The organism is Streptomyces aurantiaciflavus (assembly GCF_049808595.1).
Taxonomy (GTDB): Bacteria; Actinomycetota; Actinomycetes; order Streptomycetales; family Streptomycetaceae; genus Streptomyces.
On the sequence record NZ_JBNCAQ010000049.1, the window covers coordinates 1 to 57,671 of the forward strand.

Genomic DNA, 57,671 nt, shown 5'->3' on the forward strand with positions numbered 1-57,671 from the left:
CCCCGCGCCCCCCCCGGGGGGGGGCGGCGCCCGCCCCCCGGCAACCCCCGCGGCCACGCCGGCCCCTGCCCCTACTCCCAGTCCCGCTCCTGCTCCCGCCCAGGCGGCCGCCGCCTACGCACCCCCCGCCGGCGGCCTCGACCCCCGCACGCTCTGGCCCAACATCCTGGAGGCGGTCAAGAACCGCCGCCGCTTCACCTGGATCCTGCTCAGCCAGAACGCCCAGGTCGCGGGCTTCGACGGCACCACCCTCCAACTCGGCTTCGTCAACGCCGGCGCCCGCGACAACTTCGCGAGCAGCGGCAGCGAGGACGTGCTGAGGCAGGCGCTGACCGAGCAGTTCAACGTCCAGTGGAAGATCGAGGCGATCGTCGACCCGTCCGGCGGCGGCTCGGCGCCCCCGCCGACCGGCGGCTTCGGGGGTTCCCCGGGCCCGTCCGGCCCCGCCGGTTTCGGCGGAGGCGGCGCCCCGGCCGGCGGCTACGGAAACCCGGGCGGCTACGGCGCCTCCGGGGGGTACGGCAACTCCGGCGGTTACGGCGGTGGCGGTACGGCATCCCAGCCGGCGCCCGCGCCCGCGCCGACCGCTCCCACCCCGGCCCCGGCTCAGTCCACGCCCCCGTCGGCCCCCGCCCCCGTCTCCACCCCCACCCCCGCACCCTCCTCCGCTCCGGAACACGTGGCCCCCGAGGACGACATCCCCGAGGACGACGACCCCGACCTCAACGAGAGCGCGCTTTCCGGCCACGAACTGATCGTGCGGGAGCTGGGGGCGACGGTGGTCGAGGAGTTCACGAACGAGTAGGGGGCGAGCACACGGCTTTGGAGGAACGCACAGCTTCCCGACTCCGCCCCCTTCGGAAGCCCGCACAAAGCACCGCACGCCCAGCCGGTTAGGCTGACCCCCGTGAACGTCCTCGTCATCGGCAGCGGCGCCCGCGAACACGCCCTGTGCCGCTCACTGTCCCTCGACCCCGCCGTCACCGCGCTGCACTGCGCCCCCGGCAACGCCGGCATCGCCGAGGTCGCCGAGCTGCACCAGGTCGACGCCCTCGACGGCGGAGCCGTGTCCGCGCTGGCCGGGGAGCTGGGCGCCGACCTCGTCGTCGTAGGCCCGGAGGCCCCGCTCGTCGCCGGGGTCGCCGACGCCGTGCGTGAGGCGGGCATCCCGGTGTTCGGCCCGTCCAAGGAGGCCGCGCAGCTGGAAGGCTCCAAGGCGTTCGCCAAGGACGTGATGGCCGCGGCCGGTGTGCCGACCGCCCGCTCCTACGTCTGCACCACCCCCGACGAGGTGGCCGAGGCCCTCGACGCCTTCGGAGCCCCGTACGTCGTCAAGGACGACGGCCTGGCCGCCGGCAAGGGCGTCGTCGTGACCAGCGACGTCGAGGCCGCGAAGGCGCACGCGGCCGCCTGTGAGCGTGTCGTCATCGAGGAGTTCCTCGACGGCCCGGAGGTCTCCCTCTTCGCGGTCACCGACGGCGAGACGGTCGTCCCGCTCCAGCCCGCGCAGGACTTCAAGCGCGCGCTCGACGGCGACGAGGGCCCCAACACCGGCGGCATGGGCGCGTACTCCCCGCTGCCCTGGGCCGACCCGAAGCTGGTCGACGAGGTCCTGCAGACCGTGCTCCAGCCGACCGTCGACGAGATGCGCCGCCGCGGCACCCCCTTCTCCGGCCTGCTCTACGCCGGACTCGCGATCACCAGCCGGGGCGTGCGGGTCATCGAGTTCAACGCCCGCTTCGGCGACCCGGAGACCCAGGTCGTCCTGGCCCGCCTGAAGACCCCGCTCGCCGGGCTCCTGATGGCCGCCGCCACCGGCAACCTCGCCGACCTCGCGCCCCTGCGCTGGAGCGACGAGGCGGCCGTCACCGTGGTCGTCGCCTCGCACAACTACCCGGGCACCCCGCGCACCGGCGACCCGATCACCGGACTCGACGAGGTGGCCGCCCAGGACGCCCCGTACGCGTACGTCCTGCACGCCGGCACCAAGCGCGACGGCGAGGCGGTGGTCAGCGCGGGCGGCCGCGTCCTGTCCGTCACGGCGACCGGCAAGGACCTCACTCAGGCCCGTGAGCGGGCGTACCGCTCCGTCGCACGGATCGGTCTCGACGGCTCCCAGCACCGTACGGACATCGCGGCGAAGGCGGCGGGCGCGTAGGACGCCTGGGACACGCCCACGCCGAGGAACAGGTTGCTGAACAGGCTGCTGAACAGGCTTTTGAGCAGGCCCCGGGTCCCCAAGGGGACCCGGGGCCTTTCCCTTGCCCACCGTCATCCACCTCTCCCCAAAGCCATTCCATCGAGTGAGCGGTGTCCCATCCGGCTGACGGGCGTCGAAGGGCCAACTAGGGTGCGGCGCAAGCGTTCCGGCACTTGGCCCATCGGCATTGCGATGTCAGTGGCGGGTGCCACAGTGGGGGAGTGAGCAGGACCAGCAGAGTCAGGACATCCAGGACTGCCGGGAGGGGATGAGGTCCGGAGGTGACCGGTATGGGAATGGAGGCGGGCGCACAGGCCGCACGGGCCCGGGCGCTGGGTGTGCTGCGTATCCGCAACCGGGCGCTGGCGGTCGCGCTGCTGCCCGCGGCGGCCGCCGTGATCCTGCTGGCGGGCGGTTCCACCGAGCACCTCATGGGCTCCGGCTGGGACGTCGCCCGCTGGACCGTCTCCGCGCTCGCGTTCCTCGTCCTGCTCGCCGCCGGTGTCGTCGCCCTGGTCGTCGCCCGTGCTCGCCCCGCCGTCAGCCCCACCGTCGCGATCGCCGAGAGCGCGGCCCCCGACCTGTACCGGATGGTGCGCGACCTCGCCGACCGGCTCGACGTCCCCGCGCCCTCCGCGATAGCGCTCACCCCGGACTGCGACAGCTGGCTGGAGGACCGCACCCACCCGGCGCACGGCCCGCCCGCGCCCCGGGACGGCGACGAGATAGCCGGCCCGGGCCTTGCCCACCGGCACCCGCATCGTCGTTCGCATGCCGCGCCCGTCCTCGTCATCGGGTCCCCGTTCCTGTGGTGGATGCGCGTGGGCGAGCTGCGCGCCGTCCTCGCACCGGTCGTGGCGGGTACGGGACCCTCCGCACACCCCGACATAGCGGCGGCCCGGCGGTTCGTGCGGGGGCTGGACGCCGCGGTGGCCGTCTCCGCCGACCGCGGCCGCTGTCCGGGCGTGCGCCTGGTCTGCGCCGGCATCGGCTGGGTCGCTCGGCTGCTCCTGCGCGGCTGCCAGGTCCATGCGGCGGAGATGGAGCGGGGGGTGGCCGCGGCGGCCGCCGAGCGTGCACAGGCTGTGGATTACGGACTGCGGATCGTCGCGCAGGAGCAGGTGGGCCTGGCGTACGCGGGCTGGGACCGCCTCCTCACGCGCGTGGCGCTGCCCGCCTGGCGGATGGGCCGCTGGCCGTCCCGGCTGGACGCGGGCGTCGTCGCGGCCCTCACCGAACTGTCCCGACGTGACCGGCTGGCCGAGGGCTTCGCCTCCCGCCTCGGAGAGCGCCCCGCCTGCGACCTCCTCGAAGAGCCCGGCGCGGTCGACGAAGCCGCCTCGCTCCTCGCCGCCCGCCTCTTCCACGGCGGCCCCCCTGAGCCCGGCCCCGGCTGGTCCCCGGTGGACTGGCGGGAGTACCCGGACGAGGTCGTGGACCGCAAATGGCGCACCGACGCGGCCCGCCTCCACCGCGTCCTCGACGCCCTCGGCGTCCGCCGCGCCCCCGACCCCGCGACCCAGGCCCCCGACGGCCCGACACTGGCCCGGGTACTGGACCACCTGACGGGAGCGGCGGGCACGCCCTGCACAGCCCCCACCTGGGCCGAACACCTCCACTCGGCCGCCCTCCTCCCGGAGGCGGCCCTGGACCCGTCGGCGCCCGGAGAGGCCCCGGACGCGGCGACCTCGAAGGCCTCGGAGGCCCTGGATGTCCCGGCCACTGCAGAGGCGTCGAAGTCTCCGGCGACCATGGACGCCCCGGCCGCCACGGACGCCCGGGAGGTCCCGGAGAGCTTGGACGACCCGGAGGCCGTGGGCGCCACGGAAGCTTTGGGTGCCCGGGCGTCCCTGGATTCCCCGGAGGCCCAGGACGCGCGGAACGCCCAGGCGACTGGGCAGGCGCCGAACCCCCCGGAAGCTCCGAGGGACGTGGACACCGCGCAAGCTCCGGATGGCTTGGAGGCCCAGGACGCGCGGAACGCCCAGGCGACTGGGCAGGCGCCGAACCCCCTGGAAGCTCCGAGGGACGTGGACACCGCGCAAGCTCCGGATGGCTTGGAGGCCCAGAACGCGCGGAACGCCCAGGCCACTGGGCAGGCACCGACCACCCTGGAAGCCCCGAGGGACGTGGACACCGCTGCCTCTGATGCTCCGGCGCCCCCGAGCCCTGCGGAGACTCCGAAGTTCCCTGAGACCCCCATAGCCTCACCGGCCCCGACCGCCCCCGCACCCACGACGACCGAACCCCCGACCGCCGCGCAGCCACCCCCCGCGCCCTCAGCCCCCACCGCCCCGCCCCTCGAAGACCTCGCCCCCTCCGCCCACGAGGCCGAGGACACCGGCGCCGCCGACCTCGCCCCGAACCCCCGCAGCGCCGCCCTGGCAGCCCGTCTCGGTGCCGAGCTGGCCCGTGAGGAGAGCGAGGCCGTGCCCTCGACCCCCGTCGGCCCGGCGACGCCCGGCCAGGGACTCGACGCGGGTGCTCTGTGGGACGGAGGCGCGCTCCCCCTCTTCCCGCTCCAGCCCCCGCGCACCGACCGTGAGCTTCTCACCGACCACGTCACGGCGATGGTCTGCTGCGCCGCGATGGACACCGTGGGAGCCACGCCGGGCCTCGACTGGCTCGACGGCCCGACCCTCCTCGTGGACGGCGTGCGCGTGACCGACCTGACGCCCCGCGTCCTCAGCCTGGTCGAGGACGGCGACGCGGCCCCGCTGCGCAGCTGGCTGGTGGAGCTGGGGATACGCCCGGAGAAGCCGGTACGCCTCGGCTGAAGCGGCTCCCAGCGGCTCCCAGCGGCCTCAGGGCCCCGGTCGGCCCCAGGGGCCCCGACGGTCCCGGCGCCCCAGGCACCCGGCGCACAGGCCCGTCGGCCCGCCGACTTCGCGACCGCGGCACCAGGCGAACCCGCCACCACACCCATACCGGATCACCCAGTTCCACTTTCAGCCAATTCGCAACGAATAGTGACTGTCTGCGCGCGTTATGTGATGTGCTGGGATCGATCGCGCCCATGGCATGGGCGTGCGACATAGGACAAACACACGAACGCCACGTTCCACCAGGTCACCAGCGCACCGCAGGCAACAGCCCGGGCAACGACCCACGGGGGCCAAAGGGAGGGGAGCACCATGGGGCAGAACCGCATCCGCCGATGGGAGTCGGGAGCGCTGGCGCATGCCGTGACGGACCCCTTCGGACAGGGCCCCGTCCCCTGGCTGCGCGGCACCGAGACGTACTTCGACGACGCCGCAGGCCAGGTCGTCCCCTGGTACGTCGACCCGGCTCCCGCCCCGGCCCCGGAAACCCCCCGGATCCCCTCCCCCCGAACCGCCGGAGGCCCCCGCTCCGCCGACGACGTCCGCCGCCAGATCAAGGGCTTCGTCTCCACCGGCGCGGTCGCCCCCGGTGACGCCGTCGACTTCCACATCACCGTCGACCCGCCCCAGGAATTCAGCGTCGACATCTACCGCATCGGCCACTACGACGGCGACGGCGCAGCCAAGATCACGACCAGCCCGCGCCTGTCCGGCATCGTCCAGCCGCCGCCCCTGACCGCCGACCGCACGGTCTCCTGCCACCACTGGTGGCTCTCCTGGCGCCTGCAGGTCCCGTCGTACTGGAACGTCGGCGCGTACGTCGCCGTCCTCACCACCGCCGACGGCTACCGCTCCCACATCCCCTTCACCGTCCGCGACAGCCGCCCCGCCGACCTGCTCCTGCTGCTCCCCGACATCACCTGGCAGGCGTACAACCTCTACCCGGAGGACGGCCGCACCGGCGCCAGCCTCTACCACGCCTGGGACGAGAACGGCCGCCTGCTGGGCGAGGCCGACGCCGCCACGACCGTCTCCTTCGACCGCCCGTACGCCGGAGCCGGCCTCCCCCTCCACGTCGGCCATGCCTACGACTTCATCCGCTGGGCCGAGCGCTACGGCTACGACCTCGCCTACGCCGACGCCCGTGACCTGCACGCCGGCCAGATCGACCCCACCCGCTACCGGGGCCTGGTCTTCCCCGGCCACGACGAGTACTGGTCGCAGGCCATGCGCCGCACCGCCGAACTCGCCCGCGACAGCGGCACCTCGCTGGTCTTCCTCTCCGCCAACACCCTGTACTGGCAGGTGGAGTTGGGCCCGTCCCCGTCCGGCGTCCCCGGCCGCCTGCTGACCTGCCGCAAACGCAAGGGTCCCGGCCGTTCCGTCCTCTGGCGCGAAATCGACCGCGCGGAGCAGCAGTTGATCGGCATCCAGTACGCGGGCCGGGTTCCCGAACCGCGCCCGCTGATCGTCCGCAACGCCGACCACTGGCTGTGGGAGGCGACCGGCGCCCACGAGGGCGAGGGCATCGAGGGCCTGGTCGCGGGCGAGGCCGACCGCTACTTCCCGCGCACCCCGCTCCCGCCGCACGAGGAGCGCACCCTCCTCGCCCACTCCCCGTACACCGACAGCGAGGGCGTCCTGCGCCACCAGGAGACCTCCCTCTACCGCGCTCCCTCCGGTGCCCTGGTCTTCGCCTCCGGCACCTTCGCCTGGTCGCCGGCCCTGGACCGCCCCGGCCACGTCGACCCCCGCATCCAACGCGCCACGGCGAACCTCCTGGACCGCATCTGCAAGCGGGATTGAGGGCCCCGCCCGCGCAACCGACGGCGCCTGCCTGCGGCCGGCCGACCCTCTGTCCGTGATCAATCCCGATGTACGGGACAATCAAGCCACAGGCCCGCCCGTCTCCCACCACCACCCCATACGAGCCCTGCGGGCCTCCCTTTTGATTCAGACCGCGGGGAGGAACCGTGTCCGGATTCGTAGAGAAGCCCGAGCCTGTCGAGGTCCCGGGCCTGGTGCATCTGCACACCGGCAAGGTGCGTGAGCTGTACCAGAACGAGGCGGGCGACCTCGTGATGGTCGCCAGCGACCGCACGTCCGCCTTCGACTGGGTGCTGCCCACCGAGATCCCCGACAAGGGCCGCATCCTCACCCAGCTCTCCCTGTGGTGGTTCGACCAGCTCGCCGACCTCGTCCCCAACCACGTCCTCAGCACCGAGCTGCCCGCCGACGCCCCCGCCGACTGGGCCGGCCGCACCCTCGTCTGCAAGTCGCTGCGGATGGTCCCCGTGGAGTGCGTGGCCCGCGGCTACCTCACCGGCTCGGGCCTGGCCGAGTACCAGCAGAGCCGCACGGTCTGCGGCCTCGCCCTCCCCGAGGGCCTGGTCGACGGCAGCGAACTCCCCGCCCCGATCTTCACCCCGGCCACCAAGGCCGCCGTCGGCGACCACGACGAGAACGTCTCCTACGAGGAGGTCGCCCGCCAGGTCGGCGCGGACACCGCCGTCCAGCTGCGCCAGACGACCCTCGCCGTCTACGGCCGGGCCCGCGACATCGCCCGCGACCGGGGCATCATCCTCGCGGACACCAAGTTCGAGTTCGGCTTCGAAGGGGAGACGCTCGTCATCGCCGACGAGGTCCTCACCCCGGACTCCTCCCGCTTCTGGCCGGCCGACCGGTGGCAGCCGGGCCGCGCGCAGCCGTCGTACGACAAGCAGTTCGTGCGTGACTGGCTGACCTCGGGCGAGTCCGGCTGGGACCGCGCGAGCGAGCAGCCGCCGCCGGCGCTGCCGCAGCACATCGTGGAGGCGACCCGCGCGAAGTACGTCGAGGCCTACGAGCGTCTGACGGGCACGAACTGGGCGTAGGGACGGACGAGACAAGCCCCCCGGCAGAAGCCGGGGGGCTTGATCAAGAGCGGACGACGAGGCTCGAACTCGCGACCTCAACCTTGGCAAGGTTGCGCTCTACCAACTGAGCTACGTCCGCAGTGCGCCGTGGCGCGAGAGCAACTATACCCAACCCCGCTCGCGTGCGAGCCGCACCGCCGCGTGCCGGTTCTCGGCACCGAGCTTGGACACGGCCGACGAGAGGTAGTTCCGCACGGTTCCCGGGGACAGCGCGGCCCGCTCGGCGATCTCCGCGACGGGCGCCCCGTCGGCCGCGAGTTCGAGCACCTCGGCCTCGCGCGCGGTCAGCGGCGAGTCCCCGGCGGCGATCGCGTCGGCGGCCAACTCGGGATCGACGTAACGGTTCCCGGCGTGCACGGTACGGATGAGCTCCGCGAGCCGTTGCGCGCTGACCGTCTTCGGGACGAACCCGCGCACACCCGCCGCAAGCGCCCGCTTCAGATGTCCGGGCCGGCCGTGACTGGTGACGATCAGCACCTTGCAGGCAGGCAGTTCGGCCCGCAGCGATGTGGCGACCTTCACACCGTCGGCGCCCGGCATCTGCAGATCCAGGACGGCGACGTCCGGCGCGTGCGCCCGTGCCATCGCCAGCGCCTCGGGCCCGGTGGCCGCCTCGGCGACGATCACCAGATCGTCCTCCAGCGAGAGCAGCGCGGCCAGCGCCCCCCGGATCAGATGCTCGTCGTCGGCGAGCAGCACGCGCACGGTCATGCGGTGACCTCACCCACCACAGCCGTCTCCCGCAGCGGCACCTCGGCCACCACCCGGAACACCCCCGCCCCGGCGAAGCCCGCCTCCAAGGTCCCCTCCACCCCCGCCAGCCGCTCCCGCAGCCCCGCGAGCCCGGACCCGCCGCCCGCACCACCGCCTCCTGCCTCGGAGGCCCCGTCGTTCTCCACTGTCAGCACCACAAGCCCCTCCGTCACCCGCAGTCCCACCGAACACCGTGCGGCGTCCCCGTGCCGCAGCACATTGGTGGTCGCCTCCCGCACCACCCAGCCGAGCGCCGACTGCACCTCGGCGGGCAGCCCGTCGGCCTCCCCGCGCACCTCGCACTCGATCCCGGCCGCCGTCAACACCCCTTGCGCACCGGCCAGTTCGACCCCGAGGTCGGCCTCCCGGTAGCCCCGTACGACGTCCCGCACCTCGCGCTGCGACTCCTGCGCGATGCGCTGCACCTCGATCATCTGCTCCACGGCCTCCGGCCGGCCCCGCCGGGCGAGTTGCACGGCCAGCTCGCTCTTCAGCGCGATCACCGCCAGGTTCCGTCCCATCACGTCGTGCAGGTCCCGCCCGAACCGCAGCCGCTCCTCGGCGACGGCGAGCCGGGCTTCGACCTCGCGGGCCCGCTCCGCCTCCCAGAGCACCGACAGCGTCCAGGCGCCGCAGCGCGAGGCGAGCAGGGAGAACGCCGTACCGAAGGCCGTCACCACGCCGATCATGAGGATGCGCAGGGGATCCGGGTCGGCCACGCCGAACACGGCCATGAGCAGCACGGCCAGCACGGCGGAGCGGCGCAGGAACACCCGGATGGGGATCATCAGCCCGTACAGCAGTCCGAAGGGCAGCAGGGCGGCGCCGATGGAGAGCCTGATCGTCACCGGGTCGGTGCCGTCGAGCGCGGCGAGCCCCAGATCCAGCGCCAGCCCGACGCCCAGCAGGACAGCGGCGCCGTTCAGGGCCCGGGGCGGGAGTTCGGCGCGGCCCAGGTAGTGGTCGAGCACGGGCCGGGTGAGCCGGTTGGCCTCCGCGCACTGCAGGGCGCCCACCAGCAGGAGGAGGCCGCCGACGACCATCGGCACGGGGCGGCGGTCGAGCCCGCCCACCAGCGGCATCGCGAGCCAGGCGAGGGAGAAGAACCAGGTCGTGGCGTACCAGGTGATCACACTCTGCAGCTCGACCCGTTCGGCCTTGCTGCGGTCCCGCCAGTGGCGCCGCTGCCACCCCCGTATCCGGCCGAACATCGTTCCCCTCCCGTACCTTGCCCCCGGCGTGGTCAGCGCCGCGGTTCCCACCGGAACCACCGCCGTACAGCAAACACCGCCAGCACGGTCCAGGCCAGCGCGGTCGCCAGGTCGCCCACGGCGTCGTAGGCCGACAGGTCGCCGGTCCAGCCGGCGCGGACCAGAGTGATGACCGGGCTCAGCGGCAGCAGTTCGCAGACGGAGGCGGCCTGGTCGGGCAGCAGTTCCAGGGGGACGGTGACCCCGGAGGCCACCATGGAGACCAGGACGAACGGCAGGGTGGTCACCTGCGCGCTCTCCACGGTCCGCGTCACGCTCGCCGTGACCGCCGCCAGCGCCGCGCACATCACCAGTCCCAACAGCACGGCCAGGACGGCGAGATGGGGCGCCTCGGGGGCCGGCACGTCGAGGAAGACCGTACAGCCCACCGCCAGTACCAGGCACTGCACGAGGCCCATGGTGAACACCGGCAGCGCGGATCCGGCGACGACCTCGGCGTCCCGCAGCTCACCGGTGCGCAGCCGCTTCAGCACGAGTTCCTCGCGCCGGGCGGTGTAGATGCCGGTGAGCGCCCCGTACACGCCGAACAGCAGCGAGAACCCGATCGCGGCGGGCAGCAGCACCAGCCCGACGGTGAGCCCGGAGTCCTCGATGTCCATGTCGTCGACCACGGGCCGCAGGCTGAACGGCAGCCCGAGCGGCACCAGCACGGCCGCGATGAGCGTGGCCTTGCTGCGCCCGAGCAGGGTGAGCTCGGCGCGGGCGAGCGCGGCCATCCGGCTCGCCGGGGTGGTGACCGAACCCTTGACCATGGCGCCGCTCATGCCGCGACCTCCCGCTCCGAAGCCTTCTCCGCCGCGTCCCGGGCGATCCCCAGGAACGCCTCCTCCAGCGAGGCCGACCGCACGTCCAGCCCCTTCAGTTCGACCCGGGCCCGGTCGGCCCACACCAGCAGCCCGGTGGCCGCCCGCTGCAACTCCCGCGTCCGCAGCCGCACGAGGCGGCCCTCGACCTCGTGGTCGCACACCCCCAGCTCGCCGAGCGGCGGCAGATCGCCCACGAAGTACCCCTCGGGCAGCTGGAAGGAGATCCGCGACGGCTGCGCGGCGGTCACCTCGGCGGGCGTCCCGGCGGCGGCGATGCGCCCCTGGTGCAGGATGGCCAGCCGGTCGGCCAGGCCCTCCGCCTCCTCCAGGTAGTGCGTGGTCAGCAGTACGGTCGTCCCGGCGTCGCGCAGGGCCCGCACGAGGTCCCAGGTGTCCCGGCGCCCCTCGGCGTCCAGCCCGGTCGTCGGCTCGTCGAGGAACAGCACCTCCGGCTTCCCGAGCAGCGCCAGCGCCAGATCCAGCCGCCGCCGCTCACCCCCGGACAGCTGCTTCACCCGTACGTCGGCCTTCCCGGCCAGCCCGACCAGCGCCAGCGCCTCCCCGACGGGCCGCGCCCCGCTCACACAGCCCGCCCACATGCGGGCGGTCTCCTTGACGGTCAGCTCGGAGGGGAAGCCGCCCTCCTGCAGCATCACTCCGGTGCGCGGCCTGACGACGGCCCGCTCGGCGTGCGGGTCGTGGCCGAGGACCCGGATCCGGCCGCCGTCGGGCCGCTCGAGCCCCTCCAGCAGTTCCACCGTCGATGTCTTGCCGGCCCCGTTCGTGCCCAGCAGCGCGAAGATCTCCCCACGGTCGACGTGGAAGGAGATCCCACGCACCGCTTGGAACCCGCCCCCGTACACACGTCGGAGGTCGGTGACCTCGATCACGTGTTCTTTCGTGTCCCTGGCTTCCATGACTCCAGCGTCCCGGCGATCACACGCCGGCAGCAGTGCGCGGTGTCATCACTCCCCATGACAAATGTCAGACGGCCGCGACGAGAACATGACCGCGACGAGAACATGACCACGACGGGAACACGGCCGCGACCGGAACACGAAAAGACCCCGGTCCAGTGGACCGGGGTCTCATTCCCGAGCGGACGACGAGGCTCGAACTCGCGACCTCAACCTTGGCAAGGTTGCGCTCTACCAACTGAGCTACGTCCGCATTGCATCCGACCGGCTTTCACCGACCGGCGCGAGCACCAGCCTACCTGATCCACAACAGTGGTCGGGACGGCGATGCAGAGCGGGTGACAGGGATCGCACACTGCGCCTTCCCCCTGGAAGGGGGATGTTCTACTACTGAACTACACCCGCACGGCCTCCGTGAGCTGGGCTTTTCGGCCCCGCCCGGCGGCGTGCTCCAGACATTAGCCGACCATGAGGGGGGTAACGCAAGTCGGTTGTCCCCAGGGCCCGCTGAGGGGCCCCGGGGTGCTCCCGGCGGACCTGGGCGCGGACGGGATCACGCGGAGGGGATCACTGCGCCTCGGCGAACGCCTCGTAGACCTTCTTGGGGATGCGCCCGCGCGCGGGCACGTCCATCTTGTTCGCCTGGGCCCAGGCACGGACCGCCGCCGGGTCGGGGGCGACCTCCGTCTGCTGGTAGGCCTTGCCGGACCTCGACCGCTTGCGGCCGGCCTCCACGTACGGCGCGAGCGCCTTACGCAGTTTTTTGGCATTGGTTTCATTCAGGTCGATCTCGTACGACTTGCCGTCGAGTCCGAAGGCGATCGTTTCCGCCGCTTCCGAGCCGTCGATGTCGTCAAAGAGAGTGACCACGACCTTCTGCGCCACGAATATCGGTCCCTTCGTGCGACAGCTCTGCGATGACGTGCCAAGACGCCACGGAGTTGTCGACTGTCCGCCTGTTATGGGGCAAAGTATCGGCTATTGCCATTTCATTTGTACAGTGCCCGCCAATGGAATGTGAAGCTGAACTAAATCTGCCCGCGTGTCCCAGCACAATAGGTGAGGGACGCGCGTCGGGGATCTTTCCCTGAACTTTTCGTGAAGGACCTGCTCCGCTACCGGATCGTGATGTGGTCAGTGATGGCCGTCACGTAGATTCCTACAACTCTACTCGCGTAGAAATTTTGTGCGGGTAGTCTGAAGACACCTACAGGTACCTGCTCAGCACCACAACACCGGGAGTGCCAGTGGCACGCGTCGTAGTCGACGTCATGCTCAAGCCGGAGATCCTCGACCCCCAGGGCCAGGCGGTGCAGCGCGCACTGCCGCGGCTGGGTTTCGAAGGCATCTCCGACGTACGTCAGGGAAAGCGATTCGAACTGGAAGTTGACGGCCCGGTCGACGAGGCCGCGCTCGCCCGCATCCACGATCTTGCGGAATCCTTCCTCGCCAACACCGTGATCGAGGACTTCACCGTCAAGGTCGAGTCCGAAGAAGCAGTCGCGGAGGCCGTGAAGTGACCGCTCGTATTGGCGTCGTCACTTTCCCGGGCAGCCTCGACGACCGGGACACCCAGCGCGCGATCCGCCTCGCGGGCGCGGAACCGGTCGCCCTCTGGCACAAGGACAAGAACCTCCACCAGGTCGACGCCGTGGTGCTGTGCGGCGGTTTCTCCTACGGCGACTATCTGCGCGCCGGCGCCATCGCCCGCTTCTCGCCGGTGATGGAGACCCTCATCGAGCAGGCGAAGGCCGGCCTCCCGGTTCTCGGCATCTGCAACGGCTTCCAGATCCTCACCGAGGCCCACCTCCTCCCGGGCGCGATGCTCGGCAACGACCACCTCCACTTCATCTGCCGCGACCAGAAGCTGCGGGTGGAGAACGCGGACACCGCCTGGACGACCGACTACACGGCCGGCCAGGAGATCCACATCCCGCTGAAGAACATGGACGGCCGGTACGTCGCCGACGAGTACACCCTCGACAAGCTCGAGGCCGAGGGCCGGGTCGCGTTCCGCTACCTGGACTTCAACCCCAACGGCAGCCTCCGCGACATCGCCGGCATCACCAACGAGGCCGGCAACGTCGTAGGCCTCATGCCGCACCCGGAGCACGCCGTGGAGCCGCTCATCGGGTCCGGCCGCACCGACGGCCTCCCGTTCTTCACCTCGATCCTCAAGAAGCTGGTCAACGTATGAGCCGGACGCCTCTGGACACGGTCGAGCACGCGGCCGCGACCCCCGACGTCGAGCTGCCCTGGGCCGAACTCGGCCTGAAGAAGGACGAGTACGAGCGGGTGGTGGAGATCCTCGGCCGCCGCCCGACCGGCGCCGAGCTCGCCATGTACTCCGTCATGTGGTCCGAGCACTGCTCGTACAAGTCGTCGAAGGTGCACCTGCGCCAGTTCGGCGAGAAGGCCCCGCAGAGCGACGCGCTGCTCGTGGGCATCGGCGAGAACGCGGGCGTGGTGGACGTCGGCCAGGGTTACGCCGTGACCTTCAAGGTTGAGTCGCACAACCACCCCTCCTACGTCGAGCCCTACCAGGGCGCGGCCACGGGCGTCGGCGGCATCGTCCGCGACATCATCGCCATGGGCGCGCGTCCGGTCGCGGTCGTGGACCCGCTGCGCTTCGGCGCGGCCGACCACCCCGACACCAAGCGCGTCCTCCCGGGCGTCGTCGCCGGCATCGGCGGCTACGGCAACTGCCTCGGCCTGCCGAACATCGGCGGCGAGGTCGTCTTCGACGCCTGCTACCAGGGCAACCCGCTGGTCAACGCCGGCGCCATCGGCGTCATGCGGCACGAGGACATCCACCTCGCCAAGGCGTCCGGCGCGGGCAACAAGGTCATCCTGTACGGCGCCCGCACCGGCGGCGACGGCATCGGCGGCGCGTCGATCCTGGCCTCCGAGACCTTCGACGACGCCAAGCCGTCGAAACGCCCCGCCGTCCAGGTCGGCGACCCCTTCCAGGAGAAGCTCCTCATCGAGTGCACCCTGGAGGCCTTCAAGGAGAAGCTGGTCGTCGGCATCCAGGACCTCGGCGCGGCGGGCCTGTCCTGCGCGACGAGCGAGCTGGCGTCCAACGGCTCCGGCGGCATGCGCGTCACGCTCGACGACGTACCTCTGCGCGACTCGACGCTCTCCCCCGAGGAGATCCTCATGAGCGAGTCGCAGGAACGCATGTGCGCGGTCGTCGAGCCGGAGAAGGTCGACCGCTTCCTCGAGATCTGCGAGAAGTGGGACGTCATCGCCACCGTCATCGGTGAGGTGACCGACGGCGACCGCCTGGAGATCTACTGGCACGGCGGCAAGATCGTCGACGTCGACCCGCGGACCGTGGCGCACGAGGGCCCGGTCTACGAGCGCCCGTACGCCCGCCCGTCCTGGCAGGACGAGCTCCAGGCGGACGGCGCCGACAAGCTCCCGCGCCCCGAGAGCTCGGAGGAGCTGAAGGACCAGGTCCTGAAGCTGGTGGGCTCTCCCAACCAGGCCTCCAAGAAGTGGATCACGTCCCAGTACGACCACTTCGTGCAGGGCAACACGGTGCTGGCCCAGCCCGAGGACTCGGGCATGATCCGCATCGACGAGGAGACCGGCCTCGGCGTCGCCATCGCGACGGACGGCAACGGCCGGTACGCCAAGCTCGACCCGTACACGGGCGCGCAGCTGGCCCTCGCCGAGGCGTACCGGAACGTGGCGACCACCGGCGCCAAGCCGCTCGCCGTCTCCGACTGCCTGAACTTCGGCTCGCCCGAGGACCCGGCGGTGATGTGGCAGTTCGCGGAGGCGGTACGCGGTCTCGCGGACGGCTGCCTGCAGCTGGGCACCCCGGTGACCGGCGGCAACGTCTCGCTCTACAACCAGACGGGCGAGGCGGCCATCCACCCGACCCCGGTCGTGGCCGTCCTCGGCGTCATCGACGACGTGGCCCGCCGCACGCCGGTCGCCTTCCAGGAGGAGGGCCAGCTGCTGTACCTCCTCGGCGACACGCGTGAGGAGTTCGGCGGCTCGGCCTGGTCCCAGGTGATCCACGACCACCTCGGCGGCCTGCCCCCGAAGGTCGACCTGGAGCGTGAGCGCCTGCTGGCCGAGATCCTGATCTCCGCCTCCCGCGACGGCATGATCGACTCCGCGCACGACCTGTCCGACGGCGGACTGATCCAGGCCGTGGTCGAGTCGGCCCTGCTCGGCGGCAAGGGCGCCCGCCTGGTCGTCCCGGACGGCCTGGACGCCTTCACCTTCCTGTTCTCCGAGTCGGCCGGCCGCGCGGTCGTCGCCGTCCCGCGCTCGGAGGAGCTCCGCTTCAACGACATGTGCGGTGCCCGTGGTCTTCCGGCCACCCGCATCGGTGTCGTCGACGGCGACTCGGTGGACGTGCAGGGCGAGTTCACGCTGTCCCTGGCCGAGCTGCGCGAGACGCACGAGGGGACGATCCCGGCGATCCTCGCGTAACCAACCGCTGGTGAAGCCCCCGTCCGGTGCGCCGGGCGGGGGCTTCGTCATGTCCGGATCCGACCCTTGAACGTAATTACGTAGTTCCGTAATCTCGTGGATCGTGGACCTCGAACAACGCGTGACCGAGCTGGAGCGCCGCCTGACGGCACTGGAAGCCGCAAGGCGCCCCGCCCCCGCCGTCGGCGAGGGCGTCGCCGACGGCGGGGGCGACTTCTGGGCCCTGGAGGGGCTGAAACAGCAACTGGCCGAGCTGGGCGCGGCCGACGGAGGCGTGCTGTTCACCGGCGCCGTACGGCTGCCGACCGGGGAGCGGTACGACTGGCAGCACGGCTCACTCGTCGAAGGCCTCCTGTCCGACGACTGGCCGTCGGCCGCTGATGCCTTCGCGGCGCTCGGCCACCCCGTCCGGCTACGGCTGCTCCGCGAGGTCATCGGCGGCCGGCGCACCGCGGCCGAACTGGCAGAGCTGGACGAGGTGGGCACCACCGGCCAGATCTACCACCACTTGCGGCAGCTCACCGGCGCGGGCTGGCTGCACACCACCGGGCGAGGCCGTTACGAGGTGCCGCCGGGGCGGGTCGTACCGCTGCTGGTGGTGCTGTCGGCGGCCCGGCCCTGACCCAGACGAGGGAACGAGGAAGAGACATGACCGGACGCAAACTGGCCGCACTCGCCTACCGGGGGCTGCAGCTGACCTTCTTATGCATGGTGATCGCCCACTTCTCGCTGGACCTCGGCTACCCCTGGTGGTGGAACTTCCTGCCGCTGGTCCTGGCGTACGCCGTCGTCATCGTGGCCAACCGGTGGGGTGGTGCTCCGGACAGCCCTCGCCTGGCCCGGGACCCCGTCGAGGTCGCCCCGCCCGTCACCGGCCGCTGGCTGGCGCTGAACAGCCCGGCCGCCCACACGCCTAGCCATGGCACGCACGCCTACGGCCAGACGTACGCCATCGACGTCGTCGCCGAGCCCGAGCAGGGCGCCCGCCCCGGTTTCAGCCGGCTGTGGCCGCTCGCCCGCCGCAGCGCCGCCTTCCCCGCCTTCGGCGCCCCGCTCCTCGCCGTCGCCGACGGCACGGTCGTGCGGGCCGCCGACGGACAGCGCGACCACCTGAGCCGTACGTCGCTGCCCGCGCTGCTGTACCTGACGCTCCTGGAGGGCTCCGTGCGCGACCTGTTCGGCGCCCGGCGGATCGTCGGCAACCACGTGATCCTGGATCTCGGCGACGGCACCCACGCCCTGTACGCCCACCTGCGGCGCGGCTCCCTCACCGTCCGCGAGGGCGACCGGGTACACGCCGGACAGCCGCTCGCCGCCTGCGGGAACTCGGGCAACTCGTCCGAGCCCCACCTGCACTTCCAGCTCATGGACGGCCCCGACCCCGACACCGCCCGGGGCGTGCCCTTCACCTGGCGGGGCCTCGGCGTGCCGCGCAACGGCGAGGTGTTCGAGGTGCCCGAACCGGCCCCGGCCTCCCGCGCCTAGGCTGACCCCCATGCCCCCGGCCAAGAAGCGCGCCCGCACCTACGACCCGGTCAAGATCCGCACCGCCGTGCTCGCCCAGTTCGGGAACGTACGACAGGCCGTGCGCACCCTGACCGCCGAGCAGCTCGCCCTGCCCACGCGTCTGCCGGGCTGGAGCGTGCGGGACCTGGCCGCGCACGTCACCATGGCGGTGGAGACCGTCAGCCGGAACCTCGACCGGGAGGAGCCGGCGAAGGCGGAGCTGACCCTGCTGGACTGGCCGTCCGCCACCGCCGTGCGGGCCGCGGACATCGACGAGGGCACCCGGGAGCTGGCACAGGCCAACCCCGATCTCGACGCCCTCTACGCCCGCACCGAGGAGCGCCTCACCGAGCGCCTGGCCACCGCCCCCGGCACCCGCCTGCTCGCCGCCCGCACCGGCGCGATGGCCCTCGCCGACTACCTCGTCACCCGCACCGTCGAACTCGTCGTCCACACCGACGACCTCAACGCCGCGGTGCCCGGCCTAGACATCCCCTACGACCGCCAGGCCCTCGCCGCCGCCACCCGGCTCCTCGCCGACGCCCTCGCCGTCAAGGCGCCCGGCGGCGCGACGGAGGTGCGCGTCCCGCCGTACGCCGTCGTGCAGTGCGTCGAGGGGCCCCGGCACACCCGTGGCACCCCGCCCAACGTCGTCGAGACCGACCCGCTGACCTGGGTCCGGCTGGCGACCGGGCGGCTGGCCTGGAAGGACGCCGTCGAGGAGACGAAGGTGAGCGCGAGCGGGGAGCGGGCCGCCCTCACGGAGCTGCTGCCGCTGCTGAGCTGAGCCAGGAGCAGGTCGCAACCCGGGCTGGAACCGGGCCGCAACCGGAGCTGGAACCGGGGGGCAACCAGGGCTGGAGCGGGGCCGGAACCGGATGGAACCAACCACCCCACCCGCCCCGTCCAATCGGCATGTACAGGCAGAGGAACAGGCCCAGGCACACCCAGCGCATGATGCTGACCGCCGTCGTCGCCCTCCTCCCCCTCGCGGCGGCCTGCGGCAGCGAGAAGGCGGACGGCGAGCAGGCCGGCAGCGGGTCGGTGAGCGCCGAGCAGCCCGTCACCGGCATCAAGTGGAGCGTCGACAGCGTCACCGTGGACGGCGCCACCCACCGTGCCCCCGCCGACGCCCACGTCGAGATCAAGGACGGCAAGGCGGCCGGCACCTACGGCTGCAACACCTTCAACGCCAACGCCGCCTTCGAGGGCGACCGCATCCGGCTCAGCGACGTCAGGTCGACCAGGATGGCCTGCGAGGACGCGCCGATGGCCTTCGAACGCGTCCTGTCCCGCACCCTCACCGAGAGCGCCCTGAGCACGGAGGTCAAGGGCACCACGCTGACGCTGAGCACCGACGACGGCGACCAGGTACGCCTGACCAGAAGCTGAGACCCGGCCCGCGGACACCCCGCCCACCCCCGCCCAACGGCCCGAATGATGTGCGACACCTCACTCACGGATCCGCAACCGGTCCCCGGCCGACCGCGCCCGCAGCCCGCCCGACCACCGAGTGGATCATCGCAATACCGCTCTGACCTGCGCGAACAATGCGATCAAGGGGGGCCGGGCCGGACCTTGATCGAGTTACCGGCGAGTATCCCCAATTCGGACCAGTGGTCGATCTCGCCTACACTCGAAGGCGTGCCACGTGGTGACGGTCGACTCAATCACGATCTGCTTCCCGGCGAGAAGGGCCCCCAGGACGCTTGTGGCGTCTTCGGTGTCTGGGCTCCGGGCGAAGAGGTCGCAAAGCTCACGTACTTCGGGCTCTACGCCCTCCAGCATCGGGGCCAGGAATCCGCGGGTATCGCGGTCAGCAACGGCTCCCAGATCCTCGTCTTCAAGGACATGGGCCTCGTTTCCCAGGTCTTCGACGAAACCTCGCTCGGCTCGCTCCAGGGTCACATCGCGGTCGGACACGCCCGCTACTCGACCACCGGTGCCTCCGTGTGGGAGAACGCCCAGCCGACGTTCCGCGCCACCGCGCACGGCTCGATCGCGCTCGGCCACAACGGCAACCTGGTCAACACCGCCCAACTCGCCGAGATGGTCGCCGACCTGCCCAAGCAGGAGGGCGGCCGCACCCCGCGCGTCGCGGCGACCAACGACACCGACCTGCTCACCGCGCTGCTCGCGGCCCAGGTCGACGAGGACGGCAAGCCGCTGACCATCGAGGAGGCGGCCCACCAGATCCTCCCGCAGGTCAAGGGCGCCTTCTCCCTCGTCTTCATGGACGAGCACACCCTCTACGCCGCCCGCGACCCGCAGGGCATCCGCCCGCTGGTCCTCGGCCGGCTGGAGCGCGGCTGGGTCGTCGCCTCCGAGACCGCCGCCCTCGACATCACGGGCGCCAGCTTCGTCCGCGAAATCGAGCCGGGCGAGTTCGTCGCGATCGACGAGAACGGCCTGCGCACCTCCCGATTCGCGGAAGCGAAGCCCAAGGGCTGCGTCTTCGAGTACGTGTACCTGGCCCGCCCCGACACCGACATCGCCGGCCGGAACGTGTACCTCTCCCGCGTGGAGATGGGCCGCCGCCTGGCGAAGGAGGCCCCGGTCGAGGCAGACCTGGTCATAGCGACCCCGGAGTCCGGCACCCCGGCCGCCATCGGCTACGCCGAGGCCTCCGGCATCCCCTTCGGCGCGGGCCTGGTCAAGAACGCGTACGTCGGCCGGACCTTCATCCAGCCCTCGCAGACCATCCGCCAGCTCGGCATCCGCCTGAAGCTGAACCCGCTGAAGGAAGTCATCAAGGGCAAGCGCCTGGTCGTCGTCGACGACTCCATCGTGCGCGGCAACACCCAGCGGGCCCTGGTCCGCATGCTCCGCGAGGCGGGCGCCGCCGAGGTCCACATCCGGATCTCCTCGCCGCCCGTGAAGTGGCCCTGCTTCTTCGGCATCGACTTCGCCACCCGCGCCGAGCTGATCGCCAACGGCATGTCGGTCGACGAGATCGGCAGGTCGCTGGGCGCCGACTCCCTCGCGTACATCTCCATCGACGGCATGATCGAGGCGACCACCATCGCCAAGCCGAACCTCTGCCGCGCCTGCTTCGACGGCGAGTACCCGATGGAGCTCCCCGACCCCGAGCTGCTCGGCAAGCAGCTCCTGGAGACGGAGCTGGCCGCGGGCCCGGCGGCCACGGCCGCGGCCGACGCGATCCGCCGCCCGTAAGCCTCGTACGTATCACCAACCCGAAAGATCTCAGGCAATGTCTGCTGTGTCAGATCAGTCGCCTCCGGCGACGGCCACTACCGGTAACGGTGCTTCCTACGCGGCTGCCGGCGTCGACATCGAGGCGGGCGACCGCGCGGTCGAGCTGATGAAGGAGTGGGTGAAGAAGACGCAGCGCCCCGAGGTCCTTGGCGGCCTCGGCGGCTTCGCCGGCCTCTTCGACGCCTCCGCCCTCAAGCGCTACGAGCGTCCGCTGCTCGCCTCCGCCACGGACGGCGTCGGCACCAAGGTCGACATCGCGCGTCAGCTCGGCGTCTACGACACCATCGGCCACGACCTGGTCGCCATGGTGATGGACGACATCGTGGTGTGCGGCGCCGAGCCGCTGTTCATGACCGACTACATCTGCGTCGGCAAGGTCCACCCCGAGCGCGTCGCCGCCATCGTCAAGGGCATCGCCGAGGGCTGCGTCCTGGCCGGCTGCGCCCTGGTCGGCGGCGAGACCGCCGAGCACCCGGGCCTGCTGGGCGAGGACGACTTCGACGTCGCCGGCGCCGGTACGGGCGTCGTGGAGGCGGACCGCCTGCTGGGCCCGGATCGCATCCGCACGGGTGACACGGTGATCGCCATGGCGTCCTCCGGGCTTCACTCGAACGGGTACTCCCTCGTCCGGCACGTCCTGCTGAACCAGGCCGGCCTCTCCCTCGACGCGCGCGTCGAGGAACTCGGCCGCACCCTCGGCGAGGAACTCCTGGAGCCGACGAAGATCTACTCGCTGGACTGCCTGGCCCTCACCCGCACCACCGAGGTCCACGCCTTCAGCCACGTCACCGGTGGCGGACTCGCGGCCAACCTCGCCCGTGTCATCCCCGACGGGCTGTACGCGACCGTCGACCGCTCCACCTGGACCCCGGCCCCGATCTTCGGCCTCGTCGGCAGGACCGGCGACGTCGAGCGTCTGGAGCTGGAGAAGACCCTCAACATGGGTGTCGGCATGATCGCGATCGTCCCGGAGGAGTCGACGGACGTGGCCCTGGCGGCACTGGCCGACCGCGGGGTCGACGCCTGGGTCGCCGGTGAGATCACCGAGCGTGGCGAGCAGACCACCGGAGCGGCTCTGGTCGGGGACTACGCCGGCTGAACCTTGCAGGCAGCACAAGACCCGGTCGGTGACCGAAGTCACCGACCGGGTGAGTGCTCAATACAGGTCAAGCGCCGCGACGGTGTTGTTGCGAGGAGTCCTCATCCTCGTCGTCGTCGTCCTCGTACAGGTCGGCGTACCGGCTGTAGAGGTCGTCGTCTTGCTCATCGTCCTCGAACGGCTCGCCATTCGGCGGAATGTTCGATGGCGATGCGCCCAGCTCTTCGGCCAGGCGTGAGAGATCCGTCCCGCCGCTGTTGTACTTCAGCTGGCGGGCGACCTTCGCTTGCTTGGCCTTGGCCCGGCCGCGCCCCATGGCTCGACCCCCTCAACGACGGGGCTCGACGGCCCCAGAGTCTTGACACGCGTTCATGATCCGGAACGGACTCTCCGCAGAGAGGCCGGTCCGTAGGGCTTCCACGGTACCTGAGCCCGCACCCATACGGTACGTCGCCCGTAGGACGCGCGTGTGCGCAGAACCTTCGAGGCGCCCCGTCCTCGCTGGTCAGTGGCGATTTTAACCACTTATCGGCGGACGACCCGCCGGGAAGAGTGAGAGTTCTCTCTAACTTTCCACCGACTGGTACCGAACAAACCTGCGACCGAGACGAGAGCGGGGCGTTTTCGAGCCTCAGCGGAAGCCCTCCCTCCGCGTCACCACCCGCGCGCCTGCGCCGCCTCGTGCATCCGCTGCTCGGCGATCCGGTCGGCCGCCGCGGCCGGCGGAATCCCATCTTCCTTCGCACGTGCGAAGATTGCGAGCGTGGTGTCGAAGATCTTCGCCGCCTTCGCCTTGCACCGGTCGAAGTCGAAGCCGTGCAGCTCGTCGGCGACCTGGATGACCCCGCCGGCGTTCACCACGTAGTCCGGCGCGTAGAGGATCCCGCGGTCGGCGAGGTCCTTCTCGACGCCCGGGTGCGCGAGCTGGTTGTTGGCCGCGCCGCACACGATCCTCGCGGTCAGCACCGGCACGGAGTCGTCGTTCAGCGCCCCGCCCAGCGCGCAGGGCGCGTAGACGTCGAGCCCGTCGACCCGGATCAGCGCCTCGGTGTCCGCGACGGCCGTCACGCCCTCGGGGTGCCGGTCGAGAATCCGGCGTACGGCGTCCGCGCGCACGTCGGTGATCACGACCTCGGCGCCCTCGTTCCGCAGGTGCTCCACCAGGTGGTGGCCGACCTTGCCGACGCCCGCGATGCCGACCCTGCGGCCGCGCAGCGAGGGGTCGCCCCACAGGTGCTGGGCGCTGGCCCGCATGCCCTGGTAGACGCCGAAGGCGGTCAGGACCGACGAGTCCCCCGCGCCGCCGTTCTCCGGCGAGCGCCCGGTCGTCCAGCGGCACTCGCGGGCCACGACGTCCATGTCGGCGACGTAGGTGCCGACGTCGCAGGCGGTCACGTACCGCCCGCCGAGCGAGGCCACGAAACGGCCGTACGCGAGCAGCAGCTTCTCGGTCTTGATCACGTCGGGGTCACCGATGATCACCGCCTTGCCGCCGCCGTGGTCCAGCCCGGCCATGGCGTTCTTGTACGACATCCCGCGCGCGAGGTTCAGGGCGTCGGCGACGGCCTCCGCCTCGGTCGCGTACGGGTAGAAGCGGGTACCGCCGAGCGCGGGGCCCAGCGCGGTGGAGTGGAGGGCGATGACGGCCTTGAGGCCGCTGGCGCGGTCCTGGCAGAGCACGACTTGCTCGTGACCCCCCTGGTCCGAGTGGAACAGGGTGTGCAGGACGCCGTTTGATACGTCGGTCACGGTGGTGACTCCTGGGTAACTGGCGGCGGTCGGGACGGGGGCTCCCGTACGGGTGGCGGGGCCCGTGGGATGAGCGTAGAGCCTGCGGGGGCCGCCGTTCGTGAGGTGTTCGGGATCACCTTCTCCCGGAGTACGCCCGTGGGACGATTTGCATGTTTTCCGGCCCCTTCAGGAGCGGGTCCGGGAGGTTTCCCGCTCGGCCGAAAGGGGAGGGAGCAGGCGTGTCCCAGGTGTCCTCGGTGATCGTTCCGTACGCGGCGTATCTGCGCGTGTACGAGCCGCTGGGCGCTTTTCCCGAGCCGGAGCGCAGCCACTGGGCGCGCTACGCCCGCCGCCCCGACCGTCCCTCCTACCAGGACGAGCTGCGCCGCTCGCTGGCCGATCTGCTGCCCACTCCGCCGGTCGCGGTGCCGGTGCACGAGAGCGGCGACGCGTTCGTGCTCGACGTGGACGGCGTGCTGTGCGTGTGTCCCTGGCGGACCCGGCTGCGCGGCTGGCAGGCCCTGGGGGAGCTGGGCGACGAGCTGCCGGGCCCGGTCCTGGACGCCGTCCTGCCTCCCGTGGTCCGCCGCCAGGCCGCCCAGGACTACGAGCGCTGGCTGACCCGCAACCCCGACGCCCGGCCCTGGATCCGTACGGCGACCTGGCAGATCCCGCTCAACTGGTTCGTGCTCGTCTCCGACGAGGAGCGCGAGTGGGACAAGGGGACCGCGGAACTGCCCCCCGTGCTGCGCTACCGCACCCCGATGGTGCAGGCGCGGCGCCGCGTGGCCCGGGGTCTGCGCGCGCTCAAGGACGCCATGGACGAGGGACCGCTCATCGACGGCCTGGTGGACGTGGGGCGCTGGCTGGAGGAGTTCCACCCGCGTTCGCTGGTCGAGCTGGACTACGGCGGCCTCGTGCACGCCCTCCCGGCCGGTGACCTGGAGGGCGATCACTCGGCGGCGGATGTCGCCGAGGGGATCGACGCCCTGCGCCGCGGCGACGGCGGCGCGGCCGGCGAGGCGTACGCCCGGCTCGTGGAGCGGTGGCGTTCGGTGCGGGACCGGCGCTCGGCGAACTGACGGTGTGACAGACGCGACAAGCGTCTCTTTAGTGACGTACGTCACGGCCACAAACCCGTCGAACGGCATACGGTCTACCGCACTTCACGGAACTGACGGGATGTAGATCCCGATCCGGGCTTACGGCTCAAGAGTCGCAAGGGTGACGGACCGCACGTACGGGGCCCTTGCGCCGCTTGCCCCCCCTCGTGCCAAAATAGGACAAGGAGTCCGGAGAGGGCTCCATCCATCCACTTGTGCTCCATCGTGGGGGGAATCTCAGCATTGCACGCTTTGGGGGGTCTGGTGACTCCTGATCGCCCGTGTGACTGATCGTCACACTGGCGTGACTGTCCGCTATGGCATGGTCCATCGGCTTCCGTCGCCGATGAACACCTGGGGGGCAATTCCATCGGTTTGGCCGACGCGGCTGGACAGATGGTGTAGTTGTAGTGCCGAGGACAAGCCGTTCGTCCTATAACCGACTCGGCCCGCGTCCGCCATTTCGGGCAACGCGGGTCAAGGTGCAGAATTTAGAGGAAAGAACCGAGAAGGTTCGGTTCTCCCGAGGAGGCCGCTCATGACCGCTCGCACCCCTGATGCTGAGCCGCTGCTGACCCCGGCTGAGGTCGCCACCATGTTCCGCGTGGACCCGAAGACGGTCACGCGGTGGGCGAAGGCCGGCAAGCTCACGTCGATCCGTACGCTCGGCGGACACCGCCGTTACCGCGAGGCTGAGGTCCGCGCCCTGCTGGCGGGCATCCCGCAGCAGCGCAGCGAGGCCTGAACAACTGAATAACCGGGCAGAACGCCAGGTCCCCCAACCTGTCGGAGCGCCCGAACCCTAGCTCCAAGCGACGCGGGTCCTGCCCCAACAGGCCCGTTGCCCACACGGTGCGTCGTCGATCGCGCTGGACTCCGCCGGGTCCAGCGCGATCTTTTTTGTGCGCCGGGACCTGCCTATCGGGTCGCTCTGTGAGCGGCCTTGTCGGAGTCTGGGGAGTCTCTGAGGGGGTTGCGGGGAGTTCCGGGAGGCATCCTCCGGACATCGGGTGGAGCGGTGCACGGACTGGTGCAATTGCACATATTAAATTGACCAGTTGTAGGAGCCTGGTAAGAACCCCGGTTGCGGAAACTCATTCCGTGACTCCCGTCACATGCCACTGGCCTTGTCGCTGCCGACGCATGTGAGTTATAGGAAGCGCTTGCTCCCGCTGTTCCACCGTCCCCGGCCCGTACGGCTGTTGACGCCCGTACAGCTGCCGACGCGGTCGACGGTCACGGTGCCGAGGGCCTCTCGTCCTCGACGGCCTCCTCCGGGCCCTGAGCGCCCCGGGGAGCCCCGTCCATCGCCAGCCGCTGCAGACGGTGGCAGATGGGGCAGTGGCGGGTCACATGCCGGTAGGACGACGCGGCCGACAGATGCGCGCGGAGCAACGCCCGCGTCTCGTGCCTAGCCGATGCCGCCATACGCCACCTCCAGGGGGCCCGCGCGGGGAACGGGGCTCTGAACTCTGGGGTACCGAGGGAATGTGACGCCGTCAAGAGAGCGGGGGCAGTGCCGGTCACGCCTCCGCCGACGTGACCGCCCACTGGGGACTGCCATCCCCGGCCCCTCGCATCGGCCTGAACAGCCTCGTCCTCAAGCATCAGAGGGGGCGCCCCCAGGTGGGCTGGTGGTGCCGGCCGGCAGCGAGAGGCGGACGCGGGGAGAAGTCCTGTGTCGTGATGCCGGGATGGGGGCATGGGAAGAGCCCGGGTCCGTAGACCGGCGGGGAGTCGGCGTGGGCATGCGAAGAGCCCGGGTCCGAAGCCCCGGGCTCTCGCTCGTTGCGGTCCTGACGGGATTTGCTGTGCCCGATTGCGGCTGCGCCGCGGGCGCGGCCTCCACCTTGACAGGGTGGCGAGTCGGCGCGGGCATGCGAAGAGCCCGGGTCCGAAGACCCGGGCTCTCTTCTGTGCGGTCCTGACGGGATTTGAACCCGCGGCCTCCACCTTGACAGGGTGGCGAGCACTCCAAACTGCTCCACAGGACCAGGTTTCGCGGCACTTGGTGTTGCGCTGTGCTGCGAGAAGAGACTGTACAGGAGGGTGGGCCCCTGGTCGAACTCACCCTCCGTACATCATCCGCTACGGCACGGCCGCGTCGATCGCCTTCACGATCCGCTTGTCGGAGACGGGGTACGCCGTGCCCAGCGCGTGGGCGAAATAGCTGACCCGGAGCTCCTCGATCATCCAGCGGATCTCCAGGACGGCGGAGGGGACGGGGCGGCCCTGGGGCAACTGCTCCAGCAGCCAGGCGTACTCGTCCTGCATCTCGTGGACCTTCTCCATGCGGGTGGTGTCCCGCTGGACGTTGGTCGGCATCTGCTGCAGACGCCGGTCCGCGGCCACCAGGTACCGCATCAGGTCCGGCAGCCGGCGCAGCCCCGCCTGCGTCACGAAGCCGGGCCGTACGAGCGCGTCGAGCTGCTTGCGTACGTCCGTCAGGTTGGCCAGCAGCGCGGGGCTGCGTACGGCTTTCAGGCGGCGCTCACAGGCCTGCCAGGCGGCCAGCACCTGCTGCACCTGGCCGACCGTCCGCACGGTCGTGTCGACGATCTCGGCGCGCACCTTGTCGTACAGCTTCCGGTACGACTCCTCGTCCCACGCCGGTCCGCCGAAGTCGCCCATCAGCTTGTCCGCCGCCGCCATCGCGCAGTCGTCGAACAGCGCCTGGATGGAGCCGTGCGGATTCGCGGACAGGGCGAGCTTCTGCGGGTTCGTCAGCTTCTCGGACGCGAACTTCGCGGGGTTGACCGGGATGTTGCGCAGGATCAGCCGGCGGGTGCCCTTCCACATGGCCTCCGACTGCTCCGCCTCCGTGTCGAAGAGGCGTACGGAGACGGTGTCGCCGTCGTCGACCAGCGCCGGGTACGCCTTCACCGGCTGGCCGGCGCGGCGGGTCTCGAAGACGCGGGTGAGGGAGCCGATCGTCCAGTCGGTCAGGCCCGAGCGCTCCAGGGACTCGCCGCCCTGACGCTCGGCGGTGGCCGCGGCGGCCTGGGACAGGGCCTTGCGGGCCTTCGGCTTGAGCTGCAGCTTCAGCGCTTCGAGGTCCTTGTCCTCGGCCAGCTTGCGGCGCCGCTCGTCGACGATCCGGAAGGTGATCTTCAGATGGTCGGGGACCCTGGACCAGTCGAAGTCGTCGGCCTCGAAGGGGACGCCGACCATGCGCTTCAGGTCACGGGCCATCGCCGTGGTCAACGGCTCCTGCAACGGCACCGCTTGGTCCAGGAACCGCTTCGCGAAGTTCGGCGCCGGCACGTAGTTGCGGCGGATCGGCTTCGGGAGGGAGCGGATGAGCTCGGTGACGACCTCTTCCCGCAGGCCCGGGATCTGCCAGTCGAAGCCCTCGTCCGTGACCTGGTTGAGGACCTGGAGCGGAACGTGGACGGTCACGCCGTCCGCGTCCGCGCCCGGTTCGAACTGGTACGTCACCCGGAACTTCAACGGCCCCTGCCGCCACGAGTCCGGGTAGTCGGCCTTGGTGACCGCCTCCGCCGACTCCCGGATGAGCATCTCCCGCTCGAAGTCCAGGAAGTCGGGCTGCTCGTGCCGCTTGCGCTTCCACCAGGAGTCGAAGTGGGCGCCGGACACGACGTGCTCGGGCACCCGCTGGTCGTAGAAGTCGAACAGCGTCTCGTCGTCGACCACGATGTCCCGGCGCCGGGCGCGGTTCTCCAGCTCCTCGACCTCGCTGAGGAGTCTGCGGTTGTCGGCGAAGAACTTGTGGTGCGTCCGCCAGTCGCCTTCGACGAGGGCGTTGCGAATGAAAAGCTCGCGGCTCGTCTCCGGGTCGATCCGCCCGTAGTTCACCTTCCGCTGGGCGATGACGGGCACGCCGTACAGCGTGACCTTCTCGTACGCCATCACCGCCGCCTGGTCCTTCTCCCAGTGCGGCTCGCTGTACGTCCGCTTCAGGAGGTGCCCGGCGAGCGGCTCGACCCACTCGGGCTCGATCTTCGCGTTGACGCGGGCCCAGAGGCGGCTCGTCTCCACGAGCTCCGCCGACATGACGAACCGGGGCTGCTTCTTGAACAGCGCCGAGCCGGGGAAGAGGGCGAACTTGGCGTTGCGGGCGCCGAGGTACTCGTTCTTGTTGCCGTCCTTCACGTCCTTCATGCCGATGTGCGAGAGCAGACCGGCGAGGAGGGAGGTGTGGATGCTGTCGGCGGGGGCGTCCTGCTCGTTGAGGTGGATGCCCATCTGCTTGGCGACGGTGCGCAGTTGCGTGTAGATGTCCTGCCATTCGCGGATGCGCAGGAAGTTGAGGTACTCCTGCTTGCACATCCGGCGGAAGGACGACGAACCGCGCTCGCGCTGCTGCTCACGGATGTACCGCCACAGGTTGAGGTAGGCGAGGAAGTCGCTGGTCTCGTCCTTGAAGCGGGCGTGCTGCTGGTCGGCCTGGGTCTGCTTGTCGGCCGGGCGTTCGCGCGGGTCCTGGATGGAGAGCGCGGCGGCTATGACCATGACCTCGCGGACGCAGCCGTTCTTGTCGGCCTCCAGGACCATCCGGGCCAGCCGCGGGTCGACGGGCAGCTGGGCCAGCTTGCGGCCGGTCTGCGTGAGCCGCTTGCGCGGGTCCTTCTGCGCCGGGTCCAGCGCGTTCAGCTCCTGGAGGAGCTGGACGCCGTCGCGGATGTTGCGGTGGTCCGGCGGGTCGATGAAGGGGAACTTCTCGATGTCGCCGAGGCCGGCCGCGGTCATCTGCAGGATGACGGAGGCGAGGTTGGTGCGCAGGATCTCCGCGTCCGTGAACTCCGGGCGGGCGAGGAAGTCGTCCTCGGAGTACAGGCGGATGCAGATGCCGTCGGACGTACGGCCGCAGCGGCCCTTGCGCTGGTTGGCGCTGGCCTGCGAGATCGGCTCGATGGGCAGCCGCTGCACCTTCGTGCGGTGGCTGTACCGGCTGATACGGGCGAAGCCGGGGTCGATGACGTACTTGATGCCCGGGACGGTCAGCGAGGTCTCGGCGACGTTGGTCGCCAGAACGATCCTGCGGCCGGTGTGCGGCTGGAAGACGCGATGCTGCTCGGCGTGCGAGAGCCGGGCGTACAGCGGAAGCACTTCCGTGCCCTGCCAATGAGCGCCTCCGGCGCGGGGGTACTTCTTCTTCTCGAGCGCGTCCGCGGTGTCCCGGATCTCCCGCTCACCGGAGAGGAAGACGAGGATGTCGCCCTGGCCCTCGCCCATCAGTTCCTCGACGGCGTCGGTGATGGCGGTGATCTGGTCCCGGTCGGAGTCCTCGGAGTCCTCCTCCAGGAGGGGCCGGTACCGGACCTCGACGGGATACGTCCGGCCACTGACCTCGATGATCGGTGCGTCGCCGAAGTGCCGGGAGAACCGCTCGGGATCGATGGTCGCGGAGGTGATGACGACCTTGAGGTCGGGCCGGCGCGGCAGCAGCTGGGCGAGATAGCCCAGCAGGAAGTCGATGTTGAGGGACCGCTCGTGGGCCTCGTCGATGATGATCGTGTCGTAGGCGCGCAGCTCGCGGTCGGTCTGGATCTCCGCGAGCAGGATGCCGTCCGTCATCAGCTTCACGAAGGTCGCGTCCGGGTTCACCTGGTCGGTGAACCGCACCTTCCAGCCGACGGCCTCCCCGAGCGGCGTCTTCAGCTCGTCGGCCACGCGCTCGGCGACGGTACGGGCGGCGATACGACGGGGCTGGGTGTGCCCGATCATGCCGCGGACCCCCCGCCCCAGCTCCAGACAGATCTTCGGAATCTGGGTGGTCTTGCCGGACCCCGTCTCACCTGCGACGATGACGACCTGATGATCACGGATGGCATCCGCGATGGCGTCCTTCTTCTGGCTGACCGGGAGCTGCTCGGGATAGGTCACGGCAGGCACACGGGTGCGCCGCGCGTCCATCCGCTCCTCGGCCTGTGCGACCTCCGCCTCGATCTCGGCGAGAACGGCGGCAAGGGCCTCCGGCTTGCGGATCTTGCGCGCGCCTTCGAGCCTGCGCCCGAGCTGATGCGTATCACGCAGGGACAGCTCGGCCAGGCGGGGGGCGAGGGCGCCGAGGGTGGGGGCAGGGTGCGTAGACATACGCGACCCAGGATCTCATCCCGGAGAAAAACGTGGCGAACGCTTTTGCCTCCGGCGGCTCGCGACACCGGGCGCGAGGACGTCGGCCCACACCCGGCCCACCTCCGGCACACAACAAGGCCCCGATCCGAAGATCGGGGCCTTAACTGTGGCTGGGGCCGGGGTCGAACCGGCGACCTTCCGCTTTTCAGGCGGACGCTCGTACCAACTGAGCTACCCAGCCGCGAGGTTTCACGTGAAACCTCAGCGGTCCTGACGGGATTTGAACCCGCGGCCTCCACCTTGACAGGGTGGCGAGCACTCCAAACTGCTCCACAGGACCAAGCGATGTGTACGACAGTGTCGCACACGATGTTGCGTGCCCCCAACGGGATTCGAACCCGTGCTACCGCCTTGAAAGGGCGGCGTCCTAGGCCGCTAGACGATGAGGGCTATCGGCCCGCCTGGGCGCTTTTCAGCGCGTCGGGGACGTGAGAAGCATATGGGATGGCGGGAGGGATCGCCAAAACGGTTTACGGAGCGGTGCCGGAGGGGGCGGGGGACGGGGTCGAGGGAGAGGGGGACGAAGGCGTGGTGGGAGCGGTGGGGGAGGGGGTCGGGGACGGGGAGGAACCCGGCTGGTTCTCCTTGGGGAGGTGGCGGCTGACCTCGGCCGTCGTCAGGCCCAGGCCGCCCAGCTTGATCGCGTCCCACGCCTGGAGGCGGCGCGTGTCGCGGTCGAAGTAGAGGATCGACGCCTCGATCGGGTCGGGGTACTTGCCTTCGACGGCGCGCAGGCCGCTGCCGCCCGTGGAGCCCTCGATGCGCAGCCGGGTCCCCTTCGGCAGGACCTCCATCTCGTTGTGGTGCAGATGCCCGGCCAGGACCAGCGGCACCTCGCCGTCCGTCCCGCGGGCGGCGGAGGGCTCATGGGCGATGGCCACGTCGACGGGTGTGCCCGCGGCCCGCTGGGCGCGCAGGGCGGCCGTGAGGCGGGCGCCGGCCGCTTCCTGCAGGCCCTCGGTGGCCGGCGCGGAGGAGCGGTCGGGGGTGAACTGGGGGTCGCCGATGCCGGCGAAACGCAGGCCCGCGATCGTGACGGCGCGGCCGTCGTCGAGGACGTGGACGTTCTTGATGCCCTCCAGGTAGCGCTGGGTGACCGTCGAGTCGTGGTTGCCGCGGACCCAGACGTAGGGCGCGCCGAGGTCGGCGATGGGGTCGAGGAAGCCGTTCTCCGCGGCCGAGCCGTGGTCCATGGTGTCGCCGGAGTCGACGATGACATTGACCTTGTACTGCTCGACGAGCGAGGCGATGATCTTCCAGCTCGCCGGGTTGAGATGGATGTCCGAGACGTGCAGGACACGGACGGTGGTGGGGTCGGGCTGGTAGGCGGGGAGGGTGGAGGTGACGTCGTAGAGCTTGGTCACGTTGGTGACGAGGCGGGCCAGTTCCCGCTGGTAGACGTCGAACTCGGTGACGATGCTGCGGGCGTTGCCGACCAGGGAGGGGGCCGAGGAGAGCAGGCCCGAGAAGCGGGGTTCGAGGACGGACTTGGGGTTCCAGGTGGCGTAGGCGGTGGCGCCGGAGGCGGCGAGGAGGGCGAGGGCCAGGCCGCCCGCGGCGAGGGCTCGGCGGGGGCGCCGGTAGACGGCGAGGCCGAGGGCGGTGGCGCCGGAGACGACGGCGACGCAGGAGCGGACGGCGAGGTCGAGCGTGCCGTGCTCGACGTCGCGGGCGACCTCGTCCTGGAGGCCGGAGAGGCGTTCGGGGTGGTCGACGAGGGCCTGGGAGCGGGCGGGGTCGAGTTGGTCGACGTTGACGTCCAGGCGGACGGGCGCGATGTGGCTGTCGAGGTGCAGGGCGCCCAGCGGCGAGAGGTTGATCTTGGTGCCGCCGGTGGCGGAGGGGCGCAGGGTCATCGTCGTGTTCATGGGGCCGACGGGGACGCGGACGTTCCCGACGATCAGCAGGCCGAGCCAGGCGCCGAGGAGGACGACAGCGGTGAGGCCGAACGCGCGGCGCCAGGGGTGGGGCCGGGCGGCGAGTTCGGGGGTGGCGGGGCGGGGGCGGCGGGTCTTTCGTATCCGGTTCATGGGGTTCAGGGCTGCGACGGGGACGCGGACGCGGACCATTGGTCCCGTATGCCCAAGTGCGCGCCCGGACATGCGGGCATACCCCTTGTCGGCGGTGTCGTGCCGGAGAATGGGCCTGTGCTGGAGATGACGCGCGAGGAGTTCGAGGAACTGGTCGCCGAGGCGCTGGACCGGATCCCGCCGGAGCTGACGCGGCTGATGGACAACGTCGCGGTGTTCGTCGAGGACGAGCCCCCGGCGGACGATCCCGAGCTGCTCGGGCTGTACGAGGGGACTCCGCTGACCGATCGCGGCGAGTGGTACGCGGGTGTGCTGCCGGACCGGATCACGATCTACCGGGGGCCCACCCTGCGGATGTGCGAGACGCGGGAGGAGGTCGTCGAGGAGACCGAGGTGACGGTGGTGCATGAGATCGCGCACCACTTCGGGATCGACGACGCCCGGCTGCACGCGCTCGGGTACGGCTGAGCCGTCGCGCCACGGGGCGCGTGTCCTCTTGTGGGCGGCGGGAGTTGGGGAGGTTGACTCCTGCGTCTGCCCCCGGAGGTGGCCCCGTGCGCCCCTTGTACCTTCCCGTTCGCCTGGCCGCCACGGTCATGGCCGTCGCCGCGGCCGCCGGTTGCATGAGCGTGGGGGACGAGGAGGGGGGCCGGGTCAGGCCGTCGCACTCGGCGGGGCAGTCGGGCGGTGAGGCGCCGGACGGCGGGCCCGGCGGGTCGGCGGGCGGGCACGGGTTCGGCGCGGCGGGCGGCGAGGACAAGCGCGGGCACGGCAAGGGCGGCAAGAAGGGCAAGGCGGGTGACTCCGCCTCCCCCGTGCCGTCCTCGCCGTCGGCGGGCGTGAGCGCGCCGGCCTCGGCGGGGGCGAGGCCGGGCGGGAGCGAGAAGCCGGCGGAACCCAAGCCGCCGAACGAGGAGCCGACGCCCACGCGCTCCCCCGACCCGGAGCCGCCGCCGTCACCGGAGCCCCCGCCGTCGCCCTCGCCGGAGCCGACGGTCGCCGAGCCGTCGTCGTCGGCGCCCGGGGAGCCGGCGCCGCAACTGGTGGACCGGGAGCCGGCACCGGAGGCGGGGGCGCCGGCGTAAGTGTGTCGGGGCGCCGGCGCAGGGGTGTCGGGGTCGTCGGCGTAGGGGGGCCGGGGGCGTCGGCGTAGAGGTGTCAGGGGACTGGCGTACGGGTGTGACGTACGTCTACTGGGCTCGGTTTGCCTTCGGGGGTGGAGGGTGCGTATGGTGGTAGATCGTTTGATCCCATTTGCCCGGCGCCAACGCAGAGCGCGCCGTGTGGCGCGTACTCTCCCTTGCCGTGGCGGACCGCATAGAGGCGGTCGTATTGCGAATCACGGAGTTGACGGGCGCGTGCCGACGAGACTCCGGAAGGTTTCGCATACGCATGTCCATTTCCAGTACTGATCACGTCGTCGTGTCCACCGTCGAGAACGGCGAGAACGACGAGGCGACCAGCACCCCCGAGGTCACCTTCGCGGACCTCGGTCTCCCCGAGGGCGTCGTGCGCAAGCTCGCGCAGAACGGCGTGACCACCCCCTTCCCGATCCAGGCGGCGACCATCCCGGACGCCCTGGCCGGCAAGGACATCCTCGGCCGTGGCCGCACCGGCTCCGGCAAGACCCTCTCCTTCGGTCTGCCGACCCTGGCCCGGCTCTCCGGCGGCCGCACCGAGAAGCACAAGCCGCGCGCCGTCATCCTCACCCCGACCCGTGAGCTCGCGATGCAGGTCGCGGACGCGCTGCAGCCCTACGGCGACCAGCTCGGCCTGAAGATGAAGGTCGTCTGCGGCGGTACGTCCATGGGCAACCAGATCTACGCCCTGGAGCGCGGTGTCGACGTGCTCGTCGCCACCCCGGGCCGTCTGCGCGACATCATCAACCGCGGCGCCTGCTCCCTGGAGGACGTCGAGGTCGCCGTCCTCGACGAGGCCGACCAGATGTCCGACCTGGGCTTCCTGCCCGAGGTCACCGAGCTGCTGGACCAGGTGCCGGCGGGCGGTCAGCGGATGCTGTTCTCCGCGACGATGGAGAACGAGATCAAGACCCTCGTCGATCGGTACCTGAACGACCCGGTCTCGCACGAGGTGGACGCCGCCCAGGGCGCGGTGACGACCATGTCGCACCACATCCTGATCGTGAAGCCGAAGGACAAGGCGCCGGTGACGGCCGCCATCGCCTCGCGCAAGGGCCGCACCATCATCTTCGTCCGCACCCAGCTGGGCGCCGACCGGGTCGCCGAGCAGCTGCGCGAGGCGGGCGTGAAGGCCGACGCGCTGCACGGCGGCATGACGCAGGGCGCGCGGACGCGGACGCTGGCCGACTTCAAGGACGGGTACGTCAATGTCCTCGTCGCCACCGACGTCGCCGCCCGCGGCATCCACGTCGACGGCATCGACCTGGTCCTCAACGTGGACCCGGCCGGCGACCACAAGGACTACCTGCACCGCGCCGGCCGTACGGCCCGCGCCGGTCGTACGGGCACGGTCGTGTCCCTCTCGCTGCCGCACCAGCGGCGCCAGATCTTCCGTCTGATGGAGGACGCCGGCGTCGACGCCGGGCGCCACATCATCCAGGGCGGCGCGGCCTTCGACCCGGAGGTCGCCGAGATCACCGGCGCCCGCTCGATGACCGAGGTCCAGGCCGAGTCCGCGGGCAACGCGGCTCAGCAGGCCGAGCGTGAGGTCACCCACCTCACCAAGCAGCTGGAGCGCGCGCAGCGTCGCGCGGCCGAGCTGCGCGAGGAGGCCGACCGGCTGGTCGCCCGGGTCGCCCGTGAGCGGGGCGAGGACCCGGAGGCGGCAGTGGCCGAGGCGCAGGCCGCCGCGGCCGTCGAGACCGTCGACACCGCCGAGGCTCCGGCCGTGACCGAGGTCTCCGTGCCGGAGCAGCGGGCCGCGCGGGACACCGACCGGGACGAGCGCGGTGCGCGGTCGTACGAGCGGGACCGTGACGACCGTGGCGGCCGTTCGTTCGAGCGCCGTGACGACCGGGGTGGCTTCCGCCGGGACGAGCGGGGCGACCGGGGTGACCGCGGCGGCTTCAACCGTGACCGTGACCGTGACCGTGACCGGGACCGTGGGTTCCACCGGGACCGTGACGACCGTGGCGGCCGTGGCTTCGAGCGGCGCGACGACCGGCGTCCGTTCAACCGTGACGACCGGGGTGGGCGTGGCTTCGAGCGGCGCGACGACCGGGGCGGGCGGTCCTTCGAGCGGCGCGACGAGCGTCGTCCGTTCGACCGTGACCGCGACCGTGGCTTCGGCCGGGACCGTGACGACCGTGGTGGCCGTGGTTTCGAGCGCCGTGACGACCGGGGCGGCTTCCGCCGGGACGACCGCGGCGGCCACCGTGGCAGCGACCGTCCGTTCAACCGCGACCGCCGCGACGACCGCCCGGGCTTCCGCACCGGCGGCCACGACCGCCCGTACGGCCGCCGTGACGACCACCGTGGCACCGGCGGCTCCTTCGGACGCCGCGAGGACAAGCCGCGCTGGAAGCGCAACGGCTGACCGCAGCGGTCCATGTGAGTGAACGCCGTGGCCCCCACCGACTCACCGGTGGGGGCCACGGCGTTTTTCCGTGCCGGGAGTCGGCCGAAACCCCTTTCCCCGGGGCTGTGAAACGCCTGTAGGATCAGCCGACTTGTGAGACGGATGTGAAGGCCGGGGGGCCGTGGGCGCCGGAGTCGGTGTCCAGCCCGTCTCCGTGTTCCCGGGGAGGGACCCTCTTGGCTCGTCATGGCTTCGTACGTCTGCGTCTTGTCGCCGCTTCCGCCGTGTTGGCGGCCGGGCTGAGTCCGTTGTTGCCGTCGACGCCGGCGGTCGCGGACACGCCGCAGGAGACGGTGGTGCCGGCGACGCTGCGCGACACGTACACCGGGGGCGGGCTCTACGCCGGGCTCACGAACTACGGACAGGACGGTGCCGGCGCCCAGGGCGTCTTCCACTCCCTGGAGGGTTCAGGGCTCGTCTGGACGCGGTACGCGGACGGCACGTCCGTGAAGGTGGTCCCCCCGCCGGGGACCACCGTCTTCGGGACAACCGGCGGCGACGTCCTCGCGTACCGCTTCGCGGGCGGCCGGGTCGATCTGTGGAACGCGGCCGACGACACGACGCGCACCGTTCGGATACCCGAGGGCCTGTCCATGCTCACCGCCTACGACGACCTGGTGGTCGCTTTCCGCGCGGTGCAGGACGGGAGCGGGACGTCCCGGCGGGAGGTACACCTGCTGTTCCCGGAGACCGACGGCAGCACGCGTGACGTGCTGGTCACGGGGGTGCCCGGGGGAGTGACCCTTGGGTTCCCCAGGGGCGGGGACGCCGACGGCCTGCTGTTCAACGCCGGGCAGCCGAACGGGCCGTACCTGTCCCTCATGGTCGATCGGAGGACCGGTCAGGTCACAGGCTGGACCGAGCCAGTGCCGACGGCGTACCTCAAGGCAAGTGTCACCAGCGACTACGTGGTCTGGTACACGGGAAGCCAGAAGGCCGCGCTCGTGTACTCCCGCTCCGACTTGTCCGCCCCGCCGGTCTCGGTCCCGCTCGTCGGCGTCGGCGACGCATCCTCGGTGGTGGACCTTGCGGTGGTAGGCGACTGGCTCGTCTACCAGACGGGTACCGCCACCAGGACGATGGCCACCCCCATCGCGGGCGGCTCCTCGGTGACGTTGCTGCCCTCTTCCGACCGGCTCCTCTCCGGTGTCTCCAACGGCACCGCCCTCGCCGTCGGCCGTACGATGTCCCCCACCGACGACTGGGGCGTCCAGCGCATCCAGCCCGGCCCCGACGGCACTCCGGTCGTCACTCAGGTGAAGGCGCTGCCCAAGCCGCCGCTCAAGATCCAAGGGCTGTCGCTGGACCACGGCCGGCTGGTGCTCACCGACCAGATAAGCGCCGTGGCGGGCGGGGGCTCGCGGACCGCGCGTCTGCGTACGATCGCCCCGACCGGCGCGCCCGCGTACGGTCCGTCCTCCACCTTCCTCGAGGGCGGCACGGTCGGAAACTGCGCTGTCGACGATGTCGCTTGCTCCCAGATCTGGGGTGCCGCCGACGGGCAGATCGTCTGGCTGGAGCACGACCCGGCCACGAACAGCGACCGGCTCAGCAACGGCGGGTCGGGTTACTCGGTCAAGGAACGGAAGGTGCCCGCCGGTGGACAGATCACCGACGTGTCCGGCCGCTATGTGATCCACACCACCGCCAGCCAGCAGTCCGTCTACCGCATCACCAGCCCGATCACCAGCGGCCCGACCCTCACCCGTACCCCGGGCCCGGCCGCCCTCTCCGGCGACACCCTGTGGACCCCGGGCGCGACCCCGGGAACCCTGACGGCGTACGACCTCACGGCCAGGAAGACCACCGAGACCCTCACCACCGACGCCGGCTGCACCCCCACCGACCTCCAGGCACTGGGCCGCTGGATCTACTGGACCTGCGACGGCCGCGCGGGCGTCTACGACCGTACGGCGGGCGCTTCTGTGTCCGTGCCTGTCGGCGAGGCCCAGCTGGGCGACGGGTTCGTGGTCACGCATGACAAGCAGGCCGGGAAACTCACGCTCACGACGGTCGTCGGTGGCGCGCCCGCGAGCCGGGTCGTCGGCGATCTGCCCGACACCGGCTTCTCACAGCGCGGCGTGCGCTGGACCGTGGACGAGTCCGGGGCGAACGCGGCCTACGTCGACGCCCAGGAGCAGGTGCATCTGGTGCCCTCGGGTGTGCCGCAGCAGCCGTTGCGGCAGCTGGAGCCCGCTCAGGGTGTACCCCAGACGTCCCCCGGCTATCGCACCTTCACATCCGTGCTGCTGTCGAAGCCGGTCGCGGGCTGGCGGCTGGACATCCGCAGCAAGGCGACGGGCAAGAATGTCGAGGGGATGGACGGCGGTGCCGTGCGCGGTGCGCTGAACGTCGGCTGGGACGGCTACGACGTGTCCGGGAAGCCTTTCCCCAACGGTTCGTACGACTGGACGCTGAGGTTCACGCCCGTGGACGGCGTCGGCGATCCGCTGGTGGTGCGGGGCACCGTCCGGATGGTGGGCGGCGCTGCCGTGTTCCACGACTACGCGGGTCCCGGGTCGAAGCCGGACGGTGTCGGCGACATGCTGACCATGCCCGCCTCGGGCACCCTGACCTACCAGCAGGGCACGGGCCAAGGCACGTTCTCCGGCCAGGTCAGCGGTTCCGGCTGGCCGAGCGGCATCAAGGCGGTGCCGTTCGGGGACCTGAGCGGCGACCGCTGCAACGACGTCCTCGTCCGGCTGAGCAGTGGGGCGCTGCGGCTGTACCGGACGGGCTGCGGTGGCGCGGTGCGGCCCACGTCGCCGTACACCACGCTGGGCACGAGCGGCTGGACCCAGTTCGACGTCATGACCTCGCCGGGTGACGTCAACAAGGACGGTCGCCCGGACCTGATCGCCCGCAACTCCTCGACCGGCAGGGTGTACCTGTACAAGGGCACGGCGGCCGGCACGCTGGCGGCACCCGTCAAGCTGTACGACAACTGGAAGTCGTACAAGAAGATCGTCGGTGTGGGTGACCTCAACGGTGACGGCGTCGGCGATCTCATCGCGCAGGACACGTCCAACAACCTCTACCGGTACATCGGCAAGGGCAACGGGACCTTCTCCGCCCGCGTGAAGCTGTTCGCCGGCTGGGGCGGGACGTACAACGCGGTCGTCGGGGTCGGGGACATCACCGGGGACGGGAAGGCGGACCTCGTCGCGCGGGACACCGCGGGCGGGCTGTACCGGCTGAACGGCACCGGGACCGGCACCTTCGGGGCGCGAGTGAAGATCGGCGCGGGCTGGCAGAACTACAAGGGCCTTTTCTAGCCAAGTCGTGACGTGTGTCACGCCCCCGGTGAGGGAATTGCTGGGGGCATGACAGATGACGCCAGAGTGAGTGGGCTGTCTGACGAGGAACGGCTGGCCCAGCTCGGTTACACGCAGGTTCTCGCCCGCCGCATGTCGGCGTTCTCCAACTACGCGGTCTCCTTCACGATCATCTCGGTGCTCTCGGGATGCCTGACGCTGTATTTGTTCGGCATGAACACCGGCGGCCCGGCGGTGATCACCTGGGGCTGGGTGGCCGTCGGGCTCATGACGCTGTTCGTCGGACTGTCGATGGCCGAGATCTGCTCGGCGTACCCGACGTCGGCCGGGCTCTACTTCTGGGCGCACCGGCTGGCGCCGCCCCGGAGCGCGGCCGCGTGGGCCTGGTTCACGGGCTGGTTCAACGTGCTCGGGCAGGTGGCGGTGACCGCCGGCATCGACTTCGGGGCCGCGTCCTTCCTCGGCGCGTACCTGAACCTCCAGTTCGACTTCGAGGTGACGCCCGAACGGACCATCCTGCTGTTCGCGGCGATCCTGCTGCTGCACGGCCTGCTCAACACCTTCGGCGTCCGCATCGTCGCCCTGCTGAACAGCGTGAGCGTGTGGTGGCACGTGCTGGGCGTCGCGGTCATCGTGGGCGCGCTCACCTTCGCCCCCGACAAGCACCAGTCCGCGTCCTTCGTCTTCGGCGAGTTCGTCAACAACACCGGCTGGGGCAGCGGGGTGTACGTGGTGCTGCTGGGCCTGCTGATGGCCCAGTACACCTTCACCGGCTACGACGCCTCCGCCCATATGACGGAGGAGACCCACGACGCGTCGACGGCCGGCCCGAAGGGCATCGTGCAGTCCATCTGGACGTCCTGGATCGCCGGCTTCGTCCTCCTCCTCGGCTTCACCTTCGCGATCCAGTCCTACGAGGGCGCCCTCACGTCCCCGACCGGCGCGCCGCCCGCCCAGATCCTCCTCGACGCGCTCGGCGCGACCGCGGGCAAGCTGCTCCTGCTCGTCGTCATCGGCGCCCAGCTCTTCTGCGGCATGGCGTCCGTGACGGCCAACAGCCGCATGATCTACGCCTTCTCCCGCGACGGCGCCCTGCCCTTCTCGCGTGTCTGGCACACGGTCAGCCCGCGCACCCGCACCCCCGTCGCGGCGGTCTGGCTGGCGGCCGGCGGCGCGCTGCTGCTGGGCCTGCCGTACCTGATCAATGTCACGGCGTACGCGGCGGTCACCTCCATCGCGGTGATCGGCCTCTACATCGCCTACGTCATCCCCACCCTGCTGCGCCTGCGCAAGGGCGAGGCCTTCGAACGGGGGCCGTGGCATCTGGGCCGGTGGTCGCGGGCGGTGGGGGTCGTGTCGGTCACCTGGGTGGCCGTGATCACGGTCCTCTTCATGCTGCCCCAGGTCTCCCCGGTGACCTGGGAGACCTTCAACTACGCCCCGATCGCCGTCCTCGTCGTCCTGGGCTTCGCCGCCGTCTGGTGGGTGGCCTCGGCCCGGCACTGGTTCCTCAATCCCGCGCACGAGAGGGCGGCCGTCCGGCAGGGGACGGCGGCGGAGGTGACGGCCGAAACGGCCGAAACGGCCGATCCGTGACCGATCTTCGTCCTCGGCAGGGCCGTGTCCCCGATACCCGATCGGAGACACGGCCTCGTCGGGCTATGCTCGGGGTGGCAACATCGCCTGGGCCCTTAGCTCAATTGGCAGAGCAGTGGACTTTTAATCCATTGGTTGTGGGTTCGAGTCCCACAGGGCCTACCGGTGGCGGGGCAGGAAAACACCCTCTGACCTGCTACGCAGCGCTCGGGTCGGCTTCGGTCGGCTCGGGCGCTGTGGCGTTTTCGGGGCTCTGCGCGGGATCAACCGCCCGTGGGCCGTCCGCGGGCGGCCAGCAGCGCGATGTCGTCCTCGCACAGGCTGTTCGTCAGATGGTCCAGGACGGTGTCGAGGAGGTTCTCCAGGGAGCCGTCCGCGGACAGGTTCAGGTTCGTGAGGGCTCGTACCGCCTCGTCGATGTCCGTGTTGCGCTGTTCCACCAGGCCGTCCGTGTAGAGGAGCAGTACGGCGCCCGGCTCGAATGCGAACGTTGTCATCTCGTAGTCGCCGAGCTCCGTGCCCATCGGGGGGCCGGCCGGGAGGGTCAGCACCTCCGTGCCGCCGCCCGAGCGGATGACGACGGGCGGCAGATGTCCGGCGCTGGCCGCCGTACAGGTGCCGGCCTGGGGATCGACCAGGACGAGGAGGCAGGTGGCGACGCGGTCGAGGCCGATGCGTGCGGCCCGGCGGTCCGCTTCGCGGAGCATCGCGTCGACGGGGAGACCGGCGGCGGCCACGGTGCGCAGGACGGAGCGGTACTGGCTCATGGCGACCGCGGCCTGGAAGCCGTGCCCCATCACGTCGCCCATGACCAGCAGGGTCCGGCAGTCCGGCAGGGCGATCGAGTCGTACCAGTCCCCGCCGACGAGGGCGCTGCGGCCGGAGGGCAGATAGCGGGTGGCCACCTCGACGCTGGGGTGGGGGCTGTCGGGCTCGGACAGCAGCGCCCGCTGGAGTTCCAGCGCCATGGTGTGCTCGTCGGAGTACCTGCGGGCGCTGTCGATGGAGGAGGCGGCGCGTGCGGCGACGCCCTGGGCGGTGAGGACGTCGTCCTCGGTGAAGGGGGTCGAGGTGCCGGCCCGCATGAGGATCACGACGCCGACACAGCGGCCGGCGGTGGGCAGCGGGACCATCAGCACGGAATGGACGCCGGCCGCTCGAATGATCTTCGCGCGGTCGGGGATCAGGGTTATTTTCTGGAGCAGTTCGTCCGTGGCCATGTTGCTCAGCCACGGCCGTCCGCTGTCGATGCAGCGCCGGGCGGTCGCGCCCCGTGGAAGGTCCAGATAGGGTTCCGGACCGCCCAGGCCGCGCAGATGCCACTGCAGCTCCGGCGGCGCCGAGAGCGCCATCTTCCGCAGGCGCAGCATTCCCGGGGCCGGCGGGGGCCCGGCCAGGAACTCCTCCTCGACGATGCCCACGGCGGCCACGTCGGCCAGGGACGGGGCGAGGAAGTCGGCGAGTTCGGCGCAGGTGGCCTCGACGTCGAGGGTGGTGCCGACGCGGGTGGCGGCGGCGTCCAGCAGGGCGAGTCGCTGGTGGGCGTTCTCCAGGTCGTCGAGGTACTGGCGCAGGTTGCTGACCTCCACGCAGATCCCGCACACCCCGATGGTCCGTCCGCGTGACTCCAGCCGGTGGAACACCGCGCGCCAGAGCCTGCGGCCCACGCGTGACGGGATCCGGGTGGTGCCCGTCAGCGTCACCTCGCGTGGCTGCCCGTCCGCCAGCACCTCGATCAGGATGTCGTCGGGGCTGTGGATGTCCGGCAGCACCTCGCCGATCTTCTTGCCGAGGAAGGCGGTGGCGGGCACCCCGGTGACGTGCACCCAGGCCGGGTTGACGTAGAGGTAGCGCAGGTACTCGTCGAGGATGATGACCGGGGCGGCCGTGCCCTCGACGATCCGGCGCAGAAATCCGCACTCACAGGCTCTCTCCGTCCCGTCGAGCAGGAGGTGCGGCAGCGTCATCCGCAGGCCCTCGGCCTGATCCTGGGGGAACAGCCACGGCGGCGGGAGTTGTTCAGCGTTCACCTGTTCTCTCCTGCTGTCCAGGCCGCATGGGTCCCTTTCCCATCGTGTGGGGTGGGGTGGGGTTGCGCATCTTCGCGCCGGACAGCTGAGGCGAGGGCCGCGCGATGGGTCGCGCGGGCCCTTCAGATGGTGGGTTCGCCCGCTTCGGGCGCCGCGCGGGGTGGCTGCTCGACGACGAAAGATCCTTTACCGCGCACGGTGACGATCAGACCGCGCTCGCGAAGTTCCTGTGCGGCTCGCCGTGCCGTAAGCCGCGCCACGCCGTACTCGTCGGCGAGGTGGTTCTCCGAGGGGATGGGCCTGTCCGGAGCCAGTTGCCCGGACGCGATCTTCTCGGCGATGACGTCGGCCAGCTGAACGTAGAGCGGTCGGCCTCGTCACCCCGCTCGACGGCACCGACTCCGCCCTCGTGCGCCCCTACCTCACCGTCGGCTTCGGGAGCGACCTCGACCGGCACCTCATCGGCGTGCAGGAGGCGGCTGCCTGATGGGCCGCGCAACCGATCCCGCGACGAACCCCCCACCCCGACTCCTGCCCTGGCCGTCTCTCGACGGCAAGCCCTGCTATCTCGTGACGGACGGCGGCGGTGGGTACCTGTCCCGCCTCGCCGACGACCTGGAGGCCATGCAGCTCACCATGGCCGCCGATGTGCTCGGCCTCGCCCGCAAGGTGCTGGACGACCCGATGTCGCCGTACACCGAGGTGCGGTACGCCGGCCTCCGCCTCGCCGAGTGTCTGACCGACGCCCTGCGGGTCGCGGAGTCCCGTGGAATGCGCCTGCCCGCACAGGACCCTGAGCCGCAGGCGCCTTGACTCGAACATAGCTATGTTCGTTCGATCAGAGTCATGGTAGAAATGCGCCCATGGGTGCAGCCAATCGCCTCGACCTGACCCTCCGCCTCGTCCAGGGCGCCGAAGGCCGTGTCTCCGTCGCCGAGTTGTCGCAGCGGCTCGGCGTGTCCGAGATGACTGTGCGCCGGGATCTCGACGCGCTGGAGAAGCAGGGGCTCGTGCGGCGGGTGCATGGTGGGGCCGTTGCTGGTCGGGCCCGGGAGGAGGGGGGTGGGTTCGAGGCGCGGGAGGGGTGGCAGGCGGCCACCAAGGATCGGCTCGGGGCGGCCGTCGCCGGGCTTGTCGAGCCGGGGGCGCGCGTGTTGCTCGACGCCGGGACCACGACCGTCCATGTCGCCGAACACCTCGCCGCGCGCGGGCCGTTGACCGTCGCCGTGCTCAGTCTGCAGGCGGCCGTACGGCTGGCCGACCGGCCCGGGATCGACCTGCTGGTCGTCGGCGGGCGGTCACGGCCGGGGGAGCGGTCCCTGGTGGGGCCGTTGGCGCTGCGGACTCTGGAGTCGCTCGCCTTCGACCTGTTCGTGATGTCCATCGGCGGGGTGCACGCCACGCACGGCTGGTCCGAGTTCTCCCTGGACGACGCCGCCGTGAAGCAGGCGGGACTCGGCCAGGCCGTCCGCACCGTCGCCGTGGCCGACGCGACCAAGCTGGGCGTCCGCGCGTTCAGCCAGGTCGCCCCGCTCGACGCCGTGCACACCTTCGTCACCGACGCCGCCGCGGCCGACCCCGTCACCCACCCCGGTGGCCCCCAGACCCTGGACGCCCTGCGCGAGGCGGGCGTCGAGACCCTGCTCGTCTGAGACCGGCTCAGGGATCCGACTCCCGAACCGACCCGAGCCGCCCGCAGTAACCGAGTACGCCCTCAGTAACCGAGTACACCTCGGCAACCGCACCGCACTTCGACAACCGAGCCCTCTCAAGGAGTGAGTGAGCCAGTGACCCGTCCTCCCCTGATGGTCCTCGTCGCCGGGCCGTACCGTTCCGGCACCGGTGACGACCCCGCCAAGCTCGCCGCGAACGTACGGGCCATGAACGAGGCCGCCCTCGCCCTGTTCCGGGCCGGGCACCTTCCCGTCACGGGCGAGGCGCTCGCGCTGCCCCTGCTGGAGACGGCCGGCAGCACCGCCCCCGGCGACCCGCTCTTCGAGGAACTCTTCCACCCCGTCGCCGAACGCCTGCTCGACCGCTGCGACGCGGTCCTGCGGATCGGCGGCCCCTCGGAGGGAGCCGACCGGATGGTGGCGCGGGCGCGGGCCCAGGGCAAGGACGTCCACACCGATCTCGCCGACCTCGGCGTCGTACCGGCCGGTGACCGCCGATGACGGAGCACACCGGTCCGGGCCGCCCGGGCATCGACCTCCCCGACGCGCGCGGCCGTACCGGACTCGACCGCCAGGGGCGCGACCTCACCGGCAACCCCCGCGTCCGCATCCACGACGTGGAGGTCCTCGCCTGCGACTGGTCCGTCCTGCGCCGCACCACCTTCGACTACCAGCACAGCGACGGCCACTGGAGCCGCGAGCGGCGCGAGACGTACGACCGCGGCGACGGCGCGACGATCCTGCTCTACGACCCCGAGCGGCGTACGGTCCTGCTGACCCGTCAGTTCCGGCTGCCCGCCTACGTCAACGGGCACCCCGACGGCATGCTGCTGGAGACGGCGGCCGGGCTGCTGGACGGCGACGACCCGCAGGCGGCGATCCGCCGCGAGGCCGAGGAGGAGACCGGCCGGACCGTCCACGAGGTCGAGCACGTCTTCGACGCCTACATGAGCCCCGGCTCGGTCACCGAACGCCTGAGCTTCTTCGCCGCGCCCTACGACGGGTCGGCCCCCGGCGCCGACACGGCCGGCGTCGCCGACGAGGGCGAGGACATCACCGTCGTGGAACTGCCCTTCACCGAGGCGCTCGCCCTGATCCGCACCGGCGAGATCGCCGACGCGAAGACCATCATGCTGCTCCAGTGGGCCGCGCTCGACGGCCCCTTCGGGCGCGAGTGACCAGCGGGGAGACGACGACGGGGATCCGCGGAGGCCTGAGGAGGCCTCAGCCCACGCTGAGCTCCGTCAGGTCCGCCAGTGGCAGCGTGTGCTGCGTCTGCAGGACCTTCGCGCGCAGGTAGCGCACGTTGTGCGGGGTGGTGAAGACGCCCGTGGGCACCCGGTCGTGCACGTCGATGTCCAGCCCGCGGAGCTGGTCGGCCTTGTCGGGGTTGTTGGACAGCAGGTCCAGGGCGGTGATGCCCAGGGCGCGCAGCATCTGGGCGGCGGCCGTGTAGTCCCGGTCGTCCTCCGGCAGGCCGAGGGCGGCGTTGGCCTCGTAGGTGTCCAGGCCCTGGTCCTGGAGGGCGTACGCGTCGAGCTTGTTGTAGAGACCGATGCCCCGGCCCTCCTGACGGAGGTAGAGCAGGACGCCGCCGCGGTCGGCGATGCGCTCGACGGCCTCGCGCAGCTGGGGGCCGCAGTCGCAACGGGCGGAGCCGAAGACGTCGCCGGTCAGGCACTCGGAGTGCAGCCGGACCAGGGGGACGGGGCCGGGGTCGCCGAGGACGACGGCCACGTGCTCCTGGCCGTCGACCAGGCCGTGGAAGGTGACGAGTTCGGCGTCGACGGAGTAGCCGTCGGCGAAGCGCAGCGGTACCCGGACGCGGGCACGCGGTGTGGCGGCGGGGGTGTCGGGCATGCGGGTCTCCGGGTCCAGGCGATCATCTCTGCTTCAGATTTGAAGCAGATCTACGAGTCGAGACCCTACCCTATGCTTTAAATTTGAAGCAACGGATTTGTGGCGCGCCTCATGCGGCTGCGGCCCACGGGGCGTGGCTCAGGGCGGCATGACTCGCGGGCGGCGTGGCCCATGGGCGGCATGGCTCATGAGCGGCGTGGCTCGTATGGGTTGCGACTCACGGGGTCACGGCTCGCGTGGTCGGCTTACGGAGGCGGGGCTCGCGTGATCGCGGCTCACGTGGTCGCGCCTCACGTGGGTCCCGAGCAGGGCGACGAGCGTCGGCGCCACGGGAGATCGTCGGGCGCGGCCTCGCTGTCGCCTCCCTGGAGTCCCTGTGTGACCTGCGTGAAGATCTCCTCCAGCTGCCTCACCTGCTCGGGCGTGAGCCGGTCGAAGAGGAAGGCGCGGACCGTCTCGACATGGCCGGGCGCCACGCGCTCCAGGACCGTCATGCCCTCGTCGGTCAGGACCGCGACGCTCCCGCGCTTGTCCCAGCGGCACTCCTCGCGCCGCAACAGCCCGTCCTTCTCGAGGCGGGTCACCGCATACGTCAGCCTGCTGCGGGTGATCTTCAGCCGCTCCGCGAGGTCGGTCATGCGCAGCCGTCGCTCCGGCCTCTCGGAGAGGGTGGCGAGGATGGAGTAATAGAGGTGAGGCATGCCGGCCTCCTGCTGGAGCTGCCGGTCGATGGCGTCCTCCAGGAGGAGGTATCCGGCGACGTACGCGCGCCAGGCGCGTTGCTCCTCGGGGGTGAGCCAGCGGGTCGTCATGCCACCAGTGTAGGTTTGTTTCAAACTTGAACCAAGAGCTGTCCCGGCCGGATACCGCTCGGCCAGGTTCCACGGAGAAAGGCCACCCGGCCGAGCCGCCGCCGACCCTGGCCCACCGCCGGCCCCAACCGCTGCCAGACCCGACCCGTCAGCCCCGACCGCCGACAGACCCGACCGCCGACAGACCCGACCCGCTTCCAGCCCCGACCCGCCGGCCCCGACCACCGACAGACTCAGCCCGCTGTCACGCCCAACCCGCCGCCAGACCCAGTCCGCCGCCAGAACCAGCCCGGGAGACCGCGCCGATGCCGTACCCGTACGTCCTGCTGTCCGCCGCCGTCTCCCTCGACGGCTACCTCGACGACACCGGCCCCGACCGCCTGCTGCTCTCCAGCCCCGCCGACTTCGACCGGGTCGACGAGGTGCGCGCCTCCGTCGACGCGATCCTGGTCGGCGCCGGCACCATCCGCGCCGACAACCCCCGGCTCCTGGTCAACTCGCCCGACCGCCGGGCGGCCCGCCTGGCCGCGGGCAAGCCGGAGTACCCCCTCAAGGTCACGGTCAGCGGCTCCGGCGAGCTGGACCCGGCGGCGAAGTTCTGGCACACGGGCGGCGAGAAGGTCGTGTACACGACCGACAGGGGCGCCGAACGCGCCCGCGCACTCGGCATCGCCGCCGACGTCGTCCCCCTGGGCCCCGGCCTCGACTGGCGACGACTCCTCGAACACCTTTACGACGTCCGGGGCGTACGGCGGCTCATGGTCGAGGGCGGCGGCACCATCCACACCCAGCTCCTGCAGGAGGGCCTCGCCGACGAACTCCAGCTCGTCCTGGCCCCCCTGTTCGTCGGCGAGCCGAACGCGCCCCGGCTCTTCGGTCCGGGCGGCTACCAGGGCGGACGGCTGCGGCTCGTCGAGACGCGCCGCATCGAGGACGTCGTCCTCATGCGCTACGAGCCCACCGCACCCGGCACCGGCCCGCTCCCCGCCGCCGCCGACCGGCACTGGCTGGCCCTCGCCTGCGAGCTGGCGGCCGCCTGCCCGCCCTCGCGGACCGCGTTCAGCGTGGGCGCGGTGGTGGTGGCCGCCGACGGGACGGAGCTGGCCCGCGGCCACTCCCGGGAGGCCGGCGACCCCGTCGTCCACGCCGAGGAGGCGGCTCTCGCGAAGATCGACCCCGCCGACCCCCGACTGCCCACCGCCACCGTCTTCACCAGCCTGGAACCCTGCACCCGGCGCTCCTCCCGCCCGGCGCCCTGCGCCCGCCTCATCCTCGACGCGGGTGTCCGCCGGGTCGTGACGGCCTGGCGGGAGCCGGACACCTTCGTCCACGCGGCCGACGGCACCGGGCTGCTGACGGCGGCGGGCGTGGACGTCGTCGTACTCCCGGACTACGAGGAGCAGGCCAAGGCACCCAACAGCCACCTGTTGTGAGCCCCCCGGGGGGGACCCCTGTGATCCGGTCGGTGTCCCCTCGGAGCCGGTCGGGACTCCCTTGTGAGCTGGTCGGGGACTCCCTCATGAGCTGGTCGGACAGCCCATGAATCAACCGTTGTGCTTCGTGTCCCACGCATGGCGTACACTGGTGTCATACCGACGCGGGGTGGAGCAGCTCGGTAGCTCGCTGGGCTCATAACCCAGAGGTCGCAGGTTCAAATCCTGTCCCCGCTACTCAAGGCCGAGGGCCGGAACCCGAATCAGGGTTCCGGCCCTCGGTGCGTTCATCCACTTCCCCGTACTTCCCCGTACTTCCCCGCATGTCTTCACCCTTGATCATCATCACGGCCGGTGACCGGGTGAGCGCCGTCCGCATAACATCTGAGTCACCATCAAAACCCGTGTGACCCCTGATGCGCCCCTGAGGTATCTCCTAGCGAAGGTCAACTCGCCCGTTTTTCACCGGACGTGGGACAAAAGTCCAGGCCAAAAATGTTGTTGATCAAGCGGAACGGCTTGGAATCCCGGGCCCGGGTCTATTAACGTTCGATAACGCAGCGCGGTCGTCCCAGCCGTCACAAGAGGCGGCTCCGTGCGCACGCGCCGAATCCCGTAAGGGAACCGGGGAACCACCACCTTGGGGTGAATCACGCGGAAGCCGCCGTGTAACAACGGCCGGTATACGCGCGTAGGAGACCTTCCCGCTCCGAACCCGTCAGCTAACCCGGTAGGCGACGGAAGGAAAGGAGTACGCCCGCGTGGCGTCCAACCGGCCTGCCCCAGAAGCCCCCAGCGCGCCCAGCCAGACCTTCGGCTACGGCAGCTACCGCACCGACGAGGGCCCCTGGGAGGAGTGGAACCCCACCGAGGAGTCCATTCGCCCGGTTCGCGGCCGGCACCGCGTCGCCAAGTCCAAGCAGCGCGGCGGACTCGCCCGCAGCTCCACCGTCCTCGGCGTAGGCGTCATAGCCGCCGTCGGCGGCGCGGGCATGGCCAGCGCCAACACCGGCAAGCCGCCGGTCTCCATCTCCATGCCGGACCTCCCCTCCGTGGGTTCCCTGATCTCGGACGAGGACACCCCCGAGGAGACGGCGCCCGCCCTCAGCACCTTCGGCACCTCCGTCGCCACGGACGACAGCACGGAGAGCGCCGCCGACGCCGGCGAGGCGCTGCGCAGCCGGATCATGGCGCAGGCCGAGTCGCAGCAGAGCCAGATCGAGGCCAAGGCCCTGGCCGCCGCCAAGGCCGCCGCGGCCAAGGCGGAGGCCGACGCGGCAGCCAAGGCCAAGCAGGAGGCGGAGGCCAAGGCCGCCGCCGCGAAGAAGAAGGCCGCCGAAGAGGCCGCGAAGAAGGCCGAGGCCGAGCGCCTCGCCGAGCTCGCCAAGCAGTACACGCTGCCGACCTCCTCGTACACCATCACCTCGACCTTCGGCCAGGCCGGCGCCTACTGGTCCTCCGGGTACCACACCGGCCTCGACTTCGCCGCCCCCACCGGCACCCTGATCAAGGCCGTGCACAGCGGCACCATCACCTCCGCAGGCTGGGACGGGTCGTACGGGTACAAGACCGTGCTCACCCTCGACGACGGCACCGAGATCTGGTTCGCCCACCAGTCCTCCATCAGCGTCAGCGTCGGCCAGAAGGTCTCCACCGGTGAGGTCATCGGCCGAGTCGGCGCCACCGGCAACGTCACCGGCGCCCACCTCCACCTGGAGGTCCACCCCGGCGGCAGCAGCTCCGGCATCGACCCGGGAGCCTGGCTGCGGGAGCACGGCGTGAACCCCTGAGTCTTCCGGGGAGTTTCCGGAGGTTCCCGGGGGTCGGTGAGGTCTCCCGCGTTCTCCCCGGACATTTCCCGGATGTTTGCGAACCCTTGGCCGGAGACGCGGAATGCGCGCCTCCGGCCAAGGCGTTGACGCAGAGCATGACTTCTCTGCGCAAGCTCGGTTCCTCCGACCTCGAGGTCTTCCCGCTCGCCCTCGGCGGCAACGTCTTCGGCTGGACCGCCGACGAGACGGCCACCTTCGCCGTCCTCGACGCCTACACGGCCGCCGGCGGCAACTTCGTCGACACCGCCGACTCCTACTCGGCCTGGGTCGACGGCAACAGCGGCGGCGAGTCCGAGACCCTGATCGGCAAGTGGGTGAAGGCGCGCGGCAACCGCGACGACGTCGTGATCGCCACGAAGGTCAGCCAGCACCCCGACTTCCAGGGGCTGAGCGCCACCAACATCAAGGCCGCTGCCGACGCCTCCCTGCGCCGCCTCGGCACCGACCACATCGACCTCTACTACACCCACTTCGACAAGCCCGAAGTGCCCGTCGAGGAGATCATCGGCGCCCTCGACGACCTGGTGAAGGCCGGCAAGGTCCGGCACATCGCCGCCTCCAACATCTCGCCCGAACGCCTGCGGGCCTCCCTGGACTTCTCCGACCGCGAGGGCCTCGCCCGGTACGTGGCCCTCCAGCCGCACTACAACCTGGTCTCCCGCGACACGTACGAAGGCGAACTCCAGGACGTCGCCGCCGCCTCGGGGCTCGCCGCCGTGCCGTACTTCTCGCTGGCGTCCGGCTTCCTCACCGGCAAGTACCGGCCCGGCACGACCGTGGACAGCGCACGGGCCGAGGGCGCTGCGAAACACCTGGAGACCGAGCGGGGCCAGAAGGTCCTCGCCGCCCTGGACGAGGTCGCCCGGGCCCACGACAGCGAGATCGCCACGGTCGCGCTGGCCTGGCTCGCGGCCCAGCCGACGATCGCCGCCCCGATCGCCTCCGCACGCACCGTGGAGCAACTGCCGGCACTGCTGGCGGTGGCCGAGCTGAACCTGACGGAGGCGGAGACCACACGGCTGACGCAGGCGTCGGCGTAACGCGGTCCGTAGGGGGTGGGGGGGCGGGGGGCCTTGGGCTCTCTATGGTCCTTAGTGGTCCTTCGGCTCCCTGCGGGGCCTAGTGGCCCTTGGGCCCCCGCGGGCCCTTAGTGGTCCCTGGGGCCCCTACGGGCTCCTAGTGGTCCTTTGACCCACTAGGGGCCCGTGATGCTTTGGTGCTCTTAGGGGCCCGGCCCTTCGGGGCCCTTCGGGTCCAGCCGGTGCCCTAAGAGTTGGACGGGTGGTTGGGATGCGGACTGTACCCGTACCCCGCGTACCCGGGCTGCGGCTGTGCCTGCGGCTGCGGCTGCGCATACGGATACGGCTGCGGATACAACTGCGCCCCCGCCGGATACCCGTGTCCGTACCCGTGGGCGTACCCGAGCCCGTACCCCTGCCCGTACACCCCGTAGACCGGCCAGGGCGGTGCGGCCACCGGTACCGGGGGTGCCGTCATCCGGGCCGCGTGGTCCAGCGCGGGGCGCGCGATGTCCTTGCGCCGCCACAGCTCGTTCAGCAACTCGCGTTCCCGTACGACGAAGTCGGCACCGGCGCGGCCGAGGCGTCCCCGGTGCCGCAGGAACGCGAGCGAGGTCGCGTAGGCCTCGTACTGCGCCACCTCCCGCGCGGCCGGCTTGCCCAGGTGCCGGCGGGCGTAGTCGCGGGCCAGCCGCCGGGCTCGCATCGAGCCGAGCGCGTACGGCTCCGCCGGGGTGAGCCAGCCCGCGGCGGCGTAGGCGGGCAGTTCCTCGCGCACGGTGCCCAGTTCGCGCTGGCGCGTCCACACCACCAGCCAGGTCAGCACCGCGAACGCGGGCACCATGAACGCCCCGTACACCGCGAAGAAGCCCCACTCGCCGAGGACCGACGAGCCGTTCCAGAGGGCGTGCATGGCCATCGCGAGGAGCAGGCCGGTCAGCGGGAGCAGGACGCGTCGTACGCGCTGACGGTCCCCGGAGAGCGCGGCGATGCCGAAGCCGATGCCGGTCAGGACCGTGAACAGGGGGTGCGCGAACGGGGACATGATGATGCGCACGAAGAAGGTCGCGGCGGTGACGGAGGCGATGCCGCTGTCGCCGGTGAGCTGGTCGGTGCCGAAGGCGGTGCCGAGGTAGAGGATGTTCTCGGTGAACGCGAAGCCGGTCGCGGTGATCCCGGCTATGACGACTCCGTCGACGATTCCGGTGAAGTCCCGCCTGCGGAAGAGGAAGACGAGCAGGACGGCCGCGGCTTTCGCGGACTCCTCGACGACCGGCGCTATGACGGTGGAGCCCAGGGTGTCCGCGCCTGCGGGGTCGGCGGTCGCCGTGGCGATCCATCTCGTGGCGAAGCTGTTGGCGACGATCGCGATCAGCGCCGCCGCGCAGGCGCCCCAGGCGAACGCGAACAGCAGGTTCCGCCAGGGGCCGGGCTCGACCCGGTCGAGCCACCGGAAGGCGGCGACGAGCAGCGGTACGGGGAAGACGGCGAGCCCGAGCCCGACCAGGAACCCCTGCGTGCCGGTCTGTTCCCGCACCAGCGCCAGAATGACGAGTCCGGAGAGCGCCAGCAGGGTGATCAGCGCGCCGTAACGGACCCACCTGTGCTGCCACCAGTGCGCGTGCCGGAGCACACCTCCCTCGGGTGTGCCGCCCGGCCGGGGCGGCTGCGGCGGGTGCGGTGGGTACGGGGGACTGATGGCCACGGCATCGACCCTAACGAGGGAGAGGACGGTGGTGGAGGGGGTCGGTTCGGTCAGCCGTGCTGTACGCGGCGGAAGAGCAGATCGTTCACCACATGACCCTTGTCCAGCCCCTGCCCCTCGAAACGGGTCAGCGGCCGGAACTCGGGCCGGGGCGCGAAACCGCCGTCCGCCTGCGTGTTCTCGAAGTCGGGGTGCGCGGTGAGCACCTCCAGCATCTGCTCCGCGTACGGCTCCCAGTCGGTCGCGCAGTGCACCAGCGCGCCCGGCTTCAGACGGGTCGCGGCGAGGCTGAGGAACTCCGGCTGGATCAGGCGGCGCTTGTGGTGCCGCTTCTTCGGCCAGGGGTCGGGGAAGTAGACGCGCAGCCCGTCGAGGGAGTCGGGGTCCAGCATCTCGCGCAGCAGAATGATGGCGTCGCCGTTGCCGACACGGATGTTGGTGAGTCCGTCGCGGTCGGCGAGGTTGAGCAGGTTCCCCTGGCCGGGCGTGTGCACGTCGACCGCGAGGACGTTGGTGCCGGGATCGGCGGCGGCCATCCGCGCGGTGGCCTCCCCCATCCCGAACCCGATCTCCAGGACGACGGGCCGGTCGTTGCCGAACAACTCGGCGAGATCGACATGCCGCCCATCGATGTCGAGCCCCCACTTCGGCCACAGCCGCTGCAACGCATCGGCCTGCCCCGCGGTCACCCGGCTGCGCCGCGGCTGGAAACTCCGAATCCGCCGCTCGAAGTGAGACCCGGCAGGATCAGCCTTGGGCCCATCGGGAAACCGCGGCTCCCCTTTGCCACGGACATGCCGGAGGGACTCGCCGGGGGCGGGTCGGGGGGCTTCGGGAGTGTTCACAGAATCAGACACAGTGGGCTCGATTTTACGCTGGGCGGGTGGGGGCCCTGGAGGGGTGCACTGGAGCCGGACGAGGCCAGGCGCGCGGAGCTGGGACCGCCGTCGTCGGTGGACCAGGTGCAGGGGACGGAGTCCCCGCCGGGGTTCGGGGCGGGGCCCCGGGGTTTTTCCACGCTCGCCTTTCCTCTCCCCGTCCACTCCCGCCCTCACAGCACCTCCAGCACCCCCAACGCCCTTCGAGCCACCTCCCGCCCGATCGGCAGAGACGCCGTCGCCGCAGGCGAAGGCGCGTTCAGCACATGAACCGCCCGCGCCCCTTCCCGTATCAGGAAGTCGTCCACCAGCCCCCCGTCCCGCAACACCGCCTGCGCCCGCACCCCGGCCGCCGCCGGCACCAGATCCTCTTCCTCCACCGCCGGCAGCAACCGGCGCACCGCGTCCACGAACGCCCCCTTGGACCACGACCGACGCAGCTCACCCAGCCCGTACCGCCAGTGCTGCCGCCCCATCCGCCACACCCCGGGCCACGCGGCCGTCGCCGCGACCTCCCGCGGTCGTACGACCCCCCACCCGTACCCCTCCCGCGCCAGCGCCGGCACCGCGTTGGGCCCGATGTGGACGCCCCCGTCGATCCCGCGCGTGAGATGCACCCCGAGGAAGGGGAACGCCGGATCGGGCACCGGATACACCAGCCCCCGCACCAGCTCGGGCCGGGCCAGCTCGTAGTACTCCCCCCGGAACGGCACGATCCGCGCCTCGGGCTCGTCCCCGGTCAGCCGGGCGATCTCGTCGCAGTACAGCCCGGCGCAGTTCACCAGCACCCGCCCCCGCACGACGTCCCCGCGCGCGGTACGGACGGCGACCCCCTGCTCCGGCCGCCGGTCGACCTGCACGATCTCCGCGCCGTACCGGATCTCCGCCCCGGACGCCTCGCCGAGCTGCCGGGCGACCGCCGTGAAGTCGCAGATGCCGGTCGTACGCACGTGTATCGCCGCGAGTCCGCGCACCTCGGGCTCGTACTCGGAGATCTGGGTGGGGCCCAGCTCCCGCACCGGAATCCCGTTCTCCCGGCCGCGCTGGACCAGCGCGTGCAGGCGGGGCAGCTCCGCCCGGTCCGTGGCGACGATCAGCTTGCCGGTGACGGCGTGCGGGATGCCGTACTCCGCGCAGAACTTGATCATCTCGGCGGCGCCCCGCACCGCGTACTCCGCCTTCAGCGAGCCCGGCCGGTAGTAGATCCCGCTGTGGATGACGCCGCTGTTGCGCCCCGTCTGGTGCCGGGCGGGTCCCGGCTCCTTCTCCAGCACCGTCACCCGTGTCCCCGGCGCGGCACGCGAAATCGCGTGCGCCGTCGACAGGCCGACGATCCCACCGCCGATCACCAGCACGTCGCAGTCGTAACCGATCGCCCGACCCTCGCGCACCTGCACCACCTCCCAGCCTCGATAGTGCACTGCGCCACTGACAATGCCTTGAAACCCGAGAGGTGTCCGCAGGCCCGGACGACCGGATCCGAGGATCAGGCCGGAGCCATCAGCAGCGGCCGCGCCCGCTCCCGCAGCTCCACCACCCGCGGCTCGTCGCCGTACGGCTCCAGGCGGTGCAGGAGGTCCTTGACGTACTCGGTGGTGCGGGCGGACGAGATGCGTCCGGCCACCTCCACCGCCCGCACACCCTGCTCGCAGGCCGCGTCCAGGTTGCCCGACTCGAGTTCGGCGACCGCCGAGACGACGAGCCTGAGCCCGTGCGAGCGCACGAACTCCTCCGTCGGCTGCGACAGCGCCTGCTCCGTGAAGCGCCGCACCTGGCGTGGTGCCTTCAGATCGCGGTAACACTCGGCGGCGTCGGCGGCGAAGCGGTCGTAGGAGTAGAAACCGAGCCAGGACGGGTCGTTGTCGCCGTCGCGGGCGCGCTCCAGCCAGCTCTCGGCGGCCTTGAGGGCTGCGCCGGCGGCCTGGGCGTCTCCCGCGCGCGCGTGGGCGCGTGCCTCGACCAGGCGGAAGAAGCTCATCGTGCGGGCCGTGGCCAGGCCGCGGTTGCGCTCCAGGGCGGCCTGCGCGAGGTCGACGCCCTCGTCGCCGAAGCCGCGGTACGTCGCCTGCAACGACATCGACGCCAGCACGTACCCCCCGAGCGGGACGTCCGCGGCCGCGCGCGCGAGGCGCAGCGCCTGGATGTAGTACCGCTGGGCGGCCTCCTGCTGGCCCGTGTCGAAGGCCATCCAGCCGGCGAGGCGGGTGAGTTCGGCGCTCGCCCCGAACAGGGCGCGCCCCACTTCGTCGGAGTACGAGCCGAGCAGCAGCGGCGCCGCCTCCACCCGCAGGCACTCCGGCACCATGGACGAACGCCAGTCGCCGCCTCCGTACTTGGAGTCCCAGCGCCTGGCGTCCTCCGCGGCCTCCCGCAGCTTCTGCACATCGCTGTGGCCGACTTTGAGCGGTGCGCCGGAGCCCTCCACGGTGTGGGCCTCGCGCGCCACCGAACTGTCGGCCGGGGTTATCAGCCACCGCGAGGCCGGCGTTGCGTACGCGCTTACTGCGAACGAACCGGCCAGCGACTGCCAGATGCCACCGGAGCCGGCCCGGCGGCCCGCGAGGTCGAGGCGGTACAGCTCCGTCGCCGAGCGCACGGCCTGGCCGACGTCTCTGGGGAAGGCGAGGCCCACTTCGGGCGCGGGGTCCGCGTCCGCGAGACCGATCTCGTGCAGCGGCACCGGACGGCCGAGCTTCTGGCCGATCGCGGCCGCGATGAGGTGCGGCGCGGCACCCTGCGGCACCATGCCCTTCGACACCCAGCGCGCCACGGACGTCTTGTCGTAGCGAAGAGTCAACCCACGTTGAGCGCCAAGATCGTTGACACGTCGCGCGAGTCCGGCGTTGCTGATTCCCGCGAGGGCGAGAACGGCGCCGAGCTTTTCGTTCGGCCCGCGTTGCTCCCTGGACATTGCGCCACCCCTCGACACAGACGGCTGCCGCGCTGGCATAACCACGCGGCATTCGTAAACCCAGCGTAGTTCGCCGCATCCCAAGCGTTAAGGGGCATTCTTCCGGATGGCGGGATTGTGGCCCGTGCGGAAGTACGGGCGCCAGTACGGTGCGTGGTGGCGTGCTCCC

Annotated in this window: 45 protein-coding genes, 9 tRNA genes, 1 pseudogene and 1 riboswitch; of the genes and pseudogenes, 30 read left to right on the forward strand and 25 right to left on the reverse strand. The window is 71.2% G+C overall.

Features of this window, described 5'->3' with window-relative positions; translation table 11 throughout:
* From ACPT94_RS38170 to ACPT94_RS38190, 5 genes and pseudogenes are all read left to right on the forward strand, one after another.
* Positions 1–805, forward strand: a pseudogene (locus ACPT94_RS38170) (DNA polymerase III subunit gamma and tau); the annotation flags it as partial.
* A 102-nt stretch (positions 806–907) separates the two neighbouring features.
* Positions 908–2,158, forward strand: coding sequence for a phosphoribosylamine--glycine ligase (gene purD, locus ACPT94_RS38175; protein ID WP_425247906.1), 1,251 nt, complete (start codon positions 908–910; stop codon positions 2,156–2,158).
* Positions 2,159–2,490: 332 nt separating this feature from the next.
* Entirely contained in the window at positions 2,491–4,977 is a 2,487-nt protein-coding gene (locus tag ACPT94_RS38180) for a hypothetical protein (RefSeq protein WP_425247924.1), read from the forward strand.
* Positions 4,978–5,334: 357 nt separating this feature from the next.
* Positions 5,335–6,828, forward strand: coding sequence for a N,N-dimethylformamidase beta subunit family domain-containing protein (locus tag ACPT94_RS38185; protein WP_425247907.1), 1,494 nt, complete (start codon positions 5,335–5,337; stop codon positions 6,826–6,828).
* 167 nt (positions 6,829–6,995) lie between these two features.
* Entirely contained in the window at positions 6,996–7,895 is a 900-nt protein-coding gene (locus tag ACPT94_RS38190) for a phosphoribosylaminoimidazolesuccinocarboxamide synthase (RefSeq protein WP_360342935.1), read from the forward strand.
* A 48-nt stretch (positions 7,896–7,943) separates the two neighbouring features.
* Here the strand turns inward: ACPT94_RS38190 and ACPT94_RS38195 are convergent.
* The 8 genes from ACPT94_RS38195 to ACPT94_RS38230 all read right to left on the reverse strand — a co-directional run bounded on the left by ACPT94_RS38195 (position 7,944) and on the right by ACPT94_RS38230 (position 12,569).
* A tRNA-Gly gene (locus ACPT94_RS38195) sits at positions 7,944–8,016 on the reverse strand.
* 23 nt (positions 8,017–8,039) lie between these two features.
* Complete coding sequence (locus ACPT94_RS38200) at positions 8,040–8,648, reverse strand: response regulator (protein WP_360342932.1); 609 nt, start codon at positions 8,646–8,648, stop codon at positions 8,040–8,042.
* Positions 8,645–9,901, reverse strand: coding sequence for a sensor histidine kinase (locus ACPT94_RS38205; protein WP_425247908.1), 1,257 nt, complete (start codon positions 9,899–9,901; stop codon positions 8,645–8,647). The genes ACPT94_RS38200 and ACPT94_RS38205 overlap by 4 nt, the downstream gene beginning before the upstream one ends.
* 32 nt (positions 9,902–9,933) lie before the next feature.
* Positions 9,934–10,725 (reverse strand): ABC transporter permease, encoded by a 792-nt coding sequence (locus ACPT94_RS38210; protein WP_360342926.1) that lies wholly within the window; start codon positions 10,723–10,725, stop codon positions 9,934–9,936.
* Positions 10,722–11,684 carry an ABC transporter ATP-binding protein gene (locus ACPT94_RS38215; RefSeq protein ID WP_360342923.1) on the reverse strand — a complete coding sequence of 321 codons (963 nt, stop codon included), beginning with the start codon at positions 11,682–11,684 and terminating at the stop codon, positions 10,722–10,724. The genes ACPT94_RS38210 and ACPT94_RS38215 overlap by 4 nt, the downstream gene beginning before the upstream one ends.
* Positions 11,685–11,864: 180 nt before the next feature.
* Positions 11,865–11,937: transfer RNA gene (locus ACPT94_RS38220), tRNA-Gly, on the reverse strand.
* Positions 11,938–12,017: 80 nt separating this feature from the next.
* Positions 12,018–12,089, reverse strand: a tRNA-Gly gene (locus ACPT94_RS38225).
* 162 nt (positions 12,090–12,251) lie between these two features.
* Positions 12,252–12,569 carry a histone-like nucleoid-structuring protein Lsr2 gene (locus ACPT94_RS38230; RefSeq protein ID WP_425247909.1) on the reverse strand — a complete coding sequence of 106 codons (318 nt, stop codon included), beginning with the start codon at positions 12,567–12,569 and terminating at the stop codon, positions 12,252–12,254.
* A gap of 362 nt (positions 12,570–12,931) precedes the next feature.
* On the opposite strand from ACPT94_RS38230, the gene purS reads away from it, so the two are divergent.
* From purS to purM, 9 genes are all read left to right on the forward strand, one after another.
* Positions 12,932–13,204: a phosphoribosylformylglycinamidine synthase subunit PurS gene (purS, locus tag ACPT94_RS38235; RefSeq protein WP_360342917.1), complete on the forward strand. Its 273-nt coding sequence runs from the start codon at positions 12,932–12,934 to the stop codon at positions 13,202–13,204.
* Positions 13,201–13,881: a phosphoribosylformylglycinamidine synthase subunit PurQ gene (gene purQ / locus ACPT94_RS38240; RefSeq protein ID WP_360342914.1), complete on the forward strand. Its 681-nt coding sequence runs from the start codon at positions 13,201–13,203 to the stop codon at positions 13,879–13,881. Before purS ends, purQ begins: the two co-directional genes overlap by 4 nt.
* Positions 13,878–16,136: a phosphoribosylformylglycinamidine synthase subunit PurL gene (gene purL, locus ACPT94_RS38245; RefSeq protein ID WP_425247910.1), complete on the forward strand. Its 2,259-nt coding sequence runs from the start codon at positions 13,878–13,880 to the stop codon at positions 16,134–16,136. The genes purQ and purL overlap by 4 nt, the downstream gene beginning before the upstream one ends.
* Positions 16,137–16,239: 103 nt before the next feature.
* Positions 16,240–16,758, forward strand: coding sequence for an ArsR/SmtB family transcription factor (locus tag ACPT94_RS38250; RefSeq protein WP_360342908.1), 519 nt, complete (start codon positions 16,240–16,242; stop codon positions 16,756–16,758).
* 26 nt (positions 16,759–16,784) lie between these two features.
* Positions 16,785–17,621, forward strand: a complete 837-nt coding sequence (locus ACPT94_RS38255; RefSeq protein ID WP_425247911.1) for a murein hydrolase activator EnvC family protein — start codon at positions 16,785–16,787, stop codon at positions 17,619–17,621.
* 10 nt (positions 17,622–17,631) lie between these two features.
* Entirely contained in the window at positions 17,632–18,429 is a 798-nt protein-coding gene (locus tag ACPT94_RS38260; RefSeq protein ID WP_425247912.1) for a maleylpyruvate isomerase family mycothiol-dependent enzyme, read from the forward strand.
* A 167-nt stretch (positions 18,430–18,596) separates the two neighbouring features.
* A complete protein-coding gene (locus tag ACPT94_RS38265) occupies positions 18,597–19,034 on the forward strand; it encodes an META domain-containing protein (protein WP_360342894.1) in 438 nt (145 codons plus the stop codon).
* Positions 19,035–19,286: 252 nt separating this feature from the next.
* On the forward strand, positions 19,287–20,816 hold the full coding sequence (gene purF, locus ACPT94_RS38270) for an amidophosphoribosyltransferase (protein ID WP_360342891.1): 1,530 nt from the start codon (positions 19,287–19,289) through the stop codon (positions 20,814–20,816).
* Between the two features lie 37 nt (positions 20,817–20,853).
* Positions 20,854–21,957: a phosphoribosylformylglycinamidine cyclo-ligase gene (gene purM, locus ACPT94_RS38275; RefSeq protein ID WP_425247913.1), complete on the forward strand. Its 1,104-nt coding sequence runs from the start codon at positions 20,854–20,856 to the stop codon at positions 21,955–21,957.
* A gap of 67 nt (positions 21,958–22,024) precedes the next feature.
* Here purM and ACPT94_RS38280 read toward each other — a convergent pair whose 3' ends face one another.
* The gene (locus tag ACPT94_RS38280) at positions 22,025–22,273 is read right to left on the reverse strand and encodes a DUF3073 domain-containing protein (RefSeq protein ID WP_360342885.1); all 249 of its coding nucleotides are present in this window, start codon (positions 22,271–22,273) and stop codon (positions 22,025–22,027) included.
* Positions 22,274–22,611: 338 nt separating this feature from the next.
* Entirely contained in the window at positions 22,612–23,706 is a 1,095-nt protein-coding gene (locus ACPT94_RS38285) for a Leu/Phe/Val dehydrogenase (RefSeq protein WP_360342881.1), read from the reverse strand.
* Positions 23,707–23,927: 221 nt separating this feature from the next.
* Here ACPT94_RS38285 and ACPT94_RS38290 point away from each other — a divergent pair, with 221 nt between their 5' ends.
* The gene (locus tag ACPT94_RS38290; protein WP_360342878.1) at positions 23,928–24,770 is read left to right on the forward strand and encodes a DUF8083 family protein; all 843 of its coding nucleotides are present in this window, start codon (positions 23,928–23,930) and stop codon (positions 24,768–24,770) included.
* 559 nt (positions 24,771–25,329) lie between these two features.
* Entirely contained in the window at positions 25,330–25,536 is a 207-nt protein-coding gene (gene bldC / locus ACPT94_RS38295; RefSeq protein WP_003949541.1) for a developmental transcriptional regulator BldC, read from the forward strand.
* Positions 25,537–26,027: 491 nt separating this feature from the next.
* On the opposite strand, the gene ACPT94_RS38300 is transcribed toward bldC, so the two are convergent.
* The 7 genes from ACPT94_RS38300 to ACPT94_RS38330 form a co-directional block, all read right to left on the reverse strand.
* On the reverse strand, positions 26,028–26,219 hold the full coding sequence (locus ACPT94_RS38300) for a DUF6274 family protein (RefSeq protein ID WP_360342875.1): 192 nt from the start codon (positions 26,217–26,219) through the stop codon (positions 26,028–26,030).
* A gap of 491 nt (positions 26,220–26,710) precedes the next feature.
* A tRNA-Asp gene (locus ACPT94_RS38305) sits at positions 26,711–26,785 on the reverse strand.
* Between the two features lie 94 nt (positions 26,786–26,879).
* Entirely contained in the window at positions 26,880–30,848 is a 3,969-nt protein-coding gene (gene hrpA, locus ACPT94_RS38310; protein WP_360342872.1) for an ATP-dependent RNA helicase HrpA, read from the reverse strand.
* 149 nt (positions 30,849–30,997) lie between these two features.
* Positions 30,998–31,071, reverse strand: a tRNA-Phe gene (locus tag ACPT94_RS38315).
* A gap of 24 nt (positions 31,072–31,095) precedes the next feature.
* Positions 31,096–31,170: transfer RNA gene (locus tag ACPT94_RS38320), tRNA-Asp, on the reverse strand.
* Positions 31,171–31,207: 37 nt separating this feature from the next.
* A tRNA-Glu gene (locus ACPT94_RS38325) sits at positions 31,208–31,280 on the reverse strand.
* Between the two features lie 80 nt (positions 31,281–31,360).
* On the reverse strand, positions 31,361–32,959 hold the full coding sequence (locus ACPT94_RS38330; RefSeq protein WP_425247914.1) for a metallophosphoesterase family protein: 1,599 nt from the start codon (positions 32,957–32,959) through the stop codon (positions 31,361–31,363).
* A 78-nt stretch (positions 32,960–33,037) separates the two neighbouring features.
* Here ACPT94_RS38330 and ACPT94_RS38335 point away from each other — a divergent pair, with 78 nt between their 5' ends.
* The 6 genes from ACPT94_RS38335 (at position 33,038) to ACPT94_RS38360 (ending at position 41,511) form a co-directional block, all read left to right on the forward strand.
* The gene (locus ACPT94_RS38335) at positions 33,038–33,388 is read left to right on the forward strand and encodes a metallopeptidase family protein (protein WP_003999986.1); all 351 of its coding nucleotides are present in this window, start codon (positions 33,038–33,040) and stop codon (positions 33,386–33,388) included.
* Between the two features lie 86 nt (positions 33,389–33,474).
* A complete protein-coding gene (locus ACPT94_RS38340) occupies positions 33,475–34,005 on the forward strand; it encodes a hypothetical protein (protein WP_360342865.1) in 531 nt (176 codons plus the stop codon).
* 307 nt (positions 34,006–34,312) lie between these two features.
* On the forward strand, positions 34,313–36,436 hold the full coding sequence (locus tag ACPT94_RS38345; RefSeq protein WP_360342862.1) for a DEAD/DEAH box helicase: 2,124 nt from the start codon (positions 34,313–34,315) through the stop codon (positions 36,434–36,436).
* Positions 36,437–36,654: 218 nt separating this feature from the next.
* Positions 36,655–39,753 (forward strand): FG-GAP repeat domain-containing protein, encoded by a 3,099-nt coding sequence (locus tag ACPT94_RS38350; RefSeq protein WP_425247915.1) that lies wholly within the window; start codon positions 36,655–36,657, stop codon positions 39,751–39,753.
* Between the two features lie 48 nt (positions 39,754–39,801).
* The gene (locus tag ACPT94_RS38355; protein WP_360342853.1) at positions 39,802–41,349 is read left to right on the forward strand and encodes an amino acid permease; all 1,548 of its coding nucleotides are present in this window, start codon (positions 39,802–39,804) and stop codon (positions 41,347–41,349) included.
* Positions 41,350–41,438: 89 nt separating this feature from the next.
* Positions 41,439–41,511 (forward strand) — tRNA-Lys (locus ACPT94_RS38360).
* A gap of 101 nt (positions 41,512–41,612) precedes the next feature.
* On the opposite strand, the gene ACPT94_RS38365 is transcribed toward ACPT94_RS38360, so the two are convergent.
* Together ACPT94_RS38365 and ACPT94_RS38370 are read right to left on the reverse strand one after the other, a co-directional pair.
* On the reverse strand, positions 41,613–43,379 hold the full coding sequence (locus tag ACPT94_RS38365) for a SpoIIE family protein phosphatase (protein WP_360342850.1): 1,767 nt from the start codon (positions 43,377–43,379) through the stop codon (positions 41,613–41,615).
* A gap of 122 nt (positions 43,380–43,501) precedes the next feature.
* The gene (locus ACPT94_RS38370; RefSeq protein WP_425247925.1) at positions 43,502–43,732 is read right to left on the reverse strand and encodes a GntR family transcriptional regulator; all 231 of its coding nucleotides are present in this window, start codon (positions 43,730–43,732) and stop codon (positions 43,502–43,504) included.
* Between the two features lie 133 nt (positions 43,733–43,865).
* Here ACPT94_RS38370 and ACPT94_RS38375 point away from each other — a divergent pair, with 133 nt between their 5' ends.
* From ACPT94_RS38375 to ACPT94_RS38390, 4 genes are all read left to right on the forward strand, one after another.
* Positions 43,866–44,192 carry a hypothetical protein gene (locus ACPT94_RS38375; protein WP_360342847.1) on the forward strand — a complete coding sequence of 109 codons (327 nt, stop codon included), beginning with the start codon at positions 43,866–43,868 and terminating at the stop codon, positions 44,190–44,192.
* 50 nt (positions 44,193–44,242) lie between these two features.
* On the forward strand, positions 44,243–45,031 hold the full coding sequence (locus tag ACPT94_RS38380; protein ID WP_360342844.1) for a DeoR/GlpR family DNA-binding transcription regulator: 789 nt from the start codon (positions 44,243–44,245) through the stop codon (positions 45,029–45,031).
* Between the two features lie 153 nt (positions 45,032–45,184).
* Positions 45,185–45,553, forward strand: a complete 369-nt coding sequence (locus tag ACPT94_RS38385) for a DUF4406 domain-containing protein (protein ID WP_360343091.1) — start codon at positions 45,185–45,187, stop codon at positions 45,551–45,553.
* Complete coding sequence (locus tag ACPT94_RS38390) at positions 45,550–46,230, forward strand: NUDIX domain-containing protein (RefSeq protein ID WP_425247916.1); 681 nt, start codon at positions 45,550–45,552, stop codon at positions 46,228–46,230. The genes ACPT94_RS38385 and ACPT94_RS38390 overlap by 4 nt, the downstream gene beginning before the upstream one ends.
* A gap of 46 nt (positions 46,231–46,276) precedes the next feature.
* On the opposite strand, the gene ACPT94_RS38395 is transcribed toward ACPT94_RS38390, so the two are convergent.
* Together ACPT94_RS38395 and ACPT94_RS38400 are read right to left on the reverse strand one after the other, a co-directional pair.
* Positions 46,277–46,912 carry a GTP cyclohydrolase II gene (locus ACPT94_RS38395; RefSeq protein ID WP_360342838.1) on the reverse strand — a complete coding sequence of 212 codons (636 nt, stop codon included), beginning with the start codon at positions 46,910–46,912 and terminating at the stop codon, positions 46,277–46,279.
* 290 nt (positions 46,913–47,202) lie between these two features.
* The gene (locus ACPT94_RS38400) at positions 47,203–47,724 is read right to left on the reverse strand and encodes a MarR family winged helix-turn-helix transcriptional regulator (RefSeq protein ID WP_360342835.1); all 522 of its coding nucleotides are present in this window, start codon (positions 47,722–47,724) and stop codon (positions 47,203–47,205) included.
* 305 nt (positions 47,725–48,029) lie between these two features.
* Here ACPT94_RS38400 and ACPT94_RS38405 point away from each other — a divergent pair, with 305 nt between their 5' ends.
* From ACPT94_RS38405 to ACPT94_RS38420, 4 genes are all read left to right on the forward strand, one after another.
* Positions 48,030–49,157: a dihydrofolate reductase family protein gene (locus ACPT94_RS38405; RefSeq protein WP_425247917.1), complete on the forward strand. Its 1,128-nt coding sequence runs from the start codon at positions 48,030–48,032 to the stop codon at positions 49,155–49,157.
* Between the two features lie 163 nt (positions 49,158–49,320).
* Positions 49,321–49,394 (forward strand) — tRNA-Met (locus ACPT94_RS38410).
* Between the two features lie 357 nt (positions 49,395–49,751).
* A riboswitch (cyclic di-AMP (ydaO/yuaA leader) is annotated at positions 49,752–49,909 on the forward strand.
* Positions 49,910–49,918: 9 nt separating this feature from the next.
* A complete protein-coding gene (locus ACPT94_RS38415) occupies positions 49,919–50,947 on the forward strand; it encodes a M23 family metallopeptidase (protein ID WP_425247918.1) in 1,029 nt (342 codons plus the stop codon).
* 137 nt (positions 50,948–51,084) lie between these two features.
* Positions 51,085–52,029, forward strand: a complete 945-nt coding sequence (locus ACPT94_RS38420) for an aldo/keto reductase (RefSeq protein WP_425247919.1) — start codon at positions 51,085–51,087, stop codon at positions 52,027–52,029.
* Between the two features lie 226 nt (positions 52,030–52,255).
* On the opposite strand, the gene ACPT94_RS38425 is transcribed toward ACPT94_RS38420, so the two are convergent.
* The 4 genes from ACPT94_RS38425 to ACPT94_RS38440 form a co-directional block, all read right to left on the reverse strand.
* Complete coding sequence (locus ACPT94_RS38425; protein ID WP_425247920.1) at positions 52,256–53,713, reverse strand: PrsW family intramembrane metalloprotease; 1,458 nt, start codon at positions 53,711–53,713, stop codon at positions 52,256–52,258.
* Between the two features lie 50 nt (positions 53,714–53,763).
* Complete coding sequence (gene trmB / locus ACPT94_RS38430; protein WP_360342823.1) at positions 53,764–54,570, reverse strand: tRNA (guanosine(46)-N7)-methyltransferase TrmB; 807 nt, start codon at positions 54,568–54,570, stop codon at positions 53,764–53,766.
* Between the two features lie 194 nt (positions 54,571–54,764).
* The gene (lhgO, locus tag ACPT94_RS38435) at positions 54,765–56,012 is read right to left on the reverse strand and encodes an L-2-hydroxyglutarate oxidase (RefSeq protein WP_425247921.1); all 1,248 of its coding nucleotides are present in this window, start codon (positions 56,010–56,012) and stop codon (positions 54,765–54,767) included.
* 65 nt (positions 56,013–56,077) lie between these two features.
* Positions 56,078–57,502, reverse strand: a complete 1,425-nt coding sequence (locus ACPT94_RS38440) for an NsdA family TPR-like regulatory protein (protein ID WP_189931946.1) — start codon at positions 57,500–57,502, stop codon at positions 56,078–56,080.
* Positions 57,503–57,671 lie beyond the last annotated feature (169 nt).

What these genes read in the sequence shown, in the direction of transcription:
- ACPT94_RS38180 (WP_425247924.1), top strand. Translation starts at nt 2,491, where the DNA reads ATGGGAATGGAGGCGGGCGCACAGGCCGCACGGGCCCGGGCGCTGGGT.
- ACPT94_RS38185 (WP_425247907.1), top strand. Translation starts at nt 5,335, where the DNA reads ATGGGGCAGAACCGCATCCGCCGATGGGAGTCGGGAGCGCTGGCGCAT.
- ACPT94_RS38200 (WP_360342932.1), bottom strand. Translation starts at nt 8,648, where the DNA reads ATGACCGTGCGCGTGCTGCTCGCCGACGACGAGCATCTGATCCGGGGG.
- ACPT94_RS38205 (WP_425247908.1), bottom strand. Translation starts at nt 9,901, where the DNA reads ATGTTCGGCCGGATACGGGGGTGGCAGCGGCGCCACTGGCGGGACCGC.
- ACPT94_RS38210 (WP_360342926.1), bottom strand. Translation starts at nt 10,725, where the DNA reads ATGAGCGGCGCCATGGTCAAGGGTTCGGTCACCACCCCGGCGAGCCGG.
- ACPT94_RS38215 (WP_360342923.1), bottom strand. Translation starts at nt 11,684, where the DNA reads ATGGAAGCCAGGGACACGAAAGAACACGTGATCGAGGTCACCGACCTC.
- purL (WP_425247910.1), top strand. Translation starts at nt 13,878, where the DNA reads ATGAGCCGGACGCCTCTGGACACGGTCGAGCACGCGGCCGCGACCCCC.
- ACPT94_RS38255 (WP_425247911.1), top strand. Translation starts at nt 16,785, where the DNA reads ATGACCGGACGCAAACTGGCCGCACTCGCCTACCGGGGGCTGCAGCTG.
- ACPT94_RS38260 (WP_425247912.1), top strand. Translation starts at nt 17,632, where the DNA reads ATGCCCCCGGCCAAGAAGCGCGCCCGCACCTACGACCCGGTCAAGATC.
- ACPT94_RS38265 (WP_360342894.1), top strand. Translation starts at nt 18,597, where the DNA reads ATGATGCTGACCGCCGTCGTCGCCCTCCTCCCCCTCGCGGCGGCCTGC.
- purM (WP_425247913.1), top strand. Translation starts at nt 20,854, where the DNA reads ATGTCTGCTGTGTCAGATCAGTCGCCTCCGGCGACGGCCACTACCGGT.
- ACPT94_RS38280 (WP_360342885.1), bottom strand. Translation starts at nt 22,273, where the DNA reads ATGGGGCGCGGCCGGGCCAAGGCCAAGCAAGCGAAGGTCGCCCGCCAG.
- bldC (WP_003949541.1), top strand. Translation starts at nt 25,330, where the DNA reads ATGACCGCTCGCACCCCTGATGCTGAGCCGCTGCTGACCCCGGCTGAG.
- ACPT94_RS38300 (WP_360342875.1), bottom strand. Translation starts at nt 26,219, where the DNA reads ATGGCGGCATCGGCTAGGCACGAGACGCGGGCGTTGCTCCGCGCGCAT.
- hrpA (WP_360342872.1), bottom strand. Translation starts at nt 30,848, where the DNA reads ATGTCTACGCACCCTGCCCCCACCCTCGGCGCCCTCGCCCCCCGCCTG.
- ACPT94_RS38330 (WP_425247914.1), bottom strand. Translation starts at nt 32,959, where the DNA reads ATGGTCCGCGTCCGCGTCCCCGTCGCAGCCCTGAACCCCATGAACCGG.
- ACPT94_RS38345 (WP_360342862.1), top strand. Translation starts at nt 34,313, where the DNA reads ATGTCCATTTCCAGTACTGATCACGTCGTCGTGTCCACCGTCGAGAAC.
- ACPT94_RS38355 (WP_360342853.1), top strand. Translation starts at nt 39,802, where the DNA reads ATGACAGATGACGCCAGAGTGAGTGGGCTGTCTGACGAGGAACGGCTG.
- ACPT94_RS38375 (WP_360342847.1), top strand. Translation starts at nt 43,866, where the DNA reads ATGGGCCGCGCAACCGATCCCGCGACGAACCCCCCACCCCGACTCCTG.
- ACPT94_RS38380 (WP_360342844.1), top strand. Translation starts at nt 44,243, where the DNA reads ATGGGTGCAGCCAATCGCCTCGACCTGACCCTCCGCCTCGTCCAGGGC.
- ACPT94_RS38385 (WP_360343091.1), top strand. Translation starts at nt 45,185, where the DNA reads ATGGTCCTCGTCGCCGGGCCGTACCGTTCCGGCACCGGTGACGACCCC.
- ACPT94_RS38390 (WP_425247916.1), top strand. Translation starts at nt 45,550, where the DNA reads ATGACGGAGCACACCGGTCCGGGCCGCCCGGGCATCGACCTCCCCGAC.
- ACPT94_RS38395 (WP_360342838.1), bottom strand. Translation starts at nt 46,912, where the DNA reads ATGCCCGACACCCCCGCCGCCACACCGCGTGCCCGCGTCCGGGTACCG.
- ACPT94_RS38400 (WP_360342835.1), bottom strand. Translation starts at nt 47,724, where the DNA reads ATGACGACCCGCTGGCTCACCCCCGAGGAGCAACGCGCCTGGCGCGCG.
- ACPT94_RS38405 (WP_425247917.1), top strand. Translation starts at nt 48,030, where the DNA reads ATGCCGTACCCGTACGTCCTGCTGTCCGCCGCCGTCTCCCTCGACGGC.
- ACPT94_RS38420 (WP_425247919.1), top strand. Translation starts at nt 51,085, where the DNA reads ATGACTTCTCTGCGCAAGCTCGGTTCCTCCGACCTCGAGGTCTTCCCG.
- ACPT94_RS38440 (WP_189931946.1), bottom strand. Translation starts at nt 57,502, where the DNA reads ATGTCCAGGGAGCAACGCGGGCCGAACGAAAAGCTCGGCGCCGTTCTC.